Origin of the sequence: Methylobacter sp., assembly GCF_004322395.1 — a bacterium.
Taxonomy (GTDB): Bacteria; Pseudomonadota; Gammaproteobacteria; order Methylococcales; family Methylomonadaceae; genus Methylobacter_A.
This window is the reverse complement of record NZ_SCTW01000019.1, coordinates 1-41748: the sequence shown is the minus strand read 5'-3', so window position 1 is coordinate 41748 and position 41748 is coordinate 1. Positions and strand designations below refer to the sequence as shown.

Sequence of the window (41748 nt, the reverse complement as noted above, 5' to 3'; positions counted from 1 at the left end):
CCCAAGGCGTTTCGCTACTGTCATTGTATGCCAGATGTCAGTTCTGACAGATATAAGAGATCTTATTTCCTGAAAGTCATTTGCAAGCTGAATTGTTGCTGCCACAATGGCCCAACAAACAGAATAATCATAAAAATTATTAGAGGTAATTGCCGCTTGATCTACGTCGTCAAGCAAAATCCAGAATTTTTATTCAACACAGTAGAAATATCTTTTCTTAGGATATTCTTGTTTGTATTTAGTCTCTGGATTTTTTGTGCCGCAACAGCATACTCTTTCGCAACAGGAGTAATTTCTGCTAAAAATGATGCAAACCTTGATATGGCATCAGATTTAGATATGCCTTCCTCTAAAGAAAGTTTATTTAGATTTATTGTAGACTCATCAACTATAAGACCAGTCGAATACTGACCAATTTTAGCACCAATAGCTTTTAAAAGCTGATTATAGGCAGAACTCACCTTATCCGCATTAGTAGATTTTTTTACTATCGCTTCACAATCAAAATCACCCGGCTTAAGTAGGACAGAAATTGCATTATCTTCTAACGCAGATTCATTCAAGATGTTTATAAGCAGGGATTTTCCAACTCCTTTAGCACCCAGTAGAACACGGTACCTTGATCTAACAAAGGAAAGAATATTACTAAGATTAGTTGGCGGAACGAATATTTCGTTCCGTATATCGGCTTCAGCTTCAGCCTCACCACCAAAGAAATACTTATTTAGAACAGTTAAATTACTCACAAATAAATCCCATAAATTTATAATCAATTATTAGTTTAGTAACTGAATATATTGCGTTTTTTCAACTCAGCCGGGTAGGCTGGGCAACAGCTGTATTGTCGCCCAACATTTTAAGCTGATGTCGGGCATAATCAGATATTTATGCTACATGATCCTGAACCAATTATTTTAAGCATACATAAGCCGACGCCCCTTAGGTTCAGGAATCGGGTCACCGAACTCTTTTGCCGTATCCAGCCAAAGCCCAATAGCCTCATTTGCATTCGCCAGCGCTTCTTCTTGGGAGTTGCCATGCGCCATGCAACCGGGAAGTTCCGGGACTTCGGCGATAAAAGCGCTATCTTCCTTGCTCCAATATAAAATGGTCTCGTATTTGTCTGTCATATTTCATCCGCCAATAAAAAAGATTCACTTAATAAGGTTATATCACGCAAGCAACACATCCACACGCCTGAATTGGCCGAGGCGTAGCGCTTCAGCGGCTTGGCCTTCTAAATATTGACCTTCCACAGTCTGCATGCCGCCATCCCGCCCATGTAACAGATAGCGGCAGGGCTTTACGGCGGCGGTGCCGAAGGTATCTTGGCGCGAAGGATTGATGTAGACCAACAAGGTTGCCCCCAATAAAGCACAGGCTACGCTGTCGGCTGGCAAGGTTTCTTCAAAACCGAAGGGATTGGCGCATTGCTCGTTTGTGGAGAAAAACGTCTTTGACAGGACGGGGGCGGGTCTAAACAGCAATCCCCCTTCCTCGAACACAAAGGGAGTAGCCCCCAGGAAAAGATGCGTCCAAAGGTGCAGGAATTCTACCGTGGAGCCCGAAAGACGAGCTACGCAGCCTCTTCCATGTTGCCGTGGATCGATAGCGAAGCCGCTGCTGACCAGGAAGCTGGAGTTTTCGACCGGGTTGCGTCCGTATTCCATCGGGTCGCGAAAAGCCACCAGCAGCTGTTCAATTTGGCCGTAAAACTCCTCGATTAATCCGGCCCGAACCATTTCCAGCACGAACTTGTAATGCATGTGCAGGAAGATAGAGCCGTTCTCCAGCCAACCATAGTTGAAAACCCCGATCCGTCCCAGGTCCAGCGCATTTTCGCCCAGCGGTTCATTGACGCGGTACATGCCCAACTTTTGGTCGAACAGTTCGGAGTTGCGCGCCGCGTCGTATAAGCGCCGGACTTCCTCCGGTTCGGCGATGCGCAGGGCATGGACGAAGCCTTCCAGAAACAACGGTATCGGTTTTTGCTTGAAGCGGGTCACAGCCGCCTTGCCGTCCGCGATTTCCTGATACTGCTCGGCCTCGTAGGAGAAATAGGTGACGATGCCTTCCGGCGTCCGGGCTTTGTCGATTGCGGCATCCAGATAGCCCGAAACCGCCGCCAAGAAGTATTGCACTGTTGCAACAGAGAGAACATGTTCGGCACCGTCAAAGCCCATGAATACTTTTTCGCGATAGGCTTCCTTTTGGGTTCCGCTTTCCCGCCAGAATAGCTCAGGCGTCAGGCTGGGACGATTTAACAGCGCTTCCAATCCCGCAATAAAGTCAACCAGTTCCGTTGGCAGGAAAAACTCTTCCTCAACATCAAGCAGGACTTCCGAGGCAAAGTCCACCAAGCGCTTGAGCTCAATGGTTTCATTGACCGAAGAGCCGAAAATACCGGGCAGGCCGTTCAACGCGTCACACCAGCCGGGGCGGTCGGCTTCCATTTCTATGCCTACGCCCAACGGGTCCAGGGTGGCCAGTTTGTTGGCGACCAGCGTCAGGATTTTTCCGAGCAGCGTGGTGTAAACGATCTCGCCGTGGCCGCCTTGCGAGCGTACTTGATGGCGGCGATGGCTACGGGAGTCGATCAGGGTCATCTTCTCAGGACTGCCCTGCACCGCGCCGTATTGGCGTACACCTTTGGGCGTCACTACGTATTTTTGAGAGCGCGGGACGACAAAATGAGTGGAATCGAAGAAGGTGTAGGTCTTTTCCTTGAACAAGCCGGGCAATCGATCCGGGAAAATGGCCTTATAGCTGACCAGCAAGTCCAGCAGATACGTCCAGTGATCCGACCAATAGCCCCGGTCGAATTCGGCATCCTCCACTTCCTGCGCTTGGACCAAAATTTCCTTGATGATCGGCTCCGGGTTGTCCGCGCCTTGAAGTACCTGCCATAATTCCGCATATTTAAACTCCCGGGACAGCAGTTGTTCGAGGCCTGCAAACTGAGCAAAATGATGCTCAAGGTTTTGGGGAGCGTCCACGACAAAACGCGAGTTCCGCAAAGAACAGGGATTGTAGCCATCCGGTTGAATCAGGTTGAAGAAATAGCGGATGTTTTTGGCATCCAGCGCAGGATCGAAGAACAAGTCCATCCGGCGGTTTTGCAGCACGTCTCGGAAATCGCCGTTGCCCTCGGAATACGACGTGTCCTGCAATAGAAAGTCGTTGTAATCCCGTTCCAGGTCGCCGTGCTTGCGGCCGAACAAATACAATTGCGCACCACCCGGCACCCCTCTGGGAAAGCCTCCGCGCAAACCGTTATCGAGATAACACTGCCGGGCATGGGCATCGAACAGCGGCTTGGCTGTCGCGGTAAAGATATGTTGCATAATGCCCTCAACCAATTGGCGATTTATCTCCCGTTTGGCCTCGAAGTAATCTTCTTGGTCAGCCTCGGCGATGAATTGCTCAAACACCGATTGCGATTCGGCATGACCGTAAAAGCCGTAAAAGACTTGGCTTTGTCCCGGCTGGAGTTCGAGTGTCATGGCCTGGAAAGCCGAGGGCGTTTGATTGCCCGCCACCTGATTATCGAAATCCAGACCATCGCTGGAAAAAAATCGTTCCGGTCTGGAAAAATCTCCAGCCAAGCCGAAAATCCTCTCCGCATCGACCAGCACGTGGGTGCGTCCGCCGTTCAAAAAACCGGCGAAGAAATTGCAGGCTATCACCGGCTCCACTTGCGGCGAATCGGTAGGCCATACTTTCAACCGGTAAAAAGGCAAGTTTTCCTCCACACCCTCGACCCGCATGAAGGCTTCCGAGGTTCGGCTCATGAACTTGAGTATCCATTGGTTCATGCCAAACGGAAGCACTTGCGGCAAACCGTCGACAATCTCTATCTTTTTAGTTTGCCCGGAGGTATTGACGATCTCGACCCGCCGCAGCAAACCGGCCACGGGCGCTTCGGGCAAGGTGAACATATCGGCCCGGATACTGAATCCCAACTGCGGATTGATCTCTTCCACACCGACCTCATGAGGAGTGACGTAAAGGCGTTGTTTGACCTCTGCTCCCGCCCCGCGTTGGAAAGGCTCATGATTTAGGAGTTGATTTCCGTCGGCAATCTTCAGGAAAGTCCGAAAGCCCCGGGACGGTGTCAGTTGATACGCCTTGTCGGCAGGGAAAAATTCCAAAAAGGCCCCGTCTTTATTGCGCACGCCAAAGCTGGCGATGGCTTGGCCCCGGTTAACATAAAAAGCCCAGGCCGGACGACCCATGGTGCCTGCAATGCCGGGCAAAAAACTGGCGAAAGGGGCAAGGTCGTTGTATTGATCGATGACGAAGCGATTATCGGCATCTAAGGCATAGTAGGTCTGGTTCACAGGGTTGCACCATTTGAGTTGGATATTGAGCCGGCGGTTTTGAGTGTAAAGCAATGTTTAAATTTAAGTTCAAATTTCAGATGCTTTATTTGGTTGGGTTAAATTTGATCATGCGATATTGGGATTGGTATATACCGAATCCATTTAAGCCTGTATATAAAAAACTTCCATCAGCCATATGACAATATGCTTGAGGTGGTGCAAATACTAGTTTGCAGATCTTGCCGCTTATCAATTTGTTTAAATAGCACGTCCATGGATTCGCTACGCGCTCTGCCGGAAGGACGTATTGGGCATTCTCATTAAAACTGATAGGTGTTAAAGGCTTGCCGATGTCAACTTCCTAATTAAAGCCAGCCTTTCACATTTAAGATTTCTTGATCGTTTGAGGCAGAATGGCCAAGCTGGCGATCAATACAGTACCTGAGGCGTGTAAATTAGGTCTCCTGTCTAAGGAAAATTGGCAGAATCAATTTTTTAAGGGCCGTTCGGCGGGGAGCGCGCCGAGTTGCGCCATTAAACCAAGCATAATGCTTAGCCCCATGACGGTATCGAAAAGGTCATATATTTTTCAATTCATCAGCCTGTAACAAACTTAACTTATTCTATGATCGTGATCACAAATTTGTAGTTCGGTAAACAGGCATGTTTTCATTCCAGATTTGTTCACTTTCATATTTGTATATTTGCTTAGGTCTCAGCGTTTAGCCACCTCAAATGAGGTGGTTTTTTTTGCTCTGCTTTTCATAAAGCTGACTAAATGTTCAATATGACATTTTAGCGTGATGGGTGACGCGTTGGTCACTGAATACAGTTGCAAAGGCTTACAGCTTTGGCGTCCAATCTACCAATTAAGCAAACTTTTTCGCAATGTAAAAAACAATGAGACAGCTACATTTCTTGATAAATGTAGACGCTCTTTACTGATAAATATTGGAAGTTTTTTACAGTCGGGAATGATTAATGCGTGGGCAGAACTGCTGTTCATTTCCCCAAAACTTCCGGTTGCAGTCATTTAACCGATGCTGATAACACAGAACACAGCGATTTAGCCGACGCTGATAACGGCAGTAAGCGCACATTACTAAGTGGTCAAGGCGATCAAACTGAGTTTTGTTTTTTAAGGATTTCGTATATTGTTCGACCTGCAATACTGCATAAAGGTGCCGCGCTTGATCTATTAGGGTGTCATTATCCATAGGCTATGATTTATTTTTCTACTGCTCCAGGCAGTATCTATTATCATTTCAAAGCGATTGTCTCAGCTCGATTAACGAGCTCAATTGTCACTTTGTCTTCCTGAGCTAACCAGCCGATGCTACGTTGAATCGTTTTTTCATCTACCCCGGTTTCTCGAATCAATTTTGCAACGGTAGTGGGGCCATGTTTATCCAGATATCTCCAGATAGTGCCTGCGTTAGTACCAATGATTTCTGACATAATATTTCCTTATTCGATAGTTATTGAACAAAGCTGTTCACCAGCTTGGGCGATGGGATGAATGTTATTAATTATTCGGCAATCCGTACGGCAAGAATCCTATGGACTTTTTTTGCCACCGTACAGCAGTATTAGTTCGTTCTCTCGGTCGCAAGCTTAACATGGCACATATTACATTTGTGTGAATTAAAGATTGTGACTTAACTTGAGAAAGTTTCGAATGATCGTACTTGACCGACTACTGTCAATCGCATAACTGGTCTGTCGTGTTTTTAGAAAACCCTAGGAAATAATCCGGACAAAAACCTCCGGACATAAAAAAACCGACTCATTGGCCGGCTTTTTTAAAACTATTCATGGTGCCCAGGGGCGGAATCGAACCGTCGACACGAGGATTTTCAGTCCTCTGCTCTACCGACTGAGCTACCTGGGCATTTTGAGGTGTTGCTGATTTTTTGCAGTGGTGCCCAGGGGCGGAATCGAACCGTCGACACGAGGATTTTCAGTCCTCTGCTCTACCGACTGAGCTACCTGGGCGGAACTACAAAAGAGCGCCATTAGACTCGATTATCTGTCGGCAGTCAATAAATAATGTTTTTTATTGGGGTGGATTTTGACTGATTGTCGTGTTTTCGTTTCTAAACAAGTTAATAATAAAACCAAAAACTTTTTTAATGCCCACCCATATCCTCGGCAGTAGCCAAATCATCAGCAGTATAAAGCCCGTCAGCGCTATTAAAAACAGTATCGGATGATTGATGCACGCCCAGACGCCGGTTATCACGACGACATCCTCGCTGACCGATGCAAGCCAGTTGCTAAACGGTTCCGGCGAAGTATTAATCAACACTCGGCTTCCGGCTTTGGTCGCATGCGAACCAGCCGCCAGCCCACCGCCCAGGATGGCTGCGGCTAATTCAACGGCGGGATTCAGGTCGCCGATTGCTCCGGCTGCGAGCATGGCTCCTGCGGGGATACGGATAAAAGTGTGTATCGCATCCCAGCCGGTATCTACGCCCGGCATTTTATCGGCAAAAAACTCGATAAAATACATCAGGCCCGCAGCACCCATGACCATCGGGTTGGCGACTATTTGTAAATCCGGCGGTAAGTCTATATTGCCGGTATTGGCAAGGTAACCCAAGGTGAACAGCGTCGCGTACAGGTTGATGCCGCTGGCCCACGCCAGCCCCATTGTTAATGCCAAGGTTGTTGATATTTGATTCAGTGCGTCCATTGGAGTGCCCTTTTATGACAATTTCGCTCAGCGTAGCATATTTTTCTGAACCTCCGCTAAACCGTTCCAACTGGCTAATTATGACTCTGCGCTCATTTTTTCGCACATTATGAATTCAGACCATGTAAAATTGATTTTATATTTAGTAATTTTAGGATGTTAACGTGAGTTTTAGAGGAACAACGATACTTTCTGTTCGCCGGGGCAACAAAGTTGTGATCGGCGGCGACGGTCAGGTTACCTTGGGTAACACGGTGATGAAAGGCAATGCCCGCAAGGTACGCCGTTTATATCACGATAAAGTCATTGCCGGTTTTGCCGGCGCCACTGCGGACGCATTTACTTTATTTGAGCATTTTGAAGGCAAGCTGGAAAAACATCGCGGCAATTTAACTCGTGCCGCAGTAGAAATGGCTAAAGACTGGCGAACCGACCGCGCTTTGCGTAAGCTTGAAGCGTTGTTGACCATTGCCGATGCAAAAACGTCACTGATTATTTCAGGCACCGGCGATGTTATCGAGCCCGAATTCGACTTAATGGCGATAGGCTCCGGCGGCGCTTTTGCCCAGGCTGCCGCACGTGCATTACTGGAAAATACCGATCTTAGCGCCCGCGAAATTGTCGAACGGTCTTTAAATATAGCTGCCGATATCTGTATTTATACTAACCACAATTTGCGTATTGAAGAACTCGACGCCGAACCTAGCGAGTAAACAAATGACTCAAATGACCCCTAAAGAAATCGTAAGCGAACTGGACAAGCATATTGTCGGTCAAGCCAATGCCAAGCGTTCTGTCGCCATTGCGCTACGCAACCGTTGGCGCCGTCAGCAGGTTGATCCTGCTTTGCGCGAAGAAATTACGCCAAAAAATATTTTAATGATCGGCCCTACCGGAGTCGGTAAGACTGAAATTGCCCGCCGTCTTGCGCGCCTGGCAAATGCGCCTTTTATTAAAATTGAAGCCACCAAATTTACCGAAGTCGGCTATGTCGGCCGCGACGTCGATTCCATTGTTCGCGATTTAGTCGATACTGCGGTCAAAATGACCCGCACGATAGAGATGGAAAAGGTTGAAAACAAGGCTTTCAACGCCGCCGAAGACAGAATTCTGGATATTCTGCTACCCCGAGCGAATGGCGGCATGCTATCCGAGACGGAAGAATCGACCCGCCAAAAAATGCGCAAGAAATTACGCGAGGGCGATCTGAATGACAAGGAAATTGAAATTGACGTGCATCTGGCGCCGATGGGCGTTGAAATCATGGCGCCTCCCGGCATGGAAGAAATGACCAGCCAATTGCAAGGCATGTTTCAAAATCTGGGTTCGGGCAAAACCCGCTCCCGCAAAATGAAAATCGACAAAGCGTTCAAAGTATTACAGGATGAAGAAGCGTCTAAACTGGTTAATGAAGATGACATACGGTTACGTGCGGTAGAATCCGTGGAGCAAAACGGCATCGTGTTTTTGGATGAAATCGACAAAATTTGCAAACGTTCCGAGCTGGGCGGAGGCGGCGGTGAAGTCTCTCGTGAGGGCGTACAGCGGGATTTGTTGCCTTTGGTTGAAGGCACCACTGTCAGCACCAAGTACGGGTCGATCAAAACCGACCATATTTTGTTTATCGCCTCGGGCGCGTTCCACTTGACCAAACCGTCGGATTTAATCCCCGAACTGCAAGGCCGGTTTCCTATCCGCGTTGAACTGGATGCTCTGTCAGCCGATGATTTTGTGCGCATTCTGACCGAGCCTAATGCCTCGTTAACCGAGCAATATACTGCGCTATTGGGTACCGAAGGCGTACCACTGTCGTTTTCTAAAGACGGCATTAAGCGTATTGCCGAACTCGGCTGGCAGGTGAATGAAACCACTGAAAACATTGGCGCCAGAAGGTTACATACCATTCTGGAGCGCTTACTGGAAGATATTTCCTATAACGCCCCGGATCTTATGGGAAAAAACATCCTTATCGATGCTGCTTATGTTGATGATCATTTAGCCGAGTTTGTTGAAGACGAGGATTTGAGTCGTTATATTCTGTAGACACAAGGCTAAAGGCTAAAGGCAAAAAAACTTGCCCTTCGCCTTGCGCCCTTAGCCTTTCGCCTTATATTGCTTATGCGCCTAACCGCAAAACCAACCAATACTCATCCGACTGAAATCAAACTGCATCAGGTTTCCAATATTATTGAAATCAGTTTCGATGACGGCAGCGTGTTTAAATTGCCGAGCGAATATCTGCGCGTCTATACGCCTTCGGCTGAAGCGGTAGGCCACGCGCCAGGACAGGAAGTTCTACAGGTCGGCAAGGAAGATGTCACCATTAAAGAGATCAAACCGATAGGCAATTATGCGATAGCTCCGGTATTTAGCGACGGCCATGACAGCGGCATTTATACTTGGGATTTGTTGTATAAATTGGGCGCCGAATATCAAACTTTATGGGCTGATTATCTTCATAATTTGGAAACTGCCGGATATAAACGCAAAGAACCGCTACAAAACTAACTTCATTATTGCCACGGGCTCCATGGCAACGAAATATGATCAAACAAGCAGGTACACAATGAGCGACACTACCCATTTCGGATTTAAACAAGTAGCTACAGAAGAGAAAGTCAATCTGGTGCGCGGCGTATTCGATTCCGTTGCCGGACAATACGACATCATGAACGACCTGATGTCGTTGGGCATTCACCGCATCTGGAAACGCGTTGCCGTGCAGCTTAGTAATGTGCGCAAAGGCGACCAAGTGCTTGATCTGGCCGGCGGTACCGGCGATTTGACTACATTATTTGAAAAACGTGTCGGCGCGGAAGGCCAAATTGTTCTGGCCGATATTAATTCGGAAATGCTGCGCACCGGACGCGACCGGCTGATCGACAGGGGCTTGGTCGGCAATATCCGCTACGCGCAAGTCAACGCCGAATGCCTGCCTTTTGAAGACAATACTTTCGATTGCGTCTGCATCGCTTTCGGCCTGCGTAACGTCACCGACAAGGATGCCGCACTACGTTCCATGTACCGGGTCCTGAAACCCGGAGGTCGCGTTATCGTGCTGGAGTTTTCGCATCCGGTCGATAAAATCACCGAGAAGGTCTACGATTTTTATTCATTCAAGCTGCTGCCCAAGATAGGCAAAGTCGTTGCGAAAGATGAAGACAGCTATCGTTATCTTGCCGAATCGATCCGCATGCATCCCAAACAGGATGAACTGAAAAAAATGATGGAAAACGCCGGCCTCGAGCGTTGCGAATACTTCAATATGACGCAAGGAATTGTTGCCGTTCATAGAGGTTATAAAATCTAGCATGACCATCAAACCCTTGCTGATTGGCGCGCTGGAAGTCGCGCTGAATCAATATCTTGCATTGGATCAGGATAGCGGTTATTTTTTAACGCCGTTGGCCGGTAAAGTCATTGCTGTTACCGTTCAGCCGTTTGATGAGACTATTTATCTGTGCCCTACGGCTGATTCCATTCAGTGTCTGGATCAGTTTCTTGGCGAGCCCGACACCCGCCTGACAGGATCGATTTGGGCGCTCGGATTAATGGGACTCAGCTCAACGCCGATGCGCTCTGTTTTCTCAGGCGAGGTCAAAATAGAAGGCGACATGCAAACCGGCCGTAAATTTCAGGAGCTGTTCGCCAAACTGGACATCGATCTGGAAGAAAAGCTGTCGCAGTTTACCGGCGATATTATTGCGCATAAAGTAGCCAACTTTTTCCGTGCCGGTCAAAACTGGAGCAAAGAATCGTTGGAGACTTTCAGACTGAATGCTAAAGAATTTTTGCAGGAAGAAACCCGCGATTTACCGGCTGGGCCTGAAGTGGATATTTATTACGCGCAGGTTGATGAATTGCGTACCGATTTTGATCGCTTGCAAAGCAGGGTTGATCGGCTGAAAAGTTCATTGCAAAATAAATCTTAATTATTCACCACGAAGGCACGAACGACTGCATGGATGCAAGAGGTAGAGCACCAACAGTAGGCGCTTTAGGCGACGCAGGAGCAGTTGCCGAGGACACGAAGTTTTATCTTATTTTCTTCGTGAACTTCGTGTCTTCGTGGTGAGTTTTGGGCTTAAAAACACAGCCCGCCCTACAAACAAAGGTAACTCGTGATCCGCCCTAAATTATTATTGCGCCTGATCCATATTAACTGGGTTCTTGTTTTTCACGGCTTGGACGAAATCGTTTTAAAAACTCATTTATTTCGGCCTGTCCGGTATTTGGCGGTTTTCTCCCCTAGCTACTGGCTTAGAAACTCGTCGGACCCTCGAGGTGCCAGAATCCGGCGCGCACTGGAAGATTTGGGGCCTATATATGTTAAATTCGGCCAAGCCTTGTCGACACGAAAAGACCTGCTGCCCGAGGACATCGCCGACGAGCTGGTCAAGCTACAGGATCGCGTCCCCCCCTTTGGCAATGAGATTGCCCGCGGTATTATTGAAAAAGAACTCGGCATGCCGATTAGCGAGGCGTTTGCCGAATTCGATGCCGAACCGCTGGCCTCGGCGTCAGTAGCACAGGTGCATACCGCCGTCTTGCACAGCGGCGAAAACGTCATTGTTAAAGTATTGCGCCCTGACATAGAAAAGCGCATCCGTTCGGATATTGGGCTGCTTTACGAATTGGCTCGTTTTGCCGAGCGTTTCTGGGCCGATGCAAGAAGATTACGCCCTGTCGATGTCGTTGCCGAATTTGAAAGAACAACGCTGGGTGAACTCGATCTGGGCAGGGAAGCGGCTAATGCTTCCAAACTGCGCCGTAATTTCGAAGGCTCCGACATTATCTACATACCGGAAATTCACTGGCCTCTAACGCGCCAAAAAGTGTTGGTCATGGAGCGGATTCACGGTATTCCGGTAGGTAATATCGATGATCTTAAAGCGGGCGGCGCCGATTTTAAATTGCTTGCCGAACGCGGGGTGGAAATCTTTTTCACCCAAGTATTCAGGGATAACTTTTTCCATGCCGACATGCATCCCGGCAATATTTTCGTCGATCTGCCGGCCAAATATATTGCCGTTGATTTCGGCATCGTCGGTACCTTGTCATTGTCCGACCAGCACTACTTGGCTGAAAATTTTCTGGCTTTTTTTAATCGCGATTACCGCAAAGTTGCCGAAATGCATGTCGAATCGGGCTGGGTTTCCGAATCGACCAGAATAGAAGAGTTTGAATCCGCGATACGTAGCGTTTGCGAACCGATCTTTGAAAAACCGCTTAAAGACATTTCATTCGGTCAATTGCTGCTGCGCTTATTCCAAACTGCGCGGCGTTTTGATATGCACGTTCAACCGCAACTGGTGCTGCTGCAAAAAACTTTGCTCAACATCGAAGGCTTGGGCCGGCAACTGTATCCTGATCTGGACTTGTGGCAAACCGCCAAACCTTTTCTTGAAAAATGGTTTCATCAGCGCGTCGGCCCTAAAGCCAAAATCGACAGACTGATCAAACAATTCCCTGACTTTGCCGAGCACTTCCCCGAAGTTCCTTCGTTGATTTATAGAGCGTTGGATAATGCGGCTCACGCAAAGCGACAGGCCGAAATACAAAACAAGGAGTTAATTCTGCTGCGTAAACAAATGGCTAAAAATCACCGCAGAATGGTTTTGGCTATGCTGGTTAGTGCAGTGGTCATTAGTGCGGCGGTGTTGTTTCAATAAAGATAGCTACTCAACCGTCAAATACAATGGAACGCTGATGACGCAGATGATTATGATGAACATGGATAATCCTAAAACAGCGATCAACTGATTTTTCTGAAATAATTCAGAAAAATCTTATTTAATCATAATGATCAGCGTCATCAGCGTTCTATTTTTCTAATTGCTGAGTAGTTTCCAATAAAGTTGTTTGCACTATCCTCTGCGTTTTTTCCTACAACAATAGAAGGTGTAAAAATGGTAACACTAGAAACGCCGATCTGTGATTTTGGCAAAAAAGCCATCGATTTTGAATTGCCCGGCACTGACGGGCGCACATGGTCTTTGCAGCAGTGCATGGGCAAAAAAGGCCTGTTGGTGATGTTTATCTGTAATCACTGCCCCTATGTTAAAGCAGTGCAAGACCGCATTGTCAGGGATGCGCGCGAGCTTAAAGCGCTAGGAGTTGAAACGGTCGCAATCATGTCCAATGATACGGTTGAATACCCCGCCGACTCCTTCGATAATATGAAAAAGCTGTCAGAGCAACTGAATTTTAGCTTCCCTTATTTGCTTGATGAAACACAACAGGTCGCCAAGGCTTATGGAGCTGTCTGCACACCGGACTTTTTTGGCTATAATGCAGGCTATGAACTGCAATACCGGGGACGACTGGATGCCAGTCGCAAGGAAACCGCGCCGCCCGATACCAAGCGGGAATTATTTGAAGCGATGAAGTTGATTGCCGAAACCGGCCACGGCCCCAAGGAGCAAATCAACAGTATCGGTTGCTCGATTAAATGGAAACAAGATTAACCAAACCGGCGTTGTCCACGAAAAACAAGAAAAACAGCAACTGCCCTCTAACCAATGTTCGTACGAACATACTGATTGTCCAAAGCTAGCTTTGGACACTTCAAAGCAGGCTTTGCCCATATGGATATGTGACTAATTATAAAAAATATAAAATTTTCGTGTCTTTCGTGTTTTTCGTGGACAAAAACTGCTTTTTTAGAATTAACAAATCAACCCACAACAATGAGAACGTAATATGTCAATTAAAAGAATGGTAGATCTGGACTTGTCGGGCAAACGGGTATTAATCCGTCAGGATCTGAATGTACCTGTAAAAAACGGCAAAGTAACTAGCGACATCCGTATCCAAGCCAGTGTGCCCACTATTGAAAAAGCATTAGCATCAGGTGCTGCGGTCATGTTGATGTCGCATCTGGGGCGCCCAGTTGAAGGCCAGTACGATGAAGAGTCTTCATTGAAGCCGGTCGCTGAACGTTTGTCCAGCTTGCTCGGCAAGCCGGTCAGACTGGAAAAGGACTGGATCGACGGCATTACTATTCAGCCTGGCGAAGTCGTGCTGTGCGAGAACGTGCGTTTTAACGCCGGCGAAGGCAAAAACGACGACACGCTGGGCAAAAAAATGGCGGCTCTTTGCGACGTATTTGTAATGGATGCTTTCGGCACCGCACACAGAGCGCAATCCTCAACCCACAGCGTGGCTAAATTTGCACCGATTGTTTGTGCAGGCCCGTTGTTGGCCAGCGAACTGGATGCCCTGGGCAAAGCGCTGGAAACACCGGCCAAGCCACTGGTTGCAATTGTCGGCGGTTCTAAAGTATCGACCAAATTGACTGTATTAAAATCCCTGTCGGAAAAAGTCGACCAATTAATCGTCGGCGGCGGTATTGCCAACACTTTTATTGCAGCCGCAGGTTTTCCGGTCGGCAAATCGCTGTATGAAGCCGATCTGCTTGATGAAGCGAAACGATTGATGGCCGCAGCCAAAAGCAACGGTTCCGATATTCCCGTTCCGGTCGACGTGGTTTGCGCGAAGGAGTTTTCAGAAACCGCCGTCGCCACCGTTAAAAAAGTGGCTGATGTCGAAGCGGATGACATGATTATGGACATAGGCCCCGAAACCGCAAAACAGTATGCCGAAATTTTAAAAACCGCCGGAACCATCGTCTGGAACGGCCCAGTCGGCGTGTTTGAATTCGACCAGTTCGGCGACGGCACCAAAGCGCTGGCGACAGCGATTGCCGAAAGCAAGGCTTTCTCGATTGCAGGCGGCGGGGATACTTTGGCTGCTATCGATAAATACGGCATTAACGATGACGTGTCATACACCTCGACTGGCGGCGGCGCTTTCCTTGAATTTCTTGAAGGTAAAGAACTTCCCGCTGTTTCTGTGTTAAAATCAAAATAATAGGCACAAGGCAAAGGGCAAAAAGGCGAGAAAACCTTTTGCCTTGAGCCTTTCGCCTTTAACCCACTACATCAGGATTTAAAAAATGGCCAGAGTCACTATCGAAGATTGCTTGCAACACGTTGAAAACCGTTTCAAGCTGGTTTTATTAGCCGGTGCCAGAGCGCGCCAACTGAGCCACGGTGCGACTGAATTTGTTCCTCGCGGCAAAGACAAGGATACCGTTGTCGCATTGCGCGAAATCGCGGCCGGTCATGTTTCGCCTGAAAACATCAATCTGCTGCATCGAGTAGGCGAAGCCCATGAGCATCACCATAACTCGATGTTTTAATTTATAGAGCCTATGCTGGAAATAGCCGACCCGATCGAGCTGGAACGCCCCCAAGACAAACTGATACGGCGTTTATGCACGACCTTGTCCGGCTATCTGGATCAAGCCCAAATCGACCAATGCGTCCGTGCCTATGAAGTAGGTGCGGCCGCGCATGCCGGTCAATTCCGAAAAAGTGGTGAAGCCTATATTTGCCACCCTGTCTCTGTCGCTATCAGCCTCGCTGAAATGCACATGGACGTCAATGCCATCATGGCTGCCATACTGCATGATGTTATTGAAGATACCCCGGTCAGTAAAAAAGAACTGGCTAACCAGTTTAGTCCCGAAGTCGCGGAACTGGTCGACGGGGTCACCAAATTAAGCAAAATCGACAGTAAATCCCATGCAGAAGCTCAGGCGGAAAATGTTCGCAAAATGTTCCTGGCGATGGCTAAAGATTTACGCGTTATTATCGTGAAACTCGCAGACCGTTTGCACAACATGCAGACACTCGGTGTCATGCCCTCGGAAAAAAAGCGCCGCATTGCCCGTGAAACCCTGGATATTTATGCGCCTATCGCCAATCGCTTGGGCATGAATAATATCCGGCAGAAACTCGAAGCGTTGAGTTTTGAAGCAATGTATCCGATGCGGCATGCGGTGCTGAATAATGCGGTAAAAAAAGCGCGGGGCAATCGCCGCAAAATTGTCGACATCATAGAAAACAGTATAAAAAACCGTTTGGAACAAGCCGGTCTGAACTGCGACGTTGCCGGGCGAGAGAAAAATCTTTACAGCATTTACAAAAAAATGCTCAACAAAAAGATTTCCTTGGCTGACGTTTTTGATGTCTATGCGTTCAGGATTTTTTGCGATGATGTTGACACCTGTTACCGCGTGTTGGGTGTTATGCATAATCTGTACAAACCGATTCCCGGACGCTTCAAAGATTATATCGCCTTGCCCAAAGCCAACGGCTATCAATCCCTGCATTCCATATTGATGGGGCCTTACGGCGTGCCCATAGAGATTCAGATCAGGACTCATGAAATGCACCGCATGTCGGAATCGGGCATTGCAGCGCACTGGCTGTATAAATCCGATGACGATAAAACCGAATCATTCCAGGATCGCGCCAACGAATGGCTGAGGGATTTGCTGGAAATCCAAAAATCCGCAGGCGATTCGCTGGAGTTTATAGACAACCTTAAAGTGGATCTGTTCTCGCAGGAAGTGTTCGTATTCACTCCGCAGGGCGCCATTATCAAACTGCCGCGCGGCGCAACGATTATCGATTTTGCCTATGCGGTACATACCGACTTGGGTAATGCCTGCGTTTCGGCCAGAATCGACAAACAGCTGGTGCCGTTGCAAACCAAGCTTGAAAACGGCGTGACTGTCGAAGTTATTACCGCATCGTGGGCCAGACCCAACCCGCTTTGGCTCAACTATGTGATTACCGCCAAAGCCCGCTCCGGTATACGCAATTATCTAAAACACTTTAAACAGCAGGAAGCCATTAGCCTGGGTCGGCGTTTATTGGAAAAAGAACTGCAAGCCATGCATTTGCACCTGGAAAATATCGATAAGACCAAAATGCAAGCCTTGCTTCAGGTCATGTCTAAGCAATCGCTGGATGAATTGCTTGAAGACATCGGACTGGGCAACAAGATGCCGTTCTTGGTTGCTAAACGCATCGCTCAGGATGATATTAATGCCAGCGTCAAACTGAACGACAGCGATCAAGGTCAACAAAAACCGTTGATCATAAAAGGCACGGAAGGCATGGTCATTACCTTGGCAAAATGTTGCAGGCCGATTCCGGGCGATTCGATTATCGGCTATTTCAACCCCGGCAAAGGCATCGTCGTGCATCATCACGAATGCCGAAACAGCAGTGTCGTCAGAAAAAAACAAACAAATTGGCTGGATGTTGAATGGAGCCAGGATGCCAGCGGCGATTTTCCGGTTGAAATTCGCATAGAAGTGCTTAATCAACGCGGTTCGCTGGCAACCATCGCTTCGACTATCTCCGAAGCGAACTCCAATATTGAAAACGTCACCGTCGTCGATCAGGATGACCGTATTAGCGTCGATTTGATCACCTTAACCGTCAAGGACCGGGTGCATCTGGCTAAGATTATGCGGCGTTTGAAAGAGCTATCGATAGTTTTAAAACTTACTCGCGTTAAAGCATAAAGGATCGAAAATGAGTAAACAAATCATCCAGTCCGATAAAGCGCCGCAAGCGATCGGCACCTATTCGCAAGCGGTCAGGGTTGATCGTACGGTTTATCTTTCCGGGCAAATACCGTTGATGCCTGAAACGATGACGATTGTCGAAGGCGATATAGGCGCACAGATCACTCAGGTGTTCGACAATTTGCAAGCGGTTGCGGAAGCTGCGGGCGGCGATTTTTCCGACATCGTTAAGTTGAATGTTTTTTTGACTGACTTGTCGCACTTCCCGTTAGTCAATGAAATCATGGGGCGTTATTTCCAGGAGCCTTACCCCGCACGGGCCGCTATCGGCGTTGCTGCCTTGCCTAAAGCTGCCGATGTGGAAATGGATGCGATTATGGTTTTAAAACCACAGGAATATCCGGCTTGTTGATGGACACGGATACCACTGATAAGACGGATTTAAACGGATGAAAAAAGGCGAAAGGCAAAGGGCAAAAGGCTAACAAGCCATCTTTTGCCCTTTGCCTTTCGCCTTGTGCCTATAATAAATATCTCTATGAAGAAGTTCAGTTTTATTAATATAGCCGCATGAAAATCCCGAATGCCCTTCATCAACCGGTCGGTGTATTGACAGGTATCGGTGCCCAAACCGCAAACCGTCTGCAAAAACTCGGCCTTTGCACGCTTCAGGACTTGGTTTTCCACTTGCCGCTACGCTATGAAGACCGTACCCGCGTTTACCCGATAAGGTCTCTAAAGCCGGGTATGACTGTGCTGATCAGCGGCAAGGTTGAATTTATCGACGTCTTGCCCAGAGGCCGGAAAGGTTTGGTCTGCCGGATTAGCGACGGCACCGGCTTTATCAATCTGAAGTTCTTCCACTTTACCGCCAGCCAGCACAATGCGCTGAAACCCGGCACATTAATCAGTTGTTTTGCCGAAGTTCGCTACGGCTTCTCCGGGCTTGAAATGGTTCATCCCGAATACAAGGTCATCACTAGTCCTGAGCATTGCATAACAGAAACGCGTTTGACTCCGGTTTATCCGCTGACCGAAGGCCTCAGCCAGAACGTGATACGCAAGGCGGTTAAGCAGGCTTTAGACCTGTGCAACCAACAACCTGAATTGCTAACTGACTGGATACCCGAATCGATCCTAAAGCAATATCGTTATCCGGCGCTCGCGGACGCGATCCAGACCCTTCATGCGCCGGACGAGTCGGTGTCGATTGAAGCTTTGCAAAACGGCAGCGTACCCGCGTTAAAACGGCTGGCTTTTGAAGAACTGCTGACTCATTACTTAACGCTCAGGGCAACGCGGAATAAAACCAAAGCTTGGCAAGCCCCGGCATTCTCTGTAGATGCGACCGTAAAAGCCGCCACAGAACATTTTATTAATTCCCTGCCGTTTAAATTGACCGGCGCGCAGCAACGGGTCATTGCGGAAATTGAAGCAGACTGCCGATTGCAGCATCCGATGATGCGCCTGGTGCAAGGCGATGTCGGCTCCGGCAAAACCATCGTCTCTGCCTACGCCGCATTATTGGCGTTAACGGCAGGTTACCAGGTTGCCGTGATGGCGCCGACCGAATTGCTGGCCGAACAACACTTTCGTAACTTCACGGCCTGGTTTGAAGGCTTCCAAACCCAAGTGGTTTATTTAACCGGGCAGCTCAAAGGCAACGCCCGAAAAGCCGTTTTACAGGGGCTGGAGGAGGGCGCAGCCAACATCATTATCGGTACTCACGCCTTATTCCAGGACAGCGTGAACTTTCATCGTTTAGGCTTGATTATTATCGATGAGCAACACCGCTTCGGCGTACATCAACGACTGGCGCTCAGGGAAAAAGGCCAACAGGCGGGCATCAGGCCGCATCAATTAGTGATGACCGCCACGCCGATTCCCCGTACTCTAGCTATGCTGCAATATTCAGATCTGGACATATCCATTATCGATGAGCTGCCGCCGGGCAGAAAACCGATTGTTACCAGCGTGATTCCGGCCGAACGCCGCGCCGATGTGATCGACCGGATTAACAGCTGGGTCGGCAAAAAAAGGCAGGTCTATTGGGTCTGTACGCTGATTGAAGAGTCCGAGGTTTTACAATGCGAGGCGGCAGAAAAAACCGCGGAAACGCTGACCCAAGCCTTGCCGGATGTGCGCGTTGCGCTGATCCACGGGCGTATGAAATCCGCCGAAAAAGACGCCGTGATGCAAGCCTTTAAAAATCACCAAATTGATTTACTGGTCGCGACGACCGTTATTGAAGTCGGCGTCGATGTGCCCAACGCCGGGTTAATGATCATCGAAAATCCGGAGCGCCTCGGTCTGTCCCAACTGCATCAATTGCGCGGCCGGGTCGGTCGCGGCAATGACGACAGCTATTGCCTGCTGATGTATCAAGCGCCTTTGTCCGATACCGCCCGTCATCGTTTGGGCGTTTTACGGGACAGTAACGACGGTTTTGTAATTGCCGAAAAAGATCTTGAGTTGCGCGGTCCCGGCGAAGTCATGGGTACCCGGCAGACCGGGCAGATGCAGTTTAAAGTTGCCGACTTAGCCAGAGATTCCGATCTGCTGGCTGTAGTTCAACAGATCGGCGACGAGTTTTTCAATCAAGCGCCTCAAGCCATACAGCCCTTATGCGATCGTTGGTTGGGCGCATCCACAGAATATTCCGAGGTTTAATCCAAGTTGGCAATCAAAAGCTTTTTATTTAATCGGGAACCCGTATGGGTTGAGAACCGTTGCGGCACCCGTCATACCTTGCCGGGGAACATCCAGTCATGGGTATACGAGCCGGGATCGCTAACCCAGCGGTTGCGTAATTATTACGGCGATAAAGTCGGCGTTAATGTGCTGCTTCAGCAGTGGAATACACCGTTCTTAAGTGAGCGCAAGCTGCTTAGATTACACGAAAACAAGTACAGCCTGATCCGGGAGGTTCTGCTCCACGCCGACGGCAAACCGCTGATTTTAGCCAGAACCGTGATTCCGCCAAAGACCGTCAAAGTGGCTAAAAGCAATCTGGCGCATCTGGGTAGCCGTCCGCTCGGAGAAGTGATTTTTTCCTATCCTAAACTGGAACGCATCGAAATGGATGTCACCCTGATTAATTCGCCTCCTGTAGAACAACAGTCGGTATGGACTCAGTCCGCGATAGATAAGGCCAATATCGACCAACCGATGTGGGGTAGAAGAACGGTGTATGCGATTGCGCAACGGCAAATGCTGGTGAGTGAGTTTTTCTTGCCGTGCGCTTTGGAGGTTTTTTAGGTTGGATGGGGCATGCTGCTCCGTTCGCAACGTCCCGACTTTTAAGAACGCTGCCAGTTAGACCTTCCAGGTTTTTAAAACCTGGAAGGTCTGTTTATCGGCATGTTTCCCGCCTAACGTCAGGTAAGGGACTGTCGGAATGACGATAGCCCGCAGAAACTTGCGTATAACGACGAGCGCGTCGCATGGGAACGAGACAAAGCTTCGTGTCTCGGCAACTGCTCCTGCGTTGCTTACATGGATGTAGGTACTTAGCGTGAGCAGGAGCGGAAGCTGCGCCTAAAGCGCCTAGTTGGTGCTCTCGGCAACCGCTCCCTGCGTTGCTCTACCTCCCCCATCCGTGGGGTCGTACCTCCTGATCTGACCTCCATGGATGGAGGAAATGCCGCAAGACTGCCTGGAGCAGTCGCGGCCATGCAGTCGTTCGTGGTGAATAATAAATTTATTATGTATCGGTATATCCTCAGCCGGGTATAGCCTTAACTTTGAAAATTAAATCACTTTATGAAAATCGGCATACAAACCTGGGGTTCCAATGGCGACATTCGCCCGATGCTGGCATTGGCCGATGGCTTGAAAAAAGCGGGTCACTCTGTGACGTTGGTGGTCAGCAGTATCGATAACCACAATTACTCCTGCATCAGCGAACAGTTGGGAATAGCCTACCGGCAAGTGCCGGAGCATATCGATTTTGATATGCAGGATTTTGCCCAGCGTTCGTTTCGGATGGGTACTCTGCAATGGCTACGGGCCTTGCTTGATGAAGCATTTTTTCCCTGCGAGCAAACGATATATCAGTCTGCACAACAATTAGCCGCCGATAATGACTGTGTAATAGGCCATCATTTTCTCTATCCTCTAAAATTGGCAGCGCTACAGCAAAAAAAGCCTTTTTTCAGCGTAACATTTTGCCATGTCGCAATACCTAATCCTCTGATCCCGCCGTTCAGCTTACCTGATTTGGGTCGACATATTAATAGGCTAAGCTGGGGGCTATTGGACACGGTGTTCAATTGGGTATTGAAAAAGCCTTTGAGCCGCTTATGGCTGGAAGCCGGCATAGCGCCGCCCGCCAATGTGCTGACTGAAATGCTGACATCGCAGCAGCTCAATTTAGTAGCGGTCGATCCGTTGTTTTGTCCGTCGTTTGAGAAGTGGCAACCGCATCATCAGGTCTGCGGCTTTTTGAATTTAACTGAAGATGCCCAGCACTGGACAATCCCAGCCCGTCTTGCGGAATTCTTGCAGAATGGCGATGCACCGGTGTATATGACTTTCGGCAGCCTGCAACAGGCGCTGCCCGATTGGAGTATGGAGTTATTTTTGGAGGCGGTAGCTTTGGCCGGTTGCCGAGCCATTATCCAGACCAGTTCGGAGCGTTATCCGGCCGACAGCCAAACCGGACAGGTTTATTTTATCGGCAAGCATCCGCACCAGCCGCTGTTCAAATATTGCGCGGCGGTCGTTCACCACGGCGGCGCAGGCACTAGCCATGCAACGACCCGGTCAGGTTGTCCATCAGTGGTCGTGCCGTTTATGGATGAGCAGCTATTCTGGGCCCGTCAACTGCAATCGCTGGGTTTGGCCGGAAAGCCTTTATCGGCGAAAAAAGTGACTGCCGCCGCTTTGGCTAAGGGCATACGGACAGTATTGGATTCAAAGACTATTCAAGACAATGCCAAGCAGGCAAGTCTGGCTATGCAAAGCCATGACGGAGTAGCGCGGGCAATACATCTGTTGGAAGCGCAATTCCGCATTTAGTTTAATAGCTGATGTCCATTAAAGCCGAGAAAAAGATAGACCACAAATTAAGATCTAATCATTAGAATATCCGCTGTAGGGCGTGCCGTGCGCGCCTCCGGAGCTAAGAAACAGTTAATGTATTAAGCAATAACCATGAAGTGCACGAAGGCCATGAAGATTTCCATCCTTCATGCCTTTCATGTTCTTCATGGTTCAACAATAAAACGTGCTCACACCCTTCGTGGGCTAATGCGTAACACCAGTTAATAGGATGATGCTGGGGTTAAATCAGGGATACGCAGTCGGCATCTTTTCTCTAAGCTTTAAAAACCGCTGGTAACGGGTCATGGATATTTCGCCGTTTTCCGCAGCTGCGCGCACCGCGCAACCTTTATCAACCAGATGACGGCAGTCCTTAAACTGGCATTGATCAATCAACGGTTGAAATTCACGGTAGCCATAAGCCAGTTGCTGCTCGGATAAACCAGCCAGCCCGAAAATCGCAACGCCCGGACTATCGATCAAATCGCCGCCTTGGTCCATATGGTACAGCGTTGCCGCGGTGGTGGTATGCCGTCCGTGTTTAGTGGTTTCCGAGATGGTATTGGTTCTGAGCTCTTTGTCGGGGATGATTGCATTGGTTAACGATGACTTTCCGACGCCGGATTGCCCCGTTAAAATACTGACCTGATCTTTTAAAGCCTGTTTGAGTTCATCCAAACCCGATGCCGCTGTGGCGCTGACCCGGTACAACGCATAGCCTAAGTTTGTATAATCCAGCAGCTCTTGTTCAATATCGGACGATTGCGCCAGATCGGTTTTATTCAGCACTAACGCCGCGTCGATATTGCGATTCTCGCAAATAGCTAGATACTGGTCTATTAGTAAAAAATCGCAGAAAGGCTCGACTGCAAAGACGACAAAGACGGTATCGATATTCGCCGCAACCGGGCGGGTTTTACCGTTTCTGGATGGGCGCATCAACAGCGAACGCCGGGGCAGGATTTCTTCTATGCGGCCTTGGTCGGGCGAGGATTGCGTCCACAACACCCGGTCGCCGACTGCGACGGTTTCAAGCCGTCGCAGGGTTTGGCAAAGTACAATCTTATCGTCATATTCAACAGCAATGCCCTGACCTAAATGGGATATAACCAGTCCTTCGATTAAACCAGCCATTACGCAGGACGTATTTGCGATTCTAAATTGGCGATACGAATAGCCGCAGGCGGGTGGCTGTAATGGAATGCGGAATATAAAGGATCCGGCGTTAAAGTGCTGGCGTTTTCTTCAAACAATTTAACCAAGGCGCTGATCAACTTCTCGGCTTTGGCGTTGTTTGACGCAAAATTATCGGCTTCAAACTCAAATTTGCGTTGAAAGAAAGCGATAATCGGTTGGATAAAAAAGGTAAACGACGATGATACCAGCATGAACAGCAATAACGCGGCGGCAGGCGATGGCTGCGCTACACCCAGCCCGTTGTAGAACCATGGCTGATCGATCAGCCAGCCTAAAACCGCAAAGCTGATCAGGGTCATAACGGCATTGGCAACCAGCATCTTAATAGCGTGTTTACATTTAAAGTGTCCCAGCTCGTGGGCCAGTATCGCTTCCAGTTCTTCATCGTCCAAAGAGTTGACCAAAGTGTCGAAAAACACAATGCGCTTGTTGTTGCCAAGGCCGGTGAAATAAGCGTTGCCATGACCTGATCGCTTTGAGCCGTCCATAATGAAGATGCCATTGCTGCTAAAGCCGCAACGGGCAAGCAAGCCTTGAATCCTGGCTTTTAGCGAACCTTCTTCCATCGGGGTGAATTTATTGAATAACGGCGCAATCATGGTCGGATAAAGCCAGCTCATCAGCAGAGAAAAGCTTATCAGTATGCCCCAGGCCCATAACCACCACAGTGGACCTATGCTGTCCATAACCCACAAGATTAAAGCCAGCAAAGGCATGCCGATAACGGCGACTAAAACCAGTTGCAGCAGTTGATCTTTGATGAATTGTGACGGCGTGCTTTTATTGAAACCGAATTTTTCTTCAATCACAAACGTTTGATAGATGCTGGAGGGAAGCTCTACCGCAGTCATGACCAGGAAAACACTGGCAACTGCGGCCAAACCCGCTATCAAAGGGGATTGCACAGTGGCTGTCCAGAATTCGAAAGCCCAATTAATGCCGCCTCCTAGAGTCATTACTAACAGCAGTACAACGCCGATTATGCTGTCGATATCGCCCAGCCTGCTTTTTTCAAGCGTGTAGTCGGCCGCTTTTTGGTGGGCTTCCAGCGAGACGGTCTCTTTAAAGGCCTCAGGCACGGCGGAGCGGTGCTTTGCAACATAGTCGGCATGTCGCTTAGCCAGCCAAAACTGGACTGAAAAAGAGACGGTTAGTGCGATTAAAAAGATGGTGGTAAAGCTGTTCATAAGCGCGATTCTTCAAAGTTTAAGAGTTAGACGTACAGATTTGCCAATGCTACACTAACCGCCACCTTCAATACAATGGAATCAATAAATGGCGCAGGATCCATCGCATCTTATCTGGGTAGACCTTGAAATGACCGGACTCGATCCGGATAACGATTTGATCATCGAGATTGCTACGATGGTTACCGACAAAGATTTGAATATTCTGGCCCAAGGGCCAGTATTGGCCGTGCACCAGTCCGATCCGGCATTAGCGGCAATGGATGACTGGAACCAGCAGCATCACGGGCAAACAGGCTTAATCAAGCGCGTCAAAGCATCTACTATTGATGATGTCGAAGCCGAACGGCAAACGCTTGAATTTATAAAACAATGGGTGCCGGAAAGAGCCTCGCCGATTTGCGGAAACAGCATCGGCCAGGACAGGCGCTTTTTGTACCGCTATATGCCCAACTTGGAAGCGTATTTTCATTATCGCAATATCGATGTTTCAACGCTGAAAGAGCTTGCCGCCAGATGGGCTCCGCATATAAAGGACGGTTTTAAAAAACAGTCCACGCACCAAGCTTTGGACGATATTATCGAATCCATTGAAGAGCTGCGCTATTACCGCGAGCACTTCATCAAGTTTTAGCGTATGAACCAGATATTTGCAGTTGCGTTAGGCGGATCGTTCGGAGCGGTAGTAAGGTTCCTGGTGTCATCGGGTATTTCTCAGTGGCTGGGGCGCGGATTTCCGTATGGAACGTTAGTCGTCAACGTTATCGGCTCATTTATGCTTGGCTTGCTGACCGAATCGCTGATCCAGCAACGCATCACCGTCACATTCGAATACAGGGCGGCCATTTTGATCGGCTTTATCGGCGCGTTTACTACGTTCTCCACGTTTTCACTGGAAACGTTTTATCTGCTAGAGCAGGGCAATTTAACCAAAGCGCTGCTGAATATTTTTACCAGCGTTACGGCCTGTATATTTGCGATTTGGCTCGGGCTGCTGTGCGGCAGAGGCTTATTTTATTACTCGGACGGCGTTATTCAGTTATCGGGCGGTATCGTTCCTTATGCGTTGATGATAATTAACGCGATACTGGCTTTTTTTATCAGCATGTTAGCGACTATCCTATTGCAGAAAGTGGCGATATCCGTGGAATACCGTGTCGTACTGACAGTGATTACGATAGGCGTTTTTTTAACCTTGTCCGGTTTATATTTAATGCTGTATTTGGTGGAACACGGACACTCATTCGAAGCCAACTTGAATTTAATGCTGGGCACATTCGTCGCTAATAGTCTGATTTGTATTTTTGTGATCTGGATGGGCTTGCTGGTCGGCAGGCAGATTTAATAGACGAAAGACAAAAGGCTAAAGGCAAAAAAAGCATGGGGCAGCATTGGAGCTTCGCCTTTAGCCCTTTGCCTTTCGCCTCATATATATTTTAATTTTAAGGTAATAATTCAATCATGTTAGATCCCCGCTTATTCAGAACCGAACTTGATTTTGTTAAGGAACAACTAAACAGGCGTTCATTCGATTTTAACCCCGAGTATTATTCCGAGCTGGAAGCTCGGCGCAAAGACATCCAGGTTAAAACCCAGGAATTACAAAACGAACGCAACAGCAGCTCAAAAGCCATCGGTATCGCTAAATCCAAAGGCGAAGACGTGCAGCCGTTGTTGGATCAAGTTCAGCATTTAGGCGATGAGCTAAAAGCCGCGGAAACCGAATTGGCCGATATTCAGGCCAAAATGACCGCCTTGATGGAAGGCATCCCCAACATTCTTGATGAGTCCGTGCCGAATGGCAAGAGTGAAGACGACAATCTCGAAATTAGCCGCTGGGGCGAAATCCCGAGCTTCGATTTCGAGCCCAAAGACCATGTCGATTTAGGCGCAAAGATAGGTATGGATTTTGAGCTGGGCGCGAAAATCGCCAGCGCAAGATTTGTGGTATTAAACGGTCCGCTGGCTCGCTTGCAACGGGCCATCATCCAACTGATGCTCGACACGCATATTACCGAACACGGCTACAGCGAAACCTACGTGCCTTTCCTGGTCAACGCCGACAGCTTGCGCGGAACAGGGCAGTTGCCCAAGTTCGAAGCCGATCTGTTCAAGGCCAGCGATGATCCTGCCTTATACCTGATTCCGACCGCCGAGGTGCCGGTCACCAACATCGTCAGGGATGTGATTATCGAAGCCAAAGACCTGCCGCTTAAATTCGTTTGCCACAGCCCGTGTTTCCGTAGCGAAGCCGGTGCCTACGGACGAGATGTAAGAGGCATGATCCGCCAGCATCAATTCGAAAAAGTCGAGATCGTACAAATCGTAAAACCGGAAGATTCTCCCAGAGCGCATGAAGAGTTAACCAATCACGCCGAAGCTGTGTTGAAAAAACTAAACCTGTCTTACCGCAGGATGTTGTTGTGTGCAGGCGATACCGGCTTTTCATCAAGCAAAACCTACGATCTGGAAGTCTGGTTGCCGGGGCAGGGCGCTTATCGGGAAATCTCATCATGCAGCAACTTCAAAGACTTTCAGGCACGCCGCCTGCAAGCCCGTTGGCGCAATCCGGAAACCGGCAAACCGGAGTTGGCGCATACTTTAAACGGCTCCGGCCTAGCGGCAGGCAGAACCTTGATTGCGGTCATGGAAAATTATCAGGATGCCGAAGGGCGAATTCATATCCCTGAAGCATTGCGGCCTTATATGGGCGGATTGGAAATTATTGGATAGCCGGTAGGGCGTGCCGTGCGCGTCCTACTTGGTTATTTTGTGACTATTATTGGTGTTTTCATAACACATCATTCGATATGAACTCGTGTCAGATAGGAGGCTTGACATAAATTCATGTCGAAATGACGACAATGTAATTTATTGTGTAATTGATTTAACTTCAGATTAAACAACTCCCAACAAACTTCTACGGTGCACGAGTTGATTTCCAAAAAATCGCGTTAAATTTTAACTTTTTACACATCTTATATGAATGGATTATGAATTTAATGTCTACATTAAGGAAACAATCTATATATCCATACGATTATTGTCAACAATATATATCTTGAGTATAGTTGAGCCGTAGTTTAGAAAAATTTTCAACTTTAATTTGAGGACTTAATCATGAGCGACTTTTACAAAGATATTTTAACGGGGACGATATTTTTAATAGGTTTGTTGGGCTTTATTTCCGGTGAATTCATTATTTCATCCACACTATTTGCGTCTGCGGCTATTGCCAGCAACGTTAACCTGAACAGTAAAAGAGTCAAAGCCGGGCAATTGTCATGCGATTGACGCTAGTACCTGAACGATTTAATTACGCGACTTAAAAACTTCCAAGGCTTAACGGCCTTGGAAGTTTTTTACTTTTAAGCTATTCATCTTTTCCATCCCGCAGTATTTTCTTATCTTCGCTAGCCAAAAACGCCATTTCTTTCGTATTTGCGCTTTTCTTAATTTGTTCAAAATAAACATCCATCATAAAAAGCGCATCGTGTAAGCTGTTTGGTTAAACAACCGGACTTGCCCTACGATAATCAAAACCAATCCAAGGTTTTGCATTTTCTTTTTATATGGAACCGGTTGATAATATCTATATTATTAATTAACCATAAATGGGAAAAAAATGAGCAACGTGTTTAGTTTTACCGGTACAGTGGGTCGTGATGCAGAAGTCAGGTATTTGCCGTCAGGCCAAGCGGTGTTGAACGTTACCGTAGCCAACAATATCGGTTTTGGCGACAAGCAGCAGACTCTATGGATCAGGTGTGCGATATGGGGTAAACGGGCTGAGGGGCAGTTGCAGAATTATCTGAAAAAAGGCCAACAGGTGTTTGTTTCGGGCGAACTGAGTCAAAGCGAATATCGGGCGCAAGACGGCTCGACTAAAACCAGCCTTGAATTGAATGCCAATATTATCGATTTGGTCGGCAAAAGAAACGAGCCCAATCAAGCGCCGCAACAAAACTATCAATCTTCACAGCCATCGGCTCAACAAGCTCCGAGCCATGATAATTTCGATGCGCCGTATGACGACGATATCCCGTTCTAATTGATGAAAAAAATATCGGATAGCCCTGAAGCAGAGCGGCAAAGGGTAAGTGTTACTGAGCGTAGTCTGCTGATCGCTCATGGGCAAAGTAAGAAATTGGCGGACATCCGCAAAAGACTTCAACCGGATTTGCCGGTTGAAGCGATGCAGCGTAGTAGCGTGCCGAAAAAACAGCTGTTTATCGGCTTGAAGCCGGAAGTCGCCGAGGAGCTGAACAAAGCAATATCGCTTATCGATGACGGTATTAATCGAATAATGAGTAGCTTTCCCGAGGGTAAGAAAAACAGGCTGTTCGGTTTTAGGTTCGGCTCGGTTAATGCTATAAAAAATATGAGTATCAAGGCCGCTTTTAAGACATTAGGTATCGATGATAATTCGGTCAAAATGAAGTTGATTGCTGAACTGAACTGTCACGGCGATGAGGTTAAAGGGAGTTAGATTCTCCAGTTTTTAAAACTGCACGGTAGGAGGGAATGTGAACACATTACAATCATTGCTAGCTTCTATCGCCGACCAATCTTTCCAGAACATACAAAAGCTGCGCGGTTCATATCGTTTCCCCCGATTCGAACTCAGCTTTATCAAAATGCAGGGTAGCCCCGGAGCTAACCCTGCTTCCATAGCATCGGTAAAAATAGCGTTGCAGGACAGTAAAATCCCCGAGCAATTTTTACAGACCGCCGAATGCAAACTGGCGGTAGCCGATTTTTTGATTCGGCGCTTTCGCGACGGGATTGACCGGTTTGCCCAGCAAAATCGCGGCAAAGACGGCAGCGGTTCGTTTAACACTATCGCCCTAAGCCAAAAAATGCTGATCAGGGACAGTGTTTTGTTTGATGACGATGCTGTTTATTTGCGCTTTATTATCAGCTTGCCTGCTAAAGGGCAAGGCGGAGGCATTTTTGATGCCGAGCAGGCGTGGGTTATGCTGAATCAGGAGCTGACTGCAATTGTCGATGCCTGCTTTTTCTATCAACATTACGATGAGCAAACCCGAACGCTACTTGAGCGGTTTGTCGATGTGCAAAAAACGCGCACCGAGATCATTCAATTTATGCAGCAACATGATCTGGTCGCTTTCATCGCTAATGACTCAAAGCTGCCTCGGCATAGCGGCGTTGATGACCGGCCTGCTATGGACGAGTCTGTTAAAACATTTCAATCTCCTAAATTATTACAAATAACAATTCCCCTAGCGAATGGCCGCAGCATAACCGGAATGGGCATCAAAGAAGGCATCACCTGCATTACCGGCGGCGGTTATCATGGCAAATCGACCTTGATGCAGGCGATTTTAGCCGGGGTTTATGCGCATATTCCCGGCGACGGGCGGGAATATGTGGTGACTCGGGAGGATGCGTTTTTTATCAGGGCGGAAGAAGGCCGTAGTATTCGGGATGTCGACATTAGTCCTTTTATCGGCGATTTGCCGAACGGCCTTAAAACAGACCGGTTTTCATCCGATAACGCCAGTGGCAGCACCTCGCAAGCGGCCAATATTGTCGAAGCGATTGAAAGCGGTAGCCGCTTATTGCTGTTTGATGAAGACACCTGCGCAACTAATTTCCTGGTACGCGATGAGCTGATTAAAAAAATCCTGGATGTAGCGCAAGAGCCGATCAAGCCGCTTTATTCGACGGTGCGGTTGCTATGGAGAAAGCATCATATCTCGATGATTTTCGTAGTCGGCGGTCTGGGTTATTTTTTGCAAAAAGCCGACACCTGTCTGCTGATGGATAATTACCGCTGTGATGATATTACTTCTAAGGTGCGTGACCGGCTTGGGGCGATAGTGGAAGAAGATGTATCAATTCCAGGTCTTGCGGTATCGCGCCGTTTGGCGGTCGATAATTTCGATCCTGCTTATATCAATCGGCGCCTGAACAAGAGGATACCCAAACGCATAAAAGATTTACGCAATGCGCCGAGGCAGCTTGAATACGGCATGGATTTGATCAATCTGGATGCGGTAGAGCAAATTGCAGAAGCGCCGCAGATTCTAACTATCGGCTATTGTCTGCTGGCGTTGCGGATTAAATTAAATCAGCCTGGCAATAAATTTGAAACGATCCGTTTCTGGATAGACTGGCTGGAGGAAGAAATAAGCAAACACGGATTAGCCGTGTTGGAACCTGATTACCCGGGAACTCTTTCGATGCCGCGTAGATACGAACTGGCAGCAGCGATTAATAGAATCCGGTCGTTAAAGATTTTTCGGGAATGATGGAATGAAACAAAATGAAGGGCAAAAAAAAGACCACCTCAGAGAGAAAGGGGGGATGAGCCCAGGTGGTCTTTGTAAGAGAGATAATGCGACAAATCATAGCCTCCTGCCTTTCTTGTCGGGGTATAGATTAACAAGATAAATCAACTAAGTTTATTAGTACGAATACCTATATTGACAATATTTTATCTCTCAGATGTTTTTATGCACTTAAGTTAATTTGCTGAATGGTTCCGGTTTTGCCGTCTTCAGTTAAATAAATGCCGGTATCGGTAACTTCCCCGAGCGATTCGTTATCGGCAGTGCGTAATTGAAAGGGTGTGGTGGCATGTCCAAGATAGATAGCGCCAATATTTTTATCACCCAATGCAATAAGCTGGTGACTGCCGTCCTCGTGTCGTTGCCATATTCTTAAGCTGTTATAGATAGGATCGGCTTCGTCAATAAAACTATTGTTATCGGCGTCATACTTCGCCAATTCTAAAAATCCGTTACCGGAATTTGGCCCGAACAGTTCGGAACCATCGTTAATAGTGCCATCTTTATTTTTATCAAGCGCTAGAAAACCACTGCCCGGCTTTAGCATGGCGATCTGTTCGGGTGTGCCGTTGGCATCGATATCGAATTCAAAGCGTGTTTCCGATAACTCCGCTGCATTGCCGTCAAAATTGATAACAAGAGGATCAACTTTCTTTTCGGGGTCGCCGGCTGTGATGGAAAGGTTTGTTTCCATACGAAATTCGCGGCTCATATTCAGTTGAATGGAAAATTCGATACTTTGGCCGTCCTGTGTTTTGATTGAACCGGTCGCAGAAAAACTTGAGCTTTCAGATTCTTGGTAAGAGGTATGATGTTCGTAAACGAGACCGAAGCCAGCAGAGGAAGGGGAGCTTGCAGGCGGGGGCGTTGTTGCTATTTCCACGTTTTTAATATCGGTTGCTGTTGTATTATCAACATCGGCTGCCAGTTCATCTGGTGAAAAAAGTTTGAACTCCTTGCCGGTTAACTCTCTAATCATCTGTTTTATAAGCAGCATCATTACCCCGTGCTTGGCATCAGGTGCTTCACTGAGATCGAGCGATTGTTTTTCGGGTTTAAGCGTTTGGGATGCTTTACTTAGACTGACTGTGTCTGTCAGGTGATGATTCCCCCTATTTCCGTCTTCTACGGGTTGCTTTGGGGTTTTCCAGAACCGGAGCGACTCGGATTCTTGAGATTTTTTTAAAAATTGATGCTGACTGTTTAATTGGATGGCGGAACTTTTTATGATCATTAGCGTTGACCCCTGAGAAAAGTTTGATTCACCAGAAGTTTATCGGCCGATATCGAAATTAGTTTAAGCGGTATGCAAAATGGCTGGCGACAGCGGCAACAGGACTGGATTGCTTGGTGTACAATAGAATTTTTAAATTGTTTAGATAGATAGGATCAACAATGGAAGCGTACCCTGAGAAAACCTGTTCGATAGACCGTCTGGTCACTCATGCGAAACTGGTAGAAGCGACAAAAGCCGGAATGAAAACACAGCAGCGTCGCGATGGCGTATACGGCTGGCCCGGCGAAACTTTCGACTTGGACGGGATGACTTTTGTTGTTACCGATTTAAAACGTCAGCGTTTAGGCGAGATGACCGATGCCGATGCAAAAGCAGAAGGCTATCCAAGTCTTGATATGTACCGGGACATCATCTTGAAAATGCATGCAGGAATGACTTGGAACGCTGACGCTCTGGTTTGGGTGCATACTTTTGCAGCTAAGACGGATTAGTTCGCTGCCTAAAATCCTCAGCTTTTCGGGACAAAGGTTTAATTTTTTTTATACTTCGGTGAAAGACCAGACAGGTACAGCCAATATGCGGGGTTATTTTTCGATCGTAATTTAAAAAATAGCTTGTGCTGGATTGGCTGTTTTGTTTAGCGGAGTGCTATTTACTTGTTAACCTGCAGCTAAATAATACAAACCACTGCTTAAGCATATTAATGAAAACAGGTAATTAATGCGCTTGCCTGTAGTCAGGCCAACTACGCAGCCGCTAGCGCAAATAACCAGACTCATCAGCATTAACGCTGAGAAATACTGCACGGCGCTGGAGTCGGTTGGAATTTCTGCGGCATGGGCATAGCCGTGGAAAACAGCAAAAAACGATACGCCCAGAAAGAGTATTTTAGAACGCTGTCTTTGGCCGATACTAACCAATAAACCAAATGCCGCCACCGATAACGCGAGTAATGATTCAACAAACGGTATTTGAACCCCATAAGCATTAAACAAGGCTCCGGCAGCCATTAATCCGAAAAAAACAGCCGGAAATGCAAACAAAGCTTTGCCTCCCTGTTTAGCCGCAATCAAGCCAACCGCTATTAATACCAGTAAATGATCGATACCGGTTAATGGATGCAGTAAACCGCTCATCAAGCTGTGATCGATATGTCCACCGGTATGTGCATAAAGTGAGGGTGATACGAGAAACAATGCGGCAATCAGCCAGTTTTTAATACGCATAAAGAAGTCCTCTTAAAATTGTTAAATCGGGGTGAACAATGTTCGACAAACTGTTGTCTGGAGTTGTTGTAAAAAGGGCCTCAGTCTATTAACTGGCTTGGGGTCTGTCAACGCTTTATCAACTAATATGCATGATTAAAAGTATAGTGCATATGGCTTAATGTAGGGCGTGCCGTGCGCGCCGAAGAGTGTTAAATTTAAACGAAGAACGCCCTCAAGCAATTTCCTTAATCGCGTCCGCCAGTAAAGCATCGAGCTTGATGCAGGAGCTCGGATGATCGATGCTGTCGGTGCTCCAGATGGTTTTGATACCGGCTTTAAGGATATGCCCGTAAGCATCGTCGCAAAACAGGGCATGGGTGACAACCGTATAAATGTCTTTGCAGCCCTTGGTTTGCAGAAGCCCGGCTGCTTTAGCAAGCGTCCTGCCGGTACTGGCCATGTCGTCGATGATGATAACGGGGCGGTTGCAAAAATCGCTATCCGGCAAGGTCATTTCGACCTGTTTGTCGCCGAGCCGGTTTTTATCGGCAATCGCATAATCGAAACCGATGTTGCTTGCAATAGCAGCGACCCATTGTTCCGATTCGCTGTCCGGCCCTAACAGTACCGCATGTTTGAACTGCTGTTGTAAAAAAGTTCCGATTTCATTCGCAGCGGTAAGACTAATTGCGTTTTTGATCGGAATCGCCTGGGTTAATGACGAGATGCGATGCAAATGCGGATCTACGGTCAGCACATCGTCAAACAAGTTTGCAAGCAATTTGCCGATGATGCGCTGGCTAACCGCCTCGCCGGGCTGGTTGGCGATATCCTGGCGCATATAGCTTAAATAGGGCGCGACCAGGGTCAGGCGTTTAGCGCCTAATTCCCGTGCGGTGGTGGCGCACAGTAACAATTCGATCAGCTTGTCGTTGGGCTGATTAAGGCTGCGGCAAACAATAACATGTTCCGGCAATGACGGAGGCAGGCGGATCAAGCTTTCGCCGTCGGGAAAATGGTGCAGAACGGCTTCGGCCAGAGGTACATCAAGCCGGGTAGCCAAACGCTGTGCTTGGCCTAAATAGTCGGGGAAGGCGAGTATCAGCATGGCGGGTTAAAAGGCAATCAAAGACTTGATGATTTGCTCATTATTGCCTATGGTGTAACCGCTGTCTTGTGCGGCTAACTCCTTGGCAAATCTAAAATCGGTCGGAAATTCGCCATAGATGCGATATAGCGTATCGCCCGATTTTACTTCACTGCCCAGTTTCGTTAACAAATCGACGCCTGCTTTTTTTATCTTAGGAGCACCGGCGAGCCGGGCAATTTTTGCCATTTGAAAGTTATCGATACACGTTACTACGCCGTCGCGTTCGGCAACAACCTCATGACACAGGCTGCCGGGATGCAGGTCGATAGGTTTTGAGCCTTGTGCCCGAATCAATGCATTCATTTTGGCTCCGGCCCGGCCCGATTCGAGTATGTCACGGGCAATCGCATAGCCTTGTCCGCCGCGGACATCGGGGTCGAATTCAATGATCCTGCCGGCCAGTTGCAAAGATTTCTGGCGCAAATCGAACGGCGCATCGGGATCGTTTTGCAGCACTTGCATAATATCCCGAGCTTCCAGCGTCGGGCCTATGCCTCGTCCTACCGGTTGACGGCCGTCGGTAATCATCACTTCCAGATGGATGTTGAGCCGGTCGCCGACAAATTCGAACAGTTTTCGCAAGGCCAATGCCTGATTCATCTGCCGCACTTTAGCGGTGGGGCCGACCGGAATGTCGATAATCAAATGCGTGGAACCGGCGGCCAGTTTTTTGGACAGAATCGATGCTACCATTTGTCCCTGAGAATCGATGCCCAACGGGCGTTCAACGGAAATCAGCATATCATCGACCGGCGCGAGTTTTGCCGTGCCGCCCCAAGCCAAACAGCCGCGTTCCTGGCGTACGATGTTATGAAGCTGATCCGGGCTCAGATTAACCTCGGCCAGCACTTCCATCGTGTCGGCCGTGCCTGCCGGGGAAGTAATTGCGCGGCTGGAGGTTTTCGGTATCAACATGCCGTGCGCGGCAACGATAGGCACGACCAGCATCGAAGTGCGATTGCCGGGAATGCCGCCGATGCAATGCTTATCGGCGACCAGCGATTCATGCCAGTTCATCCTGTCGCCGGATTGCAGCATCGCGCGGGTAAGAAAAAACAGCTCGTCGCGGTCAAGATTGTTTTGCCCGGTCGCAACCAGGAACGCCGCCATTTCCATCTTCGAATAGCGGGTTTCGACAATATCGTTGGTTATACTGTTAAAGTCATCCTGGCTGAGACGTTCGCCGTTGATTTTGCGGCGCACCGCATCCATCGACTTTGGATTTTCAGCATGATTGACCGTAACCAGACTGCCTTCGGCGACATTAAACTGCTGGAATGCCTGCTCTGACAGTCCCAGTTCTCCCGGCAGAACAATGGAACTATCATCGACTACGTTAAGAACCGCTAGGACTTTGGAACCGTTGGTGCTAACCAGGATTTTAGACAGTGCCTGAAAACCCTCTGCCCGGTAAATGCCGCACTCGCGGTGCATATAAGCGACGTTTTCATGATACGTATCGATAGCGATACGGCGGATCTGGAGGTTGTCATTACTCATCGGATAAAATAGCTTGTAAATAAACGTATTGATAATGCGGTTTGAGGCGGGGATTGTCAACCCGCCAAGCATCAGCTTAAGAATGGGGTGCAGGCTTCGCCTGCAAGATTGTTGGCGGGCAAGCACCAAAAGTAGGCGCTTTCGGCGAAGCTTCCGCTCATGATCTACTATAATTACTCTCGTTCCCACGCAGTATGCTCATCGTTATACACAAGTATCTGCGGAACGCCGTTATTAAGGCAGTCATTTACCTAGCGTCAGGCGATATGCAGACCTTCCAGGTTTTTAAAACCTGGAAGGTCTAACTCGCAGCGTTCTGATCAGACCGGACGTTTCGAACCGAGGAAATCTTCACTATCAGCGCATAAACTTTAACCCCAGGAACACCAATGAACAAATGCACATGGGCGCTGTCCAGCCCGTCTGAAGAGCTGTATCACGACCTCGAATGGGGCATGCCCGTGCATGACGACCGGCTGCTGTTTGAGTTTTTGATTCTTGAAGGCGCTCAGGCGGGCTTAAGCTGGTCAACCATTCTGAACAAACGCAATGGCTACAGACAAGCCTTCGATAACTTTGATGCTGAAAAGATTGCAAACTACGATGACAAAAAAATCATCGAACTGTTGGCTAACCCGAACATCATAAGAAATAAACTGAAGATAAATGCAGCCGTCGCCAACGCACAAGCTTTTTTGAATGTTCAGCAAGATTTCGGCAGTTTCGATGCCTATATTTGGCAATTCGTTGACGGTAAACCGCTACACAATGCCTGGAAAAATGCCGCCGAGGTTCCTGCGTTTACGCCAATATCCGAGCTAATGAGCAAGGATCTTAAAAAACGAGGCTTTAAGTTTGTCGGCAGTACCATTTGTTACGCCTATATGCAGGCGGTTGGAATGGTCAACGATCACACTGTCGAGTGCTACAGGCATGCTGAAATTAAAACAAGCACCCATATAAAATAGCCTTACCCCATCAGTTTTTAATGAAGATGTCTAATGTAGCTTAGGTAGCGATTCTGCCGGACTACTTAAAAAGGGTGGATTATGAGTATAATGAAACTGTTGAATTCTTCCTTTCGGTCAAAATCATGAAAAAATTCCTGCTTTCGTTTTTGGCTATCGTCCTGATCATTGAAGAATGGCTTTGGGATTTACTGACGGCATTTGGGCGCTTATTATTCCAATGGTTGAATCTGGAGCAATTTGAGCAATGGCTTAGTCAGACAACTGCGAACATGGCACTGGTGGCGCTTGGTATTCCGATACTGATTGTTACACTGATCAATCTCGCGGCATTCGGATTGATAGCAAAAGGATTGATTCTGCAAGGCATCCTGACGGAAATATTAGCCAAACTAGTCGGCACTTTGTTGGTTGCCAGAGTGTTTGCACTGACCAAACCGCAGCTATTAACTTTTGCTTTCTTGAGGGTCACTTACACGACGATCACTTATTGGCTGCAATGGGCGCATCAGAAAATCACTGATACCGCAATCTACCGCTGGGCGAAGCAATGGAAAATCTAAGGTAATAAAGCGTTGCTGCTTGGTTTAACTGACTTTAATGTCCAGATATTCGGCAAGGATCACATGCGTGCGATTCTACCGAAAATAGCATTTTCAACAATCTACCGCTCTTTTATTCTCCTAAGCACTTACTCGAGAATTTTATAATTAAGAGTCTTTTCCGGCGGCTTCAAGTAAACAATAGTTAGATAGAGGTAAGTTTGGCTCTAAATACAGATAGATTTTTTTGTTAGGAACTTAAATTTATGTTACTAAATTTTATTACAAATAAGTTTAGGATGTTTTTTTGTGTAACTTTTATATTAATAATTGGTTTGATTATTTATAAAACCCCGTTGCTTATTCCTGAGGGTTTTCCTTATGCCGCCAAAACTTTTAGTACCGATCAATTAGTTCAAAAAAGAAATACTTTAAACGTTACTTTTGTCGATAGAACTTTAGAAAAAGGCCTGCATTTCATCCATCAACAAGGGGATGAGCAATTGGCCGGCATTGATGAATCGCTGGGATCCGGCGCTTGTGCTGCCGATTTTAATAACGATGGTTGGATTGATCTTTATTTGGTCAATGGTTCCGGGCATACCCGCTATTACGGGAAACAGTATTGGTGGCAATCGTCTCAAGGTAACATGTTGTTTTTAAATGAAGGCGGCCAAAGATTCCAAGACGCGACAGCCGCAAGTGGCTTAGACAAAAAAATCTGGGGTATGGGTTGCTTAGCCGGAGATTTTGACAATGATGGCGATGCCGACCTATTAGTCACAGGCAAGGATGCCAGATTGTTATACAGAAATAACGGTAACGGAACATTTGCCGATGTCAGCCAGGAAAGCGGAATCGCCGGTGAGTTTTGGTCAACTTCTGCCGCAGCCGCCGACTTTAATGGCGACGGATTATTGGATATTTACATAGGCAATTTTATCGATTTTAAAAAAGGTAAAAAAACATTTGAGGCAAATAGTCAGTTTGCGGGTGAAAAAAAGAATACATTCGATCCCAGTCTTTATGAGGCGCAGCCTAATCAGCTTTATCTGAATTTAGGGGGATTAAAATTTAAAGAAATTGCAGCGCAAGCCGGTGTTATCGATTCCGAGGGCAAGACGCTGGACGTAAGTTGGCAGGATATTAATCGTGATGGGCTGCCTGATCTGCTGGTCACCAATGATCGCGGCACGGGCTCCAATACATCCTATCTGAATAAGGATGGTGAGCGCTTTGAGCCGGGAGGCCAGGCTTTAGGACTTCGCTCTGCATTAGGTAATCGAGGCATCTCTTCAGGCGATCTGGATAACGATGGCGATATTGACCTTGTTATTGCGAGTACAACAGGGGAAAGCACTGTTGCCTTAATTAATGAACAACTCGAGGAAGGAAAAAATATTTCCTCATTGCAATATAAGGACCGTGCCCGTGAAATTGGGCTTGGCGCAAATCAATTTTTGGACCTTTCCGCTTGGACGACGGTGGTTCAGGACTTTAACAATGATGGCTTCAATGATGTCTTTATTGCAGCAGGACATTTGGAGCCGGACCCGGATACAGCGAAAGTAACTCAAGGACAACCCAAACAACTTTTACTCAACAAAGGGAATGGATATTTTTCCGATGTAACGGGCTCGTCCGGTATTGCCCTGCAAGATACGCAATCGGCCAGAGGAGCTGTATATGCCGATTTCGACAATGACGGCGATGTTGATCTGTATATTGGCCACAATAATGATTTGGGCCAGTACTTGGCTAATGAATCACCCAAAAATCATTGGCTAGGCCTGAAACTGATAGGTACAAAGTCCAACAAGGATGGGGTGGGGGCAGAAGTGCAGCTGACTACGTCAACTGGAAGCCAGATTCGTTCTATAGTGAGTGGCGAAGGGTTTCTTTCCGACAGCGATAAAAGAATTATTTTCGGATTGGGAGATGAAGCCAAAATCGATCGAATAATCGTAAATTGGCCTAGCGGTAATAAACAGACTTTTCGATCAGTGCAGGCTGATCATTACTGGTTGCTCGAGGAAAATCATGATCATATTCAAGAGTTGCCTATTGCTCCACCGGTCAATACACCCAGTCAGAATTTGCGCTTAAAACTTGGAGTTGATCGGCCCGAAATTCGAGCTCAATATATCAGGATGCTTCGGCAAGCGGAGCGTAATGAGCAAATTTGGTCCGAGCTGGTTATAGCCTCTAAAGATGATAGTTGGCAGGTTCGCCGTGAAGCGATCGAAGCAGCGTTTCGTCCAAGTTCGGCTCAGGGCTTAAGTTTGTTGATTCACGGTCTGGAAGATATAGAAGTTTCCAATGTCATTGCTGCAATAGAAGGACTGCGGCTTTATGAGGATGAACCGTCCATTAGATGGTTGCTACGCATGTTCTCTCATAAAGACCCTGCCGTCAAAATCGCCCTTGCCGATTGCTTTGCATATTTTTTTAAGGAAGAAGAAGCCGTCGTTCATCGCAAATATCTTGCTGTTCCGTACCTGATACGTTTGCTCGACGATCCGGAGCCCAAAGTACGTATTGCGGCTGCTCATGCTTTAGGCGATGCAGAGCGTTTTCGTGGAGTGCATTCATTACTAGCTCATCTGAGCGATCCTGATCCGGCAGTGCGGGCAGAGGTGGTGCAAACTTTGGGCTTGATTCGGCAACGTATAGCATTACCCGAACTAAGGCGCCTAGTTTCGGACGATGCTCAGACAGCGCAGGTGATTGCGAATAGCTTTATCGCACTAAAACGTCTTGGCGATGAGGACGTTGGAAAAACACTAATCTCCTTTGTAATGGGGCAAGATGGTTTTGAGGCTATGCCTATAGAAAAGCGTTTGGATGTGTTTGCTGATTTATTGGCTCAGGATGATGAAGTTGCGGTGTTTGATTCCGAACAGCTAAGGCAATTGGCTCATACCGCTTTTAACAAATTTTCACCCAATTCAATGCCAACGGCTAAAGCCATCGATTCAACGCAGCGTTGGATTGCCATTTGGCGGAATATGCCGGAGCACGCCAGTACCGAGTGGTTGGAGCGGCAAACGCATAGTCCGCAGGAAAATATACGGGCGTCGGCATTTCAAGCCATTTTTTCACAGAGGTCGACTGAGCATGTCGCTAGGTTGCATCAGGCATGGTCGGATAAAGATTTATCGCTCAACCGCTTGGCGCTCAAAGAACTGTTGCGCGAAAAAAGCGCTCTATCTATCGAAGACTACCAAAGAATTATTGCCAACCCTGAATTTAGGTCAACAGCGCTACAGATTTGGTCTGAACAAGGTTTTTTAGCAGAGCCGCCAAAGCTGGCTAGAGCGCTTCAGGCCGTTTTTTTGTCCGGAACCGAACATAAGCATTCGGGGAATGATATGCAGAGCAAATCATTGCAGGGCTCTACTGCAAAAAAAATATTCGAAGCGTCTTCAAATTTGCAATTAACCGAATTAGAACTGATATGTTTCAGTAGCAATGCAGAGTTACAGTCTTTTTGCCCACTTATACTGTTTTCAAAAAATACCCCCGAGCATCGTAGTGTAGCCTTAAAGCTATTACGCGATCCGGCATATTCAATAACCATACGGCAAGCTGTTTTAAATCGTTATGAGGTCGATTTTGATCAAGATACGATTAACGTGCTGTATGCGATAGCCCAAGCTAAAAAAGATCCGTTGCGCAATGCGGCGATACATAAACTGTTTTTATTTAACGACGATGCGCTGCTCGAGTTTGCCAACAAAATAGCAAGCAATGTGTCGGAAGACAGTGAAATACGTATTCAGGCTGTTGAGTTTTTAGTTCGGCGGGGGCGCCCCGAAGCACGGGAAATCCTTTACCTTTAAATTCAGTTACTGATGTTACGCACGGATGGTTTTTGTCCCGTATGCCGCGCCGAGCACCGGAGCTTTCGGCGGGAATAGCCCGCAGGGGCGCTGCATGGATGCAGCGCGTTGCCAGAGGGCCAAGGATGGCCCTTCTGGCAACCCCCGTCGAAAGCG

Annotated in this window: 36 protein-coding genes and 2 tRNA genes; 25 read left to right on the top strand and 13 right to left on the bottom strand. The window is 47.7% G+C overall.

Translation table 11 applies throughout. The annotated features are described in order from the left end of the window. Positions 1 to 161 precede the first annotated feature (161 nt). The 7 genes from EPO18_RS03270 to EPO18_RS03240 form a co-directional block, all read right to left on the bottom strand. Positions 162 to 746 carry a hypothetical protein gene (locus EPO18_RS03270; RefSeq protein WP_292430460.1) on the bottom strand — a complete coding sequence of 195 codons (585 nt, stop codon included), beginning with the start codon at positions 744 to 746 and terminating at the stop codon, positions 162 to 164. A gap of 168 nt (positions 747 to 914) precedes the next feature. Continuing rightward, a complete protein-coding gene (locus EPO18_RS03265; protein WP_292430458.1) occupies positions 915 to 1130 on the bottom strand; it encodes a type II toxin-antitoxin system HicB family antitoxin in 216 nt (71 codons plus the stop codon). A 42-nt stretch (positions 1131 to 1172) separates the two neighbouring features. Then, positions 1173 to 4340, bottom strand: coding sequence for a hypothetical protein (locus EPO18_RS03260; RefSeq protein ID WP_292430456.1), 3168 nt, complete (start codon positions 4338 to 4340; stop codon positions 1173 to 1175). Positions 4341 to 5582: 1242 nt separating this feature from the next. Further along, a complete protein-coding gene (locus EPO18_RS03255) occupies positions 5583 to 5780 on the bottom strand; it encodes a winged helix-turn-helix domain-containing protein (RefSeq protein WP_292430453.1) in 198 nt (65 codons plus the stop codon). Between the two features lie 357 nt (positions 5781 to 6137). Continuing rightward, positions 6138 to 6213: transfer RNA gene (locus tag EPO18_RS03250), tRNA-Phe, on the bottom strand. A gap of 28 nt (positions 6214 to 6241) precedes the next feature. Next, positions 6242 to 6317, bottom strand: a tRNA-Phe gene (locus tag EPO18_RS03245). 61 nt (positions 6318 to 6378) lie between these two features. After that, complete coding sequence (locus EPO18_RS03240) at positions 6379 to 7017, bottom strand: DUF4126 domain-containing protein (RefSeq protein WP_292430451.1); 639 nt, start codon at positions 7015 to 7017, stop codon at positions 6379 to 6381. 164 nt (positions 7018 to 7181) lie between these two features. Between EPO18_RS03240 and hslV the strand changes: the two genes are divergently transcribed. The 14 genes from hslV to EPO18_RS03170 all read left to right on the top strand — a co-directional run bounded on the left by hslV (position 7182) and on the right by EPO18_RS03170 (position 22423). Then, positions 7182 to 7730, top strand: coding sequence for an ATP-dependent protease subunit HslV (hslV, locus tag EPO18_RS03235; RefSeq protein ID WP_292430449.1), 549 nt, complete (start codon positions 7182 to 7184; stop codon positions 7728 to 7730). Between the two features lie 4 nt (positions 7731 to 7734). Next, on the top strand, positions 7735 to 9060 hold the full coding sequence (gene hslU, locus EPO18_RS03230) for an ATP-dependent protease ATPase subunit HslU (RefSeq protein ID WP_292430447.1): 1326 nt from the start codon (positions 7735 to 7737) through the stop codon (positions 9058 to 9060). Between the two features lie 75 nt (positions 9061 to 9135). Next, entirely contained in the window at positions 9136 to 9525 is a 390-nt protein-coding gene (locus tag EPO18_RS03225; protein WP_292430445.1) for a gamma-butyrobetaine hydroxylase family protein, read from the top strand. Between the two features lie 58 nt (positions 9526 to 9583). After that, entirely contained in the window at positions 9584 to 10327 is a 744-nt protein-coding gene (ubiE, locus tag EPO18_RS03220; protein WP_292430442.1) for a bifunctional demethylmenaquinone methyltransferase/2-methoxy-6-polyprenyl-1,4-benzoquinol methylase UbiE, read from the top strand. A gap of 1 nt (position 10328) precedes the next feature. Next, the gene (locus tag EPO18_RS03215; protein ID WP_292430440.1) at positions 10329 to 10949 is read left to right on the top strand and encodes a ubiquinone biosynthesis accessory factor UbiJ; all 621 of its coding nucleotides are present in this window, start codon (positions 10329 to 10331) and stop codon (positions 10947 to 10949) included. Positions 10950 to 11138: 189 nt separating this feature from the next. After that, a complete protein-coding gene (gene ubiB, locus EPO18_RS03210) occupies positions 11139 to 12689 on the top strand; it encodes a ubiquinone biosynthesis regulatory protein kinase UbiB (RefSeq protein ID WP_292430438.1) in 1551 nt (516 codons plus the stop codon). Between the two features lie 237 nt (positions 12690 to 12926). Then, the gene (locus EPO18_RS03205) at positions 12927 to 13484 is read left to right on the top strand and encodes a thioredoxin family protein (protein ID WP_292430435.1); all 558 of its coding nucleotides are present in this window, start codon (positions 12927 to 12929) and stop codon (positions 13482 to 13484) included. Positions 13485 to 13719: 235 nt separating this feature from the next. Next, on the top strand, positions 13720 to 14889 hold the full coding sequence (locus tag EPO18_RS03200) for a phosphoglycerate kinase (protein WP_292430433.1): 1170 nt from the start codon (positions 13720 to 13722) through the stop codon (positions 14887 to 14889). 85 nt (positions 14890 to 14974) lie between these two features. After that, a complete protein-coding gene (gene rpoZ, locus EPO18_RS03195) occupies positions 14975 to 15220 on the top strand; it encodes a DNA-directed RNA polymerase subunit omega (RefSeq protein ID WP_292430429.1) in 246 nt (81 codons plus the stop codon). A 12-nt stretch (positions 15221 to 15232) separates the two neighbouring features. Next, positions 15233 to 17401, top strand: a complete 2169-nt coding sequence (locus EPO18_RS03190; protein WP_292430426.1) for a RelA/SpoT family protein — start codon at positions 15233 to 15235, stop codon at positions 17399 to 17401. A gap of 10 nt (positions 17402 to 17411) precedes the next feature. Then, entirely contained in the window at positions 17412 to 17816 is a 405-nt protein-coding gene (locus EPO18_RS03185; RefSeq protein WP_292430423.1) for a RidA family protein, read from the top strand. A gap of 158 nt (positions 17817 to 17974) precedes the next feature. Then, positions 17975 to 20074, top strand: a complete 2100-nt coding sequence (gene recG / locus EPO18_RS03180) for an ATP-dependent DNA helicase RecG (RefSeq protein ID WP_292430419.1) — start codon at positions 17975 to 17977, stop codon at positions 20072 to 20074. 6 nt (positions 20075 to 20080) lie between these two features. Further along, entirely contained in the window at positions 20081 to 20662 is a 582-nt protein-coding gene (locus tag EPO18_RS03175; protein ID WP_292430417.1) for a chorismate--pyruvate lyase family protein, read from the top strand. A 504-nt stretch (positions 20663 to 21166) separates the two neighbouring features. Continuing rightward, a complete protein-coding gene (locus tag EPO18_RS03170) occupies positions 21167 to 22423 on the top strand; it encodes a glycosyltransferase (RefSeq protein ID WP_292430415.1) in 1257 nt (418 codons plus the stop codon). Positions 22424 to 22693: 270 nt separating this feature from the next. Here EPO18_RS03170 and rsgA read toward each other — a convergent pair whose 3' ends face one another. Together rsgA and EPO18_RS03160 are read right to left on the bottom strand one after the other, a co-directional pair. Then, entirely contained in the window at positions 22694 to 23581 is an 888-nt protein-coding gene (rsgA, locus tag EPO18_RS03165; protein ID WP_292430412.1) for a ribosome small subunit-dependent GTPase A, read from the bottom strand. Beyond that, the gene (locus EPO18_RS03160; protein ID WP_292430409.1) at positions 23581 to 24831 is read right to left on the bottom strand and encodes a M48 family metallopeptidase; all 1251 of its coding nucleotides are present in this window, start codon (positions 24829 to 24831) and stop codon (positions 23581 to 23583) included. The genes rsgA and EPO18_RS03160 overlap by 1 nt, the downstream gene beginning before the upstream one ends. A gap of 88 nt (positions 24832 to 24919) precedes the next feature. Between EPO18_RS03160 and orn the strand changes: the two genes are divergently transcribed. From orn to EPO18_RS03125, 7 genes are all read left to right on the top strand, one after another. Continuing rightward, a complete protein-coding gene (gene orn / locus EPO18_RS03155; RefSeq protein WP_292430407.1) occupies positions 24920 to 25465 on the top strand; it encodes an oligoribonuclease in 546 nt (181 codons plus the stop codon). 3 nt (positions 25466 to 25468) lie between these two features. Continuing rightward, positions 25469 to 26176: a fluoride efflux transporter CrcB gene (gene crcB / locus EPO18_RS03150; protein ID WP_292430404.1), complete on the top strand. Its 708-nt coding sequence runs from the start codon at positions 25469 to 25471 to the stop codon at positions 26174 to 26176. 116 nt (positions 26177 to 26292) lie between these two features. Then, positions 26293 to 27564 carry a serine--tRNA ligase gene (serS, locus tag EPO18_RS03145; protein ID WP_292430402.1) on the top strand — a complete coding sequence of 424 codons (1272 nt, stop codon included), beginning with the start codon at positions 26293 to 26295 and terminating at the stop codon, positions 27562 to 27564. A gap of 387 nt (positions 27565 to 27951) precedes the next feature. Next, positions 27952 to 28125, top strand: a complete 174-nt coding sequence (locus EPO18_RS03140; protein ID WP_292430400.1) for a hypothetical protein — start codon at positions 27952 to 27954, stop codon at positions 28123 to 28125. A 331-nt stretch (positions 28126 to 28456) separates the two neighbouring features. Further along, positions 28457 to 28882: a single-stranded DNA-binding protein gene (locus tag EPO18_RS03135; protein WP_292430398.1), complete on the top strand. Its 426-nt coding sequence runs from the start codon at positions 28457 to 28459 to the stop codon at positions 28880 to 28882. A 3-nt stretch (positions 28883 to 28885) separates the two neighbouring features. Then, on the top strand, positions 28886 to 29320 hold the full coding sequence (locus EPO18_RS03130) for a hypothetical protein (protein ID WP_292430395.1): 435 nt from the start codon (positions 28886 to 28888) through the stop codon (positions 29318 to 29320). 37 nt (positions 29321 to 29357) lie between these two features. Beyond that, entirely contained in the window at positions 29358 to 31106 is a 1749-nt protein-coding gene (locus EPO18_RS03125) for an ABC-ATPase domain-containing protein (RefSeq protein ID WP_292430393.1), read from the top strand. Between the two features lie 202 nt (positions 31107 to 31308). On the opposite strand, the gene EPO18_RS03120 is transcribed toward EPO18_RS03125, so the two are convergent. Continuing rightward, positions 31309 to 32379: a hypothetical protein gene (locus EPO18_RS03120; protein ID WP_292430390.1), complete on the bottom strand. Its 1071-nt coding sequence runs from the start codon at positions 32377 to 32379 to the stop codon at positions 31309 to 31311. A gap of 161 nt (positions 32380 to 32540) precedes the next feature. Between EPO18_RS03120 and EPO18_RS03115 the strand changes: the two genes are divergently transcribed. After that, the gene (locus tag EPO18_RS03115; protein WP_292430388.1) at positions 32541 to 32873 is read left to right on the top strand and encodes an ASCH domain-containing protein; all 333 of its coding nucleotides are present in this window, start codon (positions 32541 to 32543) and stop codon (positions 32871 to 32873) included. 168 nt (positions 32874 to 33041) lie between these two features. On the opposite strand, the gene EPO18_RS03110 is transcribed toward EPO18_RS03115, so the two are convergent. From EPO18_RS03110 to EPO18_RS03100, 3 genes are all read right to left on the bottom strand, one after another. Continuing rightward, complete coding sequence (locus EPO18_RS03110) at positions 33042 to 33608, bottom strand: HupE/UreJ family protein (RefSeq protein WP_292430387.1); 567 nt, start codon at positions 33606 to 33608, stop codon at positions 33042 to 33044. 214 nt (positions 33609 to 33822) lie between these two features. Then, positions 33823 to 34698 carry a ribose-phosphate diphosphokinase gene (locus tag EPO18_RS03105; RefSeq protein WP_292430383.1) on the bottom strand — a complete coding sequence of 292 codons (876 nt, stop codon included), beginning with the start codon at positions 34696 to 34698 and terminating at the stop codon, positions 33823 to 33825. Between the two features lie 6 nt (positions 34699 to 34704). Continuing rightward, on the bottom strand, positions 34705 to 36240 hold the full coding sequence (locus EPO18_RS03100) for a thymidine phosphorylase family protein (RefSeq protein WP_292430380.1): 1536 nt from the start codon (positions 36238 to 36240) through the stop codon (positions 34705 to 34707). 389 nt (positions 36241 to 36629) lie between these two features. On the opposite strand from EPO18_RS03100, the gene EPO18_RS03095 reads away from it, so the two are divergent. From EPO18_RS03095 to EPO18_RS03085, 3 genes are all read left to right on the top strand, one after another. Then, complete coding sequence (locus tag EPO18_RS03095; RefSeq protein WP_292430376.1) at positions 36630 to 37208, top strand: DNA-3-methyladenine glycosylase I; 579 nt, start codon at positions 36630 to 36632, stop codon at positions 37206 to 37208. A gap of 125 nt (positions 37209 to 37333) precedes the next feature. Beyond that, on the top strand, positions 37334 to 37771 hold the full coding sequence (locus EPO18_RS03090) for a hypothetical protein (RefSeq protein ID WP_292430373.1): 438 nt from the start codon (positions 37334 to 37336) through the stop codon (positions 37769 to 37771). Between the two features lie 314 nt (positions 37772 to 38085). Then, entirely contained in the window at positions 38086 to 41592 is a 3507-nt protein-coding gene (locus EPO18_RS03085) for an FG-GAP-like repeat-containing protein (protein ID WP_292430370.1), read from the top strand. Positions 41593 to 41748: the final 156 nt, after the last annotated feature.

Coding starts and splice junctions, on each gene's coding strand:
- EPO18_RS03225 (WP_292430445.1), top strand. CDS start 9,136: ATGCGCCTAACCGCAAAACCAACCAATACTCATCCGACTGAAATCAAA.
- EPO18_RS03135 (WP_292430398.1), top strand. CDS start 28,457: ATGAGCAACGTGTTTAGTTTTACCGGTACAGTGGGTCGTGATGCAGAA.
- EPO18_RS03200 (WP_292430433.1), top strand. CDS start 13,720: ATGTCAATTAAAAGAATGGTAGATCTGGACTTGTCGGGCAAACGGGTA.
- EPO18_RS03110 (WP_292430387.1), bottom strand. CDS start 33,608: ATGCGTATTAAAAACTGGCTGATTGCCGCATTGTTTCTCGTATCACCC.
- EPO18_RS03185 (WP_292430423.1), top strand. CDS start 17,412: ATGAGTAAACAAATCATCCAGTCCGATAAAGCGCCGCAAGCGATCGGC.
- ubiE (WP_292430442.1), top strand. CDS start 9,584: ATGAGCGACACTACCCATTTCGGATTTAAACAAGTAGCTACAGAAGAG.
- EPO18_RS03255 (WP_292430453.1), bottom strand. CDS start 5,780: ATGTCAGAAATCATTGGTACTAACGCAGGCACTATCTGGAGATATCTG.
- orn (WP_292430407.1), top strand. CDS start 24,920: ATGGCGCAGGATCCATCGCATCTTATCTGGGTAGACCTTGAAATGACC.
- EPO18_RS03170 (WP_292430415.1), top strand. CDS start 21,167: ATGAAAATCGGCATACAAACCTGGGGTTCCAATGGCGACATTCGCCCG.
- EPO18_RS03160 (WP_292430409.1), bottom strand. CDS start 24,831: ATGAACAGCTTTACCACCATCTTTTTAATCGCACTAACCGTCTCTTTT.
- EPO18_RS03140 (WP_292430400.1), top strand. CDS start 27,952: ATGAGCGACTTTTACAAAGATATTTTAACGGGGACGATATTTTTAATA.
- EPO18_RS03090 (WP_292430373.1), top strand. CDS start 37,334: ATGAAAAAATTCCTGCTTTCGTTTTTGGCTATCGTCCTGATCATTGAA.
- EPO18_RS03095 (WP_292430376.1), top strand. CDS start 36,630: ATGAACAAATGCACATGGGCGCTGTCCAGCCCGTCTGAAGAGCTGTAT.
- EPO18_RS03190 (WP_292430426.1), top strand. CDS start 15,233: ATGCTGGAAATAGCCGACCCGATCGAGCTGGAACGCCCCCAAGACAAA.
- EPO18_RS03100 (WP_292430380.1), bottom strand. CDS start 36,240: ATGAGTAATGACAACCTCCAGATCCGCCGTATCGCTATCGATACGTAT.
- serS (WP_292430402.1), top strand. CDS start 26,293: ATGTTAGATCCCCGCTTATTCAGAACCGAACTTGATTTTGTTAAGGAA.
- crcB (WP_292430404.1), top strand. CDS start 25,469: ATGAACCAGATATTTGCAGTTGCGTTAGGCGGATCGTTCGGAGCGGTA.
- EPO18_RS03115 (WP_292430388.1), top strand. CDS start 32,541: ATGGAAGCGTACCCTGAGAAAACCTGTTCGATAGACCGTCTGGTCACT.
- EPO18_RS03130 (WP_292430395.1), top strand. CDS start 28,886: ATGAAAAAAATATCGGATAGCCCTGAAGCAGAGCGGCAAAGGGTAAGT.
- EPO18_RS03205 (WP_292430435.1), top strand. CDS start 12,927: ATGGTAACACTAGAAACGCCGATCTGTGATTTTGGCAAAAAAGCCATC.
- recG (WP_292430419.1), top strand. CDS start 17,975: ATGAAAATCCCGAATGCCCTTCATCAACCGGTCGGTGTATTGACAGGT.
- EPO18_RS03265 (WP_292430458.1), bottom strand. CDS start 1,130: ATGACAGACAAATACGAGACCATTTTATATTGGAGCAAGGAAGATAGC.
- hslU (WP_292430447.1), top strand. CDS start 7,735: ATGACTCAAATGACCCCTAAAGAAATCGTAAGCGAACTGGACAAGCAT.
- EPO18_RS03240 (WP_292430451.1), bottom strand. CDS start 7,017: ATGGACGCACTGAATCAAATATCAACAACCTTGGCATTAACAATGGGG.
- EPO18_RS03120 (WP_292430390.1), bottom strand. CDS start 32,379: ATGATCATAAAAAGTTCCGCCATCCAATTAAACAGTCAGCATCAATTT.
- rpoZ (WP_292430429.1), top strand. CDS start 14,975: ATGGCCAGAGTCACTATCGAAGATTGCTTGCAACACGTTGAAAACCGT.
- rsgA (WP_292430412.1), bottom strand. CDS start 23,581: ATGGCTGGTTTAATCGAAGGACTGGTTATATCCCATTTAGGTCAGGGC.
- EPO18_RS03215 (WP_292430440.1), top strand. CDS start 10,329: ATGACCATCAAACCCTTGCTGATTGGCGCGCTGGAAGTCGCGCTGAAT.
- EPO18_RS03105 (WP_292430383.1), bottom strand. CDS start 34,698: ATGCTGATACTCGCCTTCCCCGACTATTTAGGCCAAGCACAGCGTTTG.